The 57,671-nt window shown below is 32.9% G+C and carries 51 protein-coding genes and 1 pseudogene (1 of these 52 running past the window's edge); 10 read left to right on the forward strand and 42 right to left on the reverse strand.

Features of this window, described 5'->3' with window-relative positions:
- Positions 1-373 precede the first annotated feature (373 nt).
- The 3 genes from CDO51_RS03370 to CDO51_RS03380 form a co-directional block, all read right to left on the reverse strand.
- Positions 374-751: an ArsR/SmtB family transcription factor gene (locus tag CDO51_RS03370; RefSeq protein WP_089022891.1), complete on the reverse strand. Its 378-nt coding sequence runs from the start codon at positions 749-751 to the stop codon at positions 374-376.
- 84 nt (positions 752-835) lie between these two features.
- Positions 836-1,309 carry a YaiI/YqxD family protein gene (locus tag CDO51_RS03375; RefSeq protein WP_338044561.1) on the reverse strand — a complete coding sequence of 158 codons (474 nt, stop codon included), beginning with the start codon at positions 1,307-1,309 and terminating at the stop codon, positions 836-838.
- 8 nt (positions 1,310-1,317) lie between these two features.
- The gene (locus CDO51_RS03380; RefSeq protein ID WP_089022893.1) at positions 1,318-1,509 is read right to left on the reverse strand and encodes a YwbE family protein; all 192 of its coding nucleotides are present in this window, start codon (positions 1,507-1,509) and stop codon (positions 1,318-1,320) included.
- A 113-nt stretch (positions 1,510-1,622) separates the two neighbouring features.
- Between CDO51_RS03380 and CDO51_RS03385 the strand changes: the two genes are divergently transcribed.
- Positions 1,623-1,871, forward strand: a complete 249-nt coding sequence (locus CDO51_RS03385) for a GIY-YIG nuclease family protein (RefSeq protein ID WP_089022894.1) — start codon at positions 1,623-1,625, stop codon at positions 1,869-1,871.
- Positions 1,872-1,929: 58 nt separating this feature from the next.
- On the opposite strand, the gene CDO51_RS03390 is transcribed toward CDO51_RS03385, so the two are convergent.
- Entirely contained in the window at positions 1,930-3,171 is a 1,242-nt protein-coding gene (locus CDO51_RS03390; RefSeq protein WP_089022895.1) for a M20 family metallo-hydrolase, read from the reverse strand.
- 484 nt (positions 3,172-3,655) lie between these two features.
- Here CDO51_RS03390 and CDO51_RS03395 point away from each other — a divergent pair, with 484 nt between their 5' ends.
- A complete protein-coding gene (locus CDO51_RS03395) occupies positions 3,656-4,195 on the forward strand; it encodes a DUF8052 family protein (RefSeq protein ID WP_089022896.1) in 540 nt (179 codons plus the stop codon).
- A gap of 3 nt (positions 4,196-4,198) precedes the next feature.
- Positions 4,199-5,800 carry a carbon starvation CstA family protein gene (locus tag CDO51_RS03400; RefSeq protein ID WP_089022897.1) on the forward strand — a complete coding sequence of 534 codons (1,602 nt, stop codon included), beginning with the start codon at positions 4,199-4,201 and terminating at the stop codon, positions 5,798-5,800.
- A gap of 42 nt (positions 5,801-5,842) precedes the next feature.
- Here CDO51_RS03400 and CDO51_RS03405 read toward each other — a convergent pair whose 3' ends face one another.
- Complete coding sequence (locus CDO51_RS03405) at positions 5,843-7,000, reverse strand: pyridoxal-phosphate-dependent aminotransferase family protein (protein WP_089022898.1); 1,158 nt, start codon at positions 6,998-7,000, stop codon at positions 5,843-5,845.
- A 146-nt stretch (positions 7,001-7,146) separates the two neighbouring features.
- On the opposite strand from CDO51_RS03405, the gene CDO51_RS03410 reads away from it, so the two are divergent.
- Complete coding sequence (locus CDO51_RS03410) at positions 7,147-8,337, forward strand: FprA family A-type flavoprotein (protein WP_089022899.1); 1,191 nt, start codon at positions 7,147-7,149, stop codon at positions 8,335-8,337.
- A gap of 18 nt (positions 8,338-8,355) precedes the next feature.
- On the opposite strand, the gene CDO51_RS03415 is transcribed toward CDO51_RS03410, so the two are convergent.
- From CDO51_RS03415 to CDO51_RS03555, 29 genes are all read right to left on the reverse strand, one after another.
- Positions 8,356-9,762, reverse strand: a complete 1,407-nt coding sequence (locus CDO51_RS03415) for a sodium:solute symporter family protein (RefSeq protein ID WP_089022900.1) — start codon at positions 9,760-9,762, stop codon at positions 8,356-8,358.
- Positions 9,763-9,918: 156 nt separating this feature from the next.
- Positions 9,919-10,821: a sulfite exporter TauE/SafE family protein gene (locus CDO51_RS03420; protein ID WP_089022901.1), complete on the reverse strand. Its 903-nt coding sequence runs from the start codon at positions 10,819-10,821 to the stop codon at positions 9,919-9,921.
- Between the two features lie 265 nt (positions 10,822-11,086).
- Entirely contained in the window at positions 11,087-12,091 is a 1,005-nt protein-coding gene (locus tag CDO51_RS03425; protein ID WP_089022902.1) for a proline racemase family protein, read from the reverse strand.
- A gap of 72 nt (positions 12,092-12,163) precedes the next feature.
- The gene (prdB, locus tag CDO51_RS14905; RefSeq protein ID WP_089022903.1) at positions 12,164-12,889 is read right to left on the reverse strand and encodes a D-proline reductase (dithiol) protein PrdB; all 726 of its coding nucleotides are present in this window, start codon (positions 12,887-12,889) and stop codon (positions 12,164-12,166) included.
- Entirely contained in the window at positions 12,886-13,098 is a 213-nt protein-coding gene (locus CDO51_RS03435) for a hypothetical protein (RefSeq protein ID WP_089022904.1), read from the reverse strand. The genes prdB and CDO51_RS03435 overlap by 4 nt, the downstream gene beginning before the upstream one ends.
- 11 nt (positions 13,099-13,109) lie before the next feature.
- Positions 13,110-14,861: a D-proline reductase (dithiol) proprotein PrdA gene (gene prdA / locus CDO51_RS03440; protein ID WP_089022905.1), complete on the reverse strand. Its 1,752-nt coding sequence runs from the start codon at positions 14,859-14,861 to the stop codon at positions 13,110-13,112.
- A 17-nt stretch (positions 14,862-14,878) separates the two neighbouring features.
- Positions 14,879-16,174 carry a proline reductase-associated electron transfer protein PrdC gene (gene prdC, locus CDO51_RS03445; RefSeq protein ID WP_089022906.1) on the reverse strand — a complete coding sequence of 432 codons (1,296 nt, stop codon included), beginning with the start codon at positions 16,172-16,174 and terminating at the stop codon, positions 14,879-14,881.
- Positions 16,175-16,436: 262 nt separating this feature from the next.
- Positions 16,437-18,227 carry a sigma-54-dependent Fis family transcriptional regulator gene (locus CDO51_RS03450; RefSeq protein ID WP_089022907.1) on the reverse strand — a complete coding sequence of 597 codons (1,791 nt, stop codon included), beginning with the start codon at positions 18,225-18,227 and terminating at the stop codon, positions 16,437-16,439.
- A gap of 259 nt (positions 18,228-18,486) precedes the next feature.
- Positions 18,487-19,743 carry an SLC13 family permease gene (locus tag CDO51_RS03455; RefSeq protein ID WP_338044562.1) on the reverse strand — a complete coding sequence of 419 codons (1,257 nt, stop codon included), beginning with the start codon at positions 19,741-19,743 and terminating at the stop codon, positions 18,487-18,489.
- A gap of 123 nt (positions 19,744-19,866) precedes the next feature.
- A complete protein-coding gene (locus CDO51_RS03460; protein WP_089022908.1) occupies positions 19,867-21,054 on the reverse strand; it encodes a M20/M25/M40 family metallo-hydrolase in 1,188 nt (395 codons plus the stop codon).
- 24 nt (positions 21,055-21,078) lie between these two features.
- Positions 21,079-22,470 carry a C4-dicarboxylate transporter DcuC gene (gene dcuC / locus CDO51_RS03465; RefSeq protein WP_089022909.1) on the reverse strand — a complete coding sequence of 464 codons (1,392 nt, stop codon included), beginning with the start codon at positions 22,468-22,470 and terminating at the stop codon, positions 21,079-21,081.
- 182 nt (positions 22,471-22,652) lie between these two features.
- Positions 22,653-23,957 carry an anaerobic C4-dicarboxylate transporter family protein gene (locus CDO51_RS03470; protein WP_089022910.1) on the reverse strand — a complete coding sequence of 435 codons (1,305 nt, stop codon included), beginning with the start codon at positions 23,955-23,957 and terminating at the stop codon, positions 22,653-22,655.
- Between the two features lie 29 nt (positions 23,958-23,986).
- Positions 23,987-24,973: an asparaginase gene (locus CDO51_RS03475; RefSeq protein WP_089022911.1), complete on the reverse strand. Its 987-nt coding sequence runs from the start codon at positions 24,971-24,973 to the stop codon at positions 23,987-23,989.
- A gap of 15 nt (positions 24,974-24,988) precedes the next feature.
- Positions 24,989-26,197: a hypothetical protein gene (locus CDO51_RS03480; protein ID WP_143824672.1), complete on the reverse strand. Its 1,209-nt coding sequence runs from the start codon at positions 26,195-26,197 to the stop codon at positions 24,989-24,991.
- 99 nt (positions 26,198-26,296) lie between these two features.
- Entirely contained in the window at positions 26,297-27,574 is a 1,278-nt protein-coding gene (locus CDO51_RS03485; protein ID WP_089022913.1) for an SLC13 family permease, read from the reverse strand.
- Between the two features lie 22 nt (positions 27,575-27,596).
- Entirely contained in the window at positions 27,597-28,412 is an 816-nt protein-coding gene (locus CDO51_RS03490; protein ID WP_089022914.1) for an FAD/NAD(P)-binding protein, read from the reverse strand.
- Entirely contained in the window at positions 28,402-29,466 is a 1,065-nt protein-coding gene (locus CDO51_RS03495) for a 4Fe-4S dicluster domain-containing protein (protein WP_089022915.1), read from the reverse strand. The genes CDO51_RS03490 and CDO51_RS03495 overlap by 11 nt, the downstream gene beginning before the upstream one ends.
- Entirely contained in the window at positions 29,466-30,461 is a 996-nt protein-coding gene (locus tag CDO51_RS03500) for a 4Fe-4S binding protein (RefSeq protein WP_089022916.1), read from the reverse strand. Before CDO51_RS03500 ends, CDO51_RS03495 begins: the two co-directional genes overlap by 1 nt.
- Positions 30,449-30,883, reverse strand: a complete 435-nt coding sequence (locus CDO51_RS03505) for a hydrogenase iron-sulfur subunit (protein WP_089022917.1) — start codon at positions 30,881-30,883, stop codon at positions 30,449-30,451. Before CDO51_RS03505 ends, CDO51_RS03500 begins: the two co-directional genes overlap by 13 nt.
- Positions 30,880-32,856, reverse strand: a complete 1,977-nt coding sequence (locus CDO51_RS03510) for a CoB--CoM heterodisulfide reductase iron-sulfur subunit A family protein (RefSeq protein ID WP_089022918.1) — start codon at positions 32,854-32,856, stop codon at positions 30,880-30,882. The genes CDO51_RS03505 and CDO51_RS03510 overlap by 4 nt, the downstream gene beginning before the upstream one ends.
- A gap of 28 nt (positions 32,857-32,884) precedes the next feature.
- Positions 32,885-33,274: a 4Fe-4S dicluster domain-containing protein gene (locus CDO51_RS03515; RefSeq protein ID WP_158212294.1), complete on the reverse strand. Its 390-nt coding sequence runs from the start codon at positions 33,272-33,274 to the stop codon at positions 32,885-32,887.
- A 22-nt stretch (positions 33,275-33,296) separates the two neighbouring features.
- On the reverse strand, positions 33,297-34,160 hold the full coding sequence (locus CDO51_RS03520) for a CoB--CoM heterodisulfide reductase iron-sulfur subunit B family protein (RefSeq protein WP_158212295.1): 864 nt from the start codon (positions 34,158-34,160) through the stop codon (positions 33,297-33,299).
- Positions 34,161-34,226: 66 nt separating this feature from the next.
- Complete coding sequence (locus tag CDO51_RS03525) at positions 34,227-35,837, reverse strand: FAD-binding protein (RefSeq protein ID WP_089022921.1); 1,611 nt, start codon at positions 35,835-35,837, stop codon at positions 34,227-34,229.
- A gap of 14 nt (positions 35,838-35,851) precedes the next feature.
- Entirely contained in the window at positions 35,852-36,499 is a 648-nt protein-coding gene (locus CDO51_RS03530) for a 4Fe-4S dicluster domain-containing protein (protein ID WP_089022996.1), read from the reverse strand.
- 124 nt (positions 36,500-36,623) lie between these two features.
- On the reverse strand, positions 36,624-38,069 hold the full coding sequence (locus CDO51_RS03535; protein ID WP_089022922.1) for an aspartate ammonia-lyase: 1,446 nt from the start codon (positions 38,067-38,069) through the stop codon (positions 36,624-36,626).
- A 558-nt stretch (positions 38,070-38,627) separates the two neighbouring features.
- Complete coding sequence (locus tag CDO51_RS03540) at positions 38,628-40,277, reverse strand: InlB B-repeat-containing protein (protein WP_089022923.1); 1,650 nt, start codon at positions 40,275-40,277, stop codon at positions 38,628-38,630.
- 113 nt (positions 40,278-40,390) lie between these two features.
- Entirely contained in the window at positions 40,391-41,308 is a 918-nt protein-coding gene (locus CDO51_RS03545; RefSeq protein WP_089022924.1) for a cation diffusion facilitator family transporter, read from the reverse strand.
- Positions 41,309-41,317: 9 nt separating this feature from the next.
- Positions 41,318-41,893 carry a TetR/AcrR family transcriptional regulator gene (locus tag CDO51_RS03550; RefSeq protein ID WP_089022925.1) on the reverse strand — a complete coding sequence of 192 codons (576 nt, stop codon included), beginning with the start codon at positions 41,891-41,893 and terminating at the stop codon, positions 41,318-41,320.
- A gap of 129 nt (positions 41,894-42,022) precedes the next feature.
- A complete protein-coding gene (locus CDO51_RS03555; protein ID WP_089022926.1) occupies positions 42,023-42,607 on the reverse strand; it encodes a hypothetical protein in 585 nt (194 codons plus the stop codon).
- A gap of 152 nt (positions 42,608-42,759) precedes the next feature.
- Between CDO51_RS03555 and CDO51_RS03560 the strand changes: the two genes are divergently transcribed.
- Positions 42,760-43,884: a YheC/YheD family endospore coat-associated protein gene (locus tag CDO51_RS03560; RefSeq protein ID WP_089022927.1), complete on the forward strand. Its 1,125-nt coding sequence runs from the start codon at positions 42,760-42,762 to the stop codon at positions 43,882-43,884.
- A gap of 28 nt (positions 43,885-43,912) precedes the next feature.
- Here the strand turns inward: CDO51_RS03560 and CDO51_RS03565 are convergent, their stop codons facing one another.
- The 3 genes from CDO51_RS03565 to CDO51_RS03575 form a co-directional block, all read right to left on the reverse strand.
- Positions 43,913-44,539: a dimethylsulfonioproprionate lyase family protein gene (locus CDO51_RS03565; protein ID WP_089022928.1), complete on the reverse strand. Its 627-nt coding sequence runs from the start codon at positions 44,537-44,539 to the stop codon at positions 43,913-43,915.
- Between the two features lie 79 nt (positions 44,540-44,618).
- Positions 44,619-45,803, reverse strand: coding sequence for an MFS transporter (locus CDO51_RS03570; RefSeq protein ID WP_089022929.1), 1,185 nt, complete (start codon positions 45,801-45,803; stop codon positions 44,619-44,621).
- A 129-nt stretch (positions 45,804-45,932) separates the two neighbouring features.
- Positions 45,933-46,685 carry an exodeoxyribonuclease III gene (locus CDO51_RS03575; protein ID WP_089022930.1) on the reverse strand — a complete coding sequence of 251 codons (753 nt, stop codon included), beginning with the start codon at positions 46,683-46,685 and terminating at the stop codon, positions 45,933-45,935.
- A 159-nt stretch (positions 46,686-46,844) separates the two neighbouring features.
- On the opposite strand from CDO51_RS03575, the gene CDO51_RS03580 reads away from it, so the two are divergent.
- On the forward strand, positions 46,845-49,244 hold the full coding sequence (locus CDO51_RS03580) for an ATP-binding protein (RefSeq protein WP_089022931.1): 2,400 nt from the start codon (positions 46,845-46,847) through the stop codon (positions 49,242-49,244).
- Between the two features lie 16 nt (positions 49,245-49,260).
- Here the strand turns inward: CDO51_RS03580 and brnQ are convergent.
- Both brnQ and CDO51_RS03590 read right to left on the reverse strand, forming a co-directional pair.
- Positions 49,261-50,551: pseudogene (gene brnQ / locus CDO51_RS03585) on the reverse strand (branched-chain amino acid transport system II carrier protein).
- A 233-nt stretch (positions 50,552-50,784) separates the two neighbouring features.
- Positions 50,785-51,105 (reverse strand): hypothetical protein, encoded by a 321-nt coding sequence (locus CDO51_RS03590; RefSeq protein WP_205842094.1) that lies wholly within the window; start codon positions 51,103-51,105, stop codon positions 50,785-50,787.
- A 169-nt stretch (positions 51,106-51,274) separates the two neighbouring features.
- On the opposite strand from CDO51_RS03590, the gene CDO51_RS03595 reads away from it, so the two are divergent.
- Both CDO51_RS03595 and trkA read left to right on the forward strand, forming a co-directional pair.
- Positions 51,275-52,432: a cation:proton antiporter gene (locus CDO51_RS03595; RefSeq protein WP_089022932.1), complete on the forward strand. Its 1,158-nt coding sequence runs from the start codon at positions 51,275-51,277 to the stop codon at positions 52,430-52,432.
- Between the two features lie 9 nt (positions 52,433-52,441).
- Entirely contained in the window at positions 52,442-53,785 is a 1,344-nt protein-coding gene (gene trkA, locus CDO51_RS03600; RefSeq protein WP_089022933.1) for a Trk system potassium transporter TrkA, read from the forward strand.
- 28 nt (positions 53,786-53,813) lie between these two features.
- Here trkA and CDO51_RS03605 read toward each other — a convergent pair whose 3' ends face one another.
- Entirely contained in the window at positions 53,814-54,263 is a 450-nt protein-coding gene (locus tag CDO51_RS03605) for a hypothetical protein (RefSeq protein WP_089022934.1), read from the reverse strand.
- A gap of 133 nt (positions 54,264-54,396) precedes the next feature.
- Between CDO51_RS03605 and CDO51_RS03610 the strand changes: the two genes are divergently transcribed.
- Together CDO51_RS03610 and CDO51_RS03615 are read left to right on the forward strand one after the other, a co-directional pair.
- Positions 54,397-55,383 carry an acyl-CoA dehydratase activase-related protein gene (locus CDO51_RS03610; RefSeq protein ID WP_089022935.1) on the forward strand — a complete coding sequence of 329 codons (987 nt, stop codon included), beginning with the start codon at positions 54,397-54,399 and terminating at the stop codon, positions 55,381-55,383.
- Entirely contained in the window at positions 55,355-56,446 is a 1,092-nt protein-coding gene (locus CDO51_RS03615) for a CoA protein activase (protein ID WP_143824673.1), read from the forward strand. The genes CDO51_RS03610 and CDO51_RS03615 overlap by 29 nt, the downstream gene beginning before the upstream one ends.
- Before the next feature lie 27 nt (positions 56,447-56,473).
- On the opposite strand, the gene CDO51_RS03620 is transcribed toward CDO51_RS03615, so the two are convergent.
- Both CDO51_RS03620 and CDO51_RS03625 read right to left on the reverse strand, forming a co-directional pair.
- Complete coding sequence (locus tag CDO51_RS03620; protein ID WP_089022937.1) at positions 56,474-57,220, reverse strand: LysM peptidoglycan-binding domain-containing protein; 747 nt, start codon at positions 57,218-57,220, stop codon at positions 56,474-56,476.
- 237 nt (positions 57,221-57,457) lie between these two features.
- Positions 57,458-57,671: the 3' portion of a sulfite exporter TauE/SafE family protein gene (locus tag CDO51_RS03625; protein WP_089022938.1), read on the reverse strand. 683 nt of this gene lie beyond the right edge of the window; only the last 214 of its 897 coding nucleotides appear in the window; the start codon falls outside the window, past its right edge; its stop codon occupies positions 57,458-57,460.

Raw genomic sequence — 57,671 nt, forward strand, 5'->3', positions numbered from 1 at the left:
AGTCCTTATTAAAAATGCTTTATCTTGCGACTATGGATATCACTAAAAAATGGACTATGAGAACAAAAAATTGGGCTCAGATACTGGGACAACTAAGCATTTATTTCGAAGGACGGATATAAGAAAATTTTTCTCGGGTAGTTGTATACTAGGAGTTCTTTACTCACTAGTTACCATATAACAACAAAAATGATAAATCGAGGGAGATGCTCCCCTTATCTAAGGAAACTCCCTCGATTTCTTCAGCATTTTATCCTGTAATTAAGTTATTCTTATAGGTCATTATCGGAATGTTTACACCAATTACTTGACAGACTCCCTAATCCTTTTCCTTCAGACATTTAACTCCCTCCCTTTTTACTCATTTAGAAAATTAATCTTCAAAACATACCTTTCCATCCTTGAGTTCATCACAGGTATAGCCGTCATCCTTGTACTTAGTTAACCTCCTGTTATCTTCTTGATACTTATCTAGCTTTTTAGTTTCAGTAACTAAAATTTCTTTAATAAACGGATACTCACCTGTAATGTCATCATTTAATTTATAATAAACATATTTAGCTGCCTTATAGTACTCTACCAATCCTACACTGGTAAGCTTATTTAAATGTCTTGATGCATTAGATTGACTAATATCTAATAAGATCTCTAATTCACAAACACATAGAACACCAAATTGTAATAAATTAAGAATTCTCAAGCGTGTTTCATCAGACAATGTTTTAAGTACACGAACTAAATTGGATTCCAATCTATATCACCTCTTTATAATCATATGTTCATATTCATTTATAATCATATGGTAGCTATAGTTTATCTCTTTATCAAGCACTTACTACTTTTCTAATATTTGAGTTAATGTATCCTCTAATAAGTTTTTAAATTTAATATTATCTTCTTTTTTTCTTTTTGGTACTTTAGTAAGTTTACCATCTCTTTTACGTATCTGTTGATTTATGTGTCTATTCATAAGTAAACCATCAATGTTATTATTAGTAAATACCCAACCATTAGGATGAATAGCTTTAGCATATTTTGTTAGAACTAAAGATGCTAATCCATAGTCTTGAGTAATAATCAAATCATTTTTTTGAGTATTATTTAAAATGACAAAATCTACAGCATCTTTCCCTTCATCAACAGTTATCACTCTTACATAATCATTTTTTATGTCATGAGAAAGATTTTTTACTACAACTACTTCAATAGAAAAATTTTCTGCAACTTCAAATATGATATCCTTTACAGGACAGCTATCAGCATCAACTAAAATTTTAATTAGTCTTCCTCCTCTCTTAAAACATAACAGTTCTCAGTCTATAATATTTTTTTAACTCTACCAACTTTACCGGAGGTTAGTTTTACCTTGATACCATGAGGATGACTAGAAGATTTAGTTAAAATAGTATCTACTACTCCTTCTGTTAAATTACCAGTTCGTTGGTCTTGTTTTTGTACTATTTGAACAATAGTACCCGGTTTTAGATCACTTCTCTTTATTTCACTCATTTTTTTTGCTCCTTTCTTATCTAATACCATTATCATAACATTTATTAATGTAATTTACATCTAATATGAACTATTTTACAATAATATTAACTATACTAAAGAGGAGCTTTTACATGTTCTATGTCTATATTTTAGTCTGTTCAGATAAAACTCTATACACAGGTTATACCAATAATTTAGAGAGTAGAATAAAAAAACATAATGAAGGAAAAGCCTCAAAATACACTAGAGCTAGATTACCAGTGAAGTTAGGGTATTATGAAGAATATAATTCTAAATCAGATGCGATGAAACGTGAGAGTTTAATAAAAAAAATGAATCGTAATGAAAAAATAGAATTATGTAATTCATACAAAAGCTAAAAGAGCTGACCCTTTAGGTCAACTCTTTTAACTAAACTCGCCTATAACACCATGTGCTTTAAAGTTTGTTTGCAAGACGAATAGTTGTTTCTAATAATAATTCAGTTCCTTTAGCAATATCTAAAAATTCTGCCCATTCTTCAGGGTTATGACTACCACCATAACTTCTAATAAAAATCATACCCATATCAGTAATTTTAGCAATATAAGCAGCATCATGAGCAGCTGCACTATGCATAATTTTAGTTGACATATTTAGCTCATCCGAAGCATCTTTCATCGTTTCAAATACATGATTACTAGTTGGTACAGGATCATCACAAGCTGTAATTTCATAATCTACTTCAATCTCTCTATTCTTGCAAACCTTTTCAATTAGTTGTTTAATCTGTTCTGTTGCTTTATCTTTCGTATCTTTTTCAATATCTCTAAGATCTATCATTAGTTCAGCTTCACCAGGAACCACATTTACTGCCCCCGGAAGCACTTCTATACTCCCTACAGTACCAACGGTATGTTCACCCGCTTCATTGTAAGCTATATTTTCAATTCCAAGAATTATTTCAGATGCTGCACATAATGCATCTTGTCTTTCTCCCATTGGAGCTGCACCTGAATGGGCAGCTTTTCCTGTTAACTTTACTTTAAAACGAGTAGCAGCAGCTATAGCTGTTATAATTCCTACTGGCTTTTGTGCTTTTATCAAATTATCTGCTTGTTCAATATGAAGTTCTAAATAACAATCTATATCATCAGAAGATTTCTTTGCATTTAAGACTTCTTCTTTTCTAATACCTCTATCTTTAAAAGCTTTTTCTAAAGATACTCCATTTTTATCAACTAATTTACTAAGTTCTTCATATTCTAAAGTACCTGACACTGCTCTACTCCCTACACAACTTTTACCATAGGCAGTAGATTCTTCTATAATAAAGATAGCAACTTCAATAGGTTTTTCTGTTGTTATATTATATTCATTTAACGTACGAACAACTTCTAGTCCTGCAATAACCCCTGCATTACCGTCAAACATCCCACCATTAATAACTGTATCAATGTGTGAACCTATCATTACTGGTGAAGCATTTGAATCAGTTCCTTCTCTTCTACCAAAAATGTTTCCAATACTATCTTGATAAACTTCTAATCCTGCATCTTCAAAGTCTTTTATTAATTGCTTTCGACATTTATCTTCTTCTGGTGTAAATGGTAATCGAGTAGTTCCTGGTTCTTTAATATTAGCATTAAATTGGTTTAATTTTTTTAAATCTCTTTCAATCCGTTCTTTACTAACTCTCATTTAGAGTCCCCCTTTATATTCTATAAAAATAATCAGCCTTAGTATAACTAAGGCTGAAAAACAACTAGTTTTAAATAAGTCGTTTCAAATCTCCTCACAGTTCTAGCTATACCAACAATAGCTAACATTGTATCTATGTATCTCCCACTGAGCCAATGATAAGTCCTATCACCTTACTATATGCAGAACCCATTCCATCAAAGAACGTTTTTATTACTTCTTTAGGGCTTGTCTTACATCTATAAAACAGGAACTAAGTTTAGTTTCTGTTTATATCAAATAGCTAGTATTACAACAGGCCTTTATAACACGGTTTAATAAAAATTCATCACCATTGTTACTGTAGTAACAATGGTGATTTAATTGTATCACTTTATACAATTAAATAGAAGTCGAATATTGTGATTTTTTACGAAATATTGCCAAACATATTATTTTAACTAAAAAATATCATAGTAATAAAGATTAGTTTGGAGTGATTGAGTTGAACAAATTTGAATACTTAGAGGTTTTAAAAAATAGATATTATCATTTTTTTGATTTGTATCATAACTACTATATCAATAACACAAAATTTCAATTACTAGCTTCTTATAATATTAAAGCAGAAAAGTACATGTTTTCTAAAGATGTGAAAATATATACTGTTGAACAAAATGAACATGCTTTAGTTAAATTATTTAATCATTCTATAAACTTAAATCAGGTTAAAGAAGTAATTGAAACTGTTAAAAACTCGATCAACGAGTTAGTAGAACCTCATCCTGATCACATGAAAACAGTTCTTACTTGCGTTATTGTTACTGAACACAGTGCAGACAAAGAAAGCAAAGATTTTATTTCACGTTTTCGCTATCAAAAGCCTTTTTTGTTTTATTTCAAAGGCTGGTGTGAATTAAGAATGGTTTTAATTGATTTAAATAATAAAGAACTAATTTATCATCCGAAGGATAAGGAGGTGGTCAATCTATATAAACTGCCTGAAACAAAGTTTTCACAAAATAAAATCACGAAGGAGGGGTAAAACGTGAGTTTGGGTGTACTTGTGATTGGTATTATCTGTTTTGTTATTGCTTATGCTACCTATGGTGCATGGCTAGCAAAAAAATGGGGAATTGACCCTAGTAGAACAACACCTGCTCATTATTTAAATGATGGCCTTGATTATGTCCCTGCTAAAGCTCCTGTTCTTCTTGGACACCATTTTTCATCAATTGCAGGGGCAGCTCCGATAGTCGGGCCAATAACAGCTAGTATGTGGGGTTGGGCTCCTGTAGCATTGTGGATTATTCTCGGAAGTATTTTTATTGGTGGAGTTCAAGATTTCGGTTCTTTATTTGCTTCTACACGACATGACGCTAGATCTATAGGTTATGTGATCAAGAGTAATATAGGTGAAAGTGGTAAAAAACTTTTTGCTATATTTGCATGGTTAACTTTAATATTAATTGTTGCAGCCTTTGCCAACATAGTTGCAGATACTTTTGTAGCATCTCCAGAGTCAGCAACAGCGTCTGTTTTATTTATATTACTAGCAATAGTATTTGGTTTTTCTGTCAATAAAGGCGGGCTTTCTCTACCAATTGCTTCTGTTATAGGAGTTATTTTACTCTTTATCTGTATCTGGATCGGAACACTATTCCCTCTAGTAATTTCACATTTTACTTGGATGATTATATTACTCATCTACATTTTTGTAGCCTCCATTACTCCTGTATGGATATTACTTCAACCTCGTGATTATCTAAACTCGTTTATGTTATATGTGATGATAATTGGTGCATTCTTAGGCTTAATCTTTTATCGACCTGATTTTGAATTACCTGCCGTCACTACCTTTAATGTTGATGGTGAATTACTATTCCCAATTCTGTTTGTTACAGTTGCATGTGGAGCTATTTCTGGCTTTCACTCCCTTGTAGGTTCAGGTACAACTTCTAAACAGCTTAATAATGAAAAAGATGCAAAATTAGTAGGTTATGGTAGTATGTTACTTGAAGGTGTTCTAGCCTTAATAGCTCTTATAACTGCTGCTTATTTGACATCTGATATGTTAGATGAATTCATGGCTGAAGGGCCGATCTATGTATTTTCACATGGTATAGGAACATTTATTTCACAACTTGGTGTTGATTTTACTATAGCTCAAACCTTCGGGGCGCTTGCAATCTCAGCTTTTGCTTTAACTAGTCTAGATACAGCAACAAGGTTATCAAGGTTTATCTTTCAAGAATATTTCGCAGGGAATACCCCTGTACCAGAGGCAGAGAAATCTAATAATCTTCTCACTAACCGTTATATTGCCACTATTATTAGTGTCATTGTAGCAGGAACTTTAGCATTTTACGGCTGGGAAGCAATCTGGCCAATTTTTGGGTCTGCAAATCAACTTCTAGCTTCACTAGCATTTTTAGCTTTAGCTACTTGGATGGTAAAGTTAGGTAAAAGTAAATCTATGTTTATATATCCTATGATCTTTATGGCTCTTGTAACTCTTACAGCATTGGCATTCATGATATATACTAATTTCCCTCATAATCCATTACTTGTAATCATATCAGTTATTTTATTTACTTTAGCAATAGTTTTATTTAAAAATGCATATCAAATATTAAGAGGTGAAAGTTGATATATTAATAAAAGATGCTGGTTTTAAAACCAGCATCTTTTATTAATTCTTTTCTTTTTTCATAATATTTTCTAGTAGAATGTTTATTCCTTTTCCAAATTCAACAGGGTAATCAAGTCTAAATAATGTTCTTTCTATAGCTGATATTACTGTTACCAATTCATTTGTATCTATATTTCCCATATGTCCAAGTCTAAAGAGTTTTCCTGCATAAGGTCCTAACCCACCTGCTACTACCACTCCTTCTTCTTTTAATACCTTTCTAAATTCACCATCTTCAATACCCTCAGGGTATAGCGGATTAGAAAGTGTAGATGCTCGAACGTTTTCTTCTGCTAAGATCTCAAAGCCTAACCCCTCTAAAGCTTTTTGTACTGCTCTACCTCTAATTTGATGACGCTTAAACCTTTCTAATAACCCTTCATTCTTTATAATCTGAACTGCTTCTTTTAGAGCCCAAATCAAATTGACAGGTGGTGTTCCAAAATATTTATCTGGATTTTTCATTACAGGTAACCATCTATCAAAATCTAAGTAATATTCACAAATGTCTCCAATCTCTTCTCGTCTACTCATAGCTTTTTCACTTACCCAGACCATAGCTAATCCCGGAGGAACTCCGAATGCTTTTTGAGATGCTGTTATTAATACATCAATTCCCATTTCATACATAAACTCAGGTTCACCAGCTGTAGAGCACACTCCATCAACAATAAATAAAGTCTCTGGATGCTTATCCAATACCTCTCCTAATTGATCTAATGATGCCTTTACTCCAGTAGAAGTATCTACATGAGTTACAGCAACAGCTTTATATTTCTTTTTTGCTAGTTTTTCTTTAATTTCCTCTACAGATATTGCCTTTCCCCATTTACTAGAAAGAACATCTACATCAAGCCCTTTTCTTTTACATAAATCAACCATTCTATCTCCGAAAAAACCATGAGATATTACCAATACAGAGTCTGTTTCTTTTAATGTATTAGCTATTGCCATTTCCATTGCTAAAGTACCTGAACCAGAAACCACAAATACTTCACTACTATTCCATAATTTTGTTAAATCAGAAATGACCTCTTTAAAATCTTCAACAAAGTTAGGATCTTTAAAGGCTGCAGTTTCTCTTCCTAGCTGTTTACGTATAGGTTCAGTAACAGGAGTAGGTCCTGGTATCATTACAAGTTCACGGTTTGTATTCAAATTAAACCCTCCCCTCCAAATTAAACAGGTTTTCTAATTTAATTAATATTAAATATATTGATTAAATATTACTAAGTTATCCTTTAACATATATTTAATATGGTTTGATAATAATATTAATGACAATATTACAGGGAGGTATATATATGAGTGATATTAGATTTGTTACTGAAAACATAAAATGGATAGGTACAAACGATCGTACTACTGAACTCTTTGAAGCCCTTTGGCCTCTACCTGATGGAGTATCATACAACTCTTTTTTAATTAATGATGATAAAATAACAATTATTGATACTGTAAAAGATAGTGAGATTTACAATTTCCTTAATAAAATACAATATGTAATTAAAGATAATTCTGTAGATTATTTAATTATTAACCATATGGAACCTGACCATTCTGGAGCCATCAAAGCCTTAATAAAGGAATACCCAGATATAACAATCATTGGTAATGAAAAAACATTGAATTATTTAGAGCAATTCTATGGTATAAAAGAAAATACTAAACAAATTTCTGATGGTGATGAATTGAGTTTAGGAAAACATAAGTTAAGTTTTCACCTTACTCCTATGCTACATTGGCCTGAGACTATGATGACTTTTGAAAAAACAGAAAAGGTCCTATTTTCAGGTGATGCTTTTGGAGGCTTTGGAACTTTAGAAGGTGGGATATTCGATGATGAAGTTAATCTACAATTTTACGAAGAAGAAATTTGCCGTTATTTTACAAATATAGTAGCTAAATACGGGCCTATGGTAGAAAAAGCAATCTCTAAACTAGAAAATTTAGATATTAAAATTATTGCTCCAACTCATGGTCCAGTTTGGCGTAGTAATCCTAAACAAATCATTTCAGACTATTATCGCTGGGGTCGTCAAGAAACTAAAGAGGGAGTAGTTATAGTTTATGGATCTATGTATGGTAATACAGAATCAGTAGTAGATACAATTACGAGAAAGTTAGCTGATAACAAGATCAAAAACATCAAGGTCTATAATATCTCCAAAACTGATGTATCATATATTATTAGTGATATATGGAAGTATAATGGTTTAGTTCTAGGTAGTTGCACTTATAATACTAGATTATTTCCTCCAATGGAATATCTCGTAGCTTTTCTAGAAAATAAAAATATAAAAAATCGTGTTTTAGGTTTATTCGGTTCTTATTCGTGGAGTGGTAAAGCTCTAAAACGACTAAAAGAGTTTCAACAAACGACCAAATTAGAACTTATAGAACCTTCAATAGAGTTTAAATCAGCTCCTACAAAAACTGACCATGAATCATGTAGTACAATGGCAGAAAACTTAGCTAAAAAGGTTTTAAAATAAAAAACTAGACCATATGGTCTAGTTTTTTAAGGTTAAGTCACTTTCATATTTTTTTTGGGTAAACAATGTAACAAATATTAATACTAAAACTGCAGCCGGAACAGATATAATAGCTGAATCAAATGAGGTAATATTGCTAAATTCAACAAAGAGTGTTGATACTACACCAACAATCATTGAAGATATACCTGCTTCTTTTGTTACCTTATTACCCCAAAGATATACTGCTAATATAGCTGGAGTTATCCCTGCAGCATATACAGTATACGCGTACATTTGAGCATCTAAAATAGTTGGGAAGTACTGAACTAATACATATGCTAATACCCCAAGTATCGGTATTATCTTCCTTGTAAACTTCAACTTTTGATCACTAGTTGCTTCAGGTCTAATGTAATTCCCATATAAATCCATGGTGATATTAGTAGCTGCACTTAAAAGATAAGAACTACCAGTTGTGATAATAAATGCCGTAATAGCTGCTAACATTAACCCACCAATAAAGTCAGGTAAAATAGTAGTTGTAGCTATTAGAGATTGACCTGGAACTATATTAGGGAAAATAGCACTTGCACTAAATGCAATTACTGAAATGGCTGGATATACAACTAATAATCCTATTCCCCACCCAATAGTTGCCATCCTAGTTTCTTTACCACCTTTTGAAGAAGCTAGGCGTTGATACATGTTCTGATCACCTAAAAGTAAAAATAATGGTGGTAAAAACAATCCTAAAAATTGTACAAATGATAATTCACCTAAGACAGTTAACCTTGTATCGGGAACTTCTGCTACTATACCTTCCCAACCTCCAGCAAAACTTATCGAAGCCGGAACTCCTACAATTAAACCAATTATAATTATAAAAGCACTCAAGGCATCAGTTGGAGCAACTGACATAAGTCCACCTGTGGTTGCTAAAAAAATCACAAGCACAGTCGCAATAATAGTACCTACTTCAACAGAAAGTCCAGTTGTTGCATTCATTACCATTCCTAGACCTGTTAATTGGTAGGAAACTACACCAACAAAAGCCAAGATTATAATTATACTTGAAATAACTTTGGCTGATTCTCCATATTGAGTTTCTAGAGCTTCAGAAATAGTATATTTCCCCGATTCTCTAATTTTTGGAGCAATTATATAAATAACAACCACACCAACTAAATTAGATAAGCCAAAAATAACAGCAGGCCATAATCCATAAGAATAACCTATTGAAGCACTACCTCCGGTTACAGTTCCACTTCCTACCCATGTTGCTAATAAAGTACCCATCAAAATGACAGAACCAAGTCCTCTACCAGCTAACATAAAGTCTTCACTTGTTTGAATCTTTTTGGAGTAGAATAATCCGATACCGATCATCAAAACAAAATAAATTACAAGATAAATTAAAAGTGATGGATTATGTGTAAACTCCATAGAAAATTATCCCTCCATTTGTCATATTAGATACACTTTACCTTTTTTAACATATAAAAAGTTTTGGGTCAACAGGTTAATATATCCACATTATATAGGGGAATGAGGCAGATAATACCTAAACCTATTAGACCCAAAACTTTATCAACTAGTTAATTAAACGCTTTCAGCTTTTTCGGATGGTGATTCAGTACCTGCCTCTTCTTCAGTATTCTTTAATCCATCTCTTATTAATACTATTGAAGTGTAGGTGATTACTACAAATACTAACCAAGTTAAAGTATGAATTGGTAGTCCTGTTACCCAAAAAGCTGCAATAAATACTGCTGGGATTCCTGCTAAAGTTATGGCTAATGAAGCTCTTAGGTCAAATGCTCTGTTTTTGATAAACTTAACAGAAGCACCTGGCATCAAATATGCACAAGAGCCCATCATAATCGGGAATGCTACAGCAGGGTTCATACCCAGTGCATATACTAACGCCATACAAGGTGCATATAATCCGATTCCAAGAGTCATTAATGCACCAAGGATAAAGTTAATTCCAACAGCAAGCGCTAATTGCCAACCTCTTAAACCAAGAGCTTCTCCACCAACTGGCATTAAATCTACTTGACCTAAAAAAACAAAAACAGCAGTAACTAATAGTGCAAAACCCATACCTAATTGAACTTTTCTCTCTGATAAACCTGAAACTATATCTGCTCCTAGTATCGCACCTAGAAAAGCAGCTGCAAGCATTAAGATAAGAGTTAAAGGATCAACTTCTATTCTGTCAAAGAAAATAAAGAACATAAGGATAACAGTAGTTGTAAAACCAACGTTCAGTGTTCCTGGAATCTTTTTATCTGTTACTAGTTTAGCTCCCTTAAACCAAGCTGTACTTGGAGCAAAACACCCAATTCCTAAAGTATCAAAAAAATTAGTTACAAATCCAACAACACTTAGGTGTCCAAATCTTTCCATACTTGGTTTATCTTCTTTAAAGGCTTTTATCCAATGATACAAAAACCATAATCCCATAATACTTAAAACCCCGAGTACAAACGGCCCTATCATTTTAATCACTCCCTATAAATTAATTGTTTCTTTAACATACTCACACATTCTCAAAATTTCACTACCATCCACCCTAAAGAGCTCGATATGAACAAGTACTTGTTCAATAATCAAATTGTACTTGCATAACTCTTTTATTTTGGATATACTTCATAGTAAGTGCCTTCTCTGCTATTTTAATTAAGGGGCGTCACTAGGAAAGAGACCCCTCATATATTAGCAGGAGGCACTTTTTAACTTTAATTTATTACATGAATGCTCCTTATTAAATTACAAAACCAAAAGCTAGTGGATCTTCATTTTGAATAACAAAGTTTTGAAGGCCAGTAATGAAGGCATTTCCTGTAACTCGTGGAACAACTGCAGAGTACTCTCCTACCTTTACTTCTTCAAGTAGTTCTCCAGTAAAACGTGTTCTAGTAATACTTTCACTAACGAACTCTCTTCCAGTTTCAAGTTCGCCTTTACCATATAATGTCGCCATTTTTGCTGATAACCCAGTACCACAAGGTGAACGGTCTACTTGGCCTTGTCCAAACACCACTACATTTCTTACATCAGCATCACTATCTGGATTACTATCATATATCTCTACTAAGTCAGCAGTATTTATACTAGGTAGTTCAGGGTGAACCATCTCAACTTGTTCATTGACTGCTTCTCTTATTTTTAAACCTGTTTCAAGGATCTTGTTCGAATAATCACTATTTATCTCAAGATTTAATTCATTTTTATCAACTAATGCAAAAAAGCTTCCACCAAAACTAATATCAAGATTGATTTTTCCTACATCCTCTACATCAACAGTAACATTTTCTTTATATAAGAATGAAGGCACATTTTCGATTGTTACTTCACCTATATTACCGTTTTCTACTTTTACTTTAGCATTAATAAGTCCTGCGGGTGATTCTAATACTACTTTAGTATAAGGTTCTTCTACCGGAACCATTCCAGTTTCAACAACTACTTTACAAGCACCAATTGAACCATGACCACACATATTTAAATATCCGCCACCGTCCATAAAAATAATTCCAACATCTGCTTTCTCATCGGTTGGTTCTAGTAATATTGAGCCAAACATATCTCTATGACCTCTAGGTTCATGCATTAATGCAGTTCTAATGTGATCAAGATTATTTTCTAAAAATTGCTTTTTTTCAATCATCGTAGTACCTTTAATTGGTGGTATTCCACCAGTAACTACCCTAGTAGGCTCACCCATGGTATGAGAGTCAACAGCTGTAATCATCTGATCAAATTTCATTTTTATCCCCCTTTTTTATTAGGCACCTTTTGTTAAACAAAAGGTGCCTATGATTAAACTTAATTATCTAGCCTAAACATCCGCTTTATATTCATAAGGGATATTAATAATCTGACCCGGTGTATCTAATTCTTTTAGATACTTAAGTGCATCTTCTAAAATTCCTCTTTGCATTTCTTTATTGTTTGGAGCACCTGCATTAGCTCCCATTGGCACCATTGGAGCTACAGCTCTTGGAGTACCTTGCTGTTTAGCAACTGGTGGTAAAGCTGCTATTAGGACAGTAGGAATTCCTACTTCCTCAATCGCTCTCTGCACAATCACGGCAGAGCGGTGGCAAGTACCTCATCCAGCAGTAAGAATAGCTATATCTGCTCCATCATTTTTAAGAACTTGAGCGATTTCAGGACCAGTTTCTTCTTTAAACTTAGTCTGGTCACCTCCACCACCCATAAATCCTACATGGTGCTTAGAAAGACCGCCAAGAACACCTTCATCAACTAATTCTTGAACTCTTTCTATTGGGAACATACAGTTGATATCTTTATTTACATCTGCCTGGTCATATCCTCCGTGAGTTACCATTAATTCCTCTGGTTTACTTTCTGATTTAACTTTTCTAAAAGTTGAATCTCCGGCTAAATTAAACTTTTCTTGTGTTTTTTCATGTACCCCTGCTGCAGTAACTAATGCAACTTTAGCTTCACTTAAATCTTTATTTAAGTCACTCCATATTGGAGATGGCATCATAGGTACATAAACTTCTGATTTAAGTCCTTTATAGGTGGATAACTTCATGATGTTTTCGTACCTCCTTTAACAATAATAGGTGATAATTTAAGCTCCACACAGTCTCCTTCTTTTACATTACTCTGGCTTACTATAAGCCTAATAGGAACTGAAATTCTTCCCATTCTTCCATCAAGTTCTAATTCGCACATGCCAGAGTTTACTTTAGTAATGGTACCTTTGAAAGTGTAGAGACCAAAATCTTCTAAATTGGTCATTTTATCACATCCTACTTATCAACTATTTCTTGGTTTTTGTCCCCTACTTCTTGAGTCCATTGTTTTTCTGGCTTTTCAACCTTTTCTCCACTAATCTTATTTTTTAGCATAGCAATAGCTCTTCTAGCATCTTCTTTCGCTACACAGTTATCTTGTAAAATCTCTGTTTCAACACCATCTTCTGATTTATTTAAATCTACCATTGCATCCATATATTTATTTCCTACAATAAGAGCACCTTGCTGAGCTGCAAACGTCATACCAACAACTGGTGTTTCTGTCTTACCAACTTGCTCTATATGACTAGCGAAATCAATGTGGTTATTACCAAATCCTTCAGTAATAACAATAGCGCCATCTAGATCAAGAGATTCAGCTAGTCTTCCTAACCTTTTAGAAACATAGAACTTCTGATCATTTTCTTGGGGAGAACCAACAAAGCAAACTCCACACAGATCTAATTCAGAGTCATTAGCTAACATATCAACAAGTGGATCGTTAAAATAGTGTAGTGTTGTTTCTTTTGAAGCTGGTCCAATACAGGTCATGGCTCTAACTGCTCCATCTCTTACTTCATTTGGTGTGATAAGAGTTGGGATATTACCAAGGTCTACATTATTTACACCACCGATAATTCCACCTGGCTCTTTTGGAAGCAATAGGTTATCGTGCATTGCACCCTGACCCATGATCTCTTTTACTAATAAAACCTTTGGACGAGCATCTCTTCTAATATCATGGTAAACAGTTTCAGTGTCTGCTTCAGATTCTTCTAAGTTTTTAAGTTCTTCTCTAATTCCTTGAATAATTACATCACAAGCTTCATGTGCTGCAAAAGGTCCTGGTCTTTCCATTGAACTACCATCTTTGATAGTTACGTTTACTTTAATTACATAGTCACCTTTATTTGGAGCACCAGCTCTATCAAAGTTTACATTTTCTCCAAATATACCTTCTGAGCTTCCAAATTCACCAATTTGACTACCACTTTCTTCAGTACCAGTTAGAATAACAGAAACTCCGTCTAATGTATAAGTTACTCCTTCACCTAAGTCACCTTGTTTTTTAGTAGCGATAGGTAATACATCCATGATAGTATTAATTTCAACATCATATTTGTCAGGCTCAATAATATCTAAGTCTACATCAACAACTAAATCATTTTTATCGATTGCTTTTTCTTTTAATCCTTTTTCAATTGAAAGCTTGCCATTTTCGATCTTTGTTTCTTCATCTAAGTTAACTTCATCAATATTAAATCGCTTTAGAGCTAGTTCTCTTTTAATTTCATCTTGAGGTTCTTCTTTAGCTAAACTTTTTTCTTCTTTTGGTACTTCTTGAACTTCTGCTTGTTGTACATTTGAAGATACATTACCACCTAACGGAATCTGTAAATCAATACCTTTACCCTCATCGATTTTGATTCTTAAAACTCCATCATTTGTAACCTGTGGTTGTTCTACTTTAGCTCCTTCAGATTGTGCTGGTTTTTCTTCAACACCTTTATCAGACACATCCACATCTACCGTATCAGGTGTAAGTGGAGTTAGTGCATCTGCTGAAGCTGTCATTTCATTACCTAAAACATCTCCAATTGTTAAAACATTACCACTTAAGTCTAATAGTCCTGAATCTTCTAGATCTCCGAAAATATTCGGATCTTCTAAGTGTTCTGGTGCAAGTACTGTTCCTTTTTCTGTTTTACAACAGACTACTGCAGGTTCATCTCTCAATTCTTCACAAAGTTCTTTAGAAATTGCCATTTTAAACCCCCCATTTCTTAGTTATCTAAAAATCTCACAAGATTATCTCCCATTGTTCTATTTACATGATCTGTTGAGTGAAACACTCCTAACTTAAGTTTTGGTGCCACACCCATTACAGTATTAGAACAATCAGAGCAAGTACCAACTATCACTGCTTGTGCTTTATTCTTTTTTAAGTTCAATATTTTTTCAGCCTGTCCAGGGCAATTACCTGGATCAGTGCATTTCAACTGACCATTTTTCATTTCAACAGCCTGTTTGCACTTTTCAATTCCTACTACTTCCGCACCCATTTCCTCAGCAATTTGTCTAAGTCTATCTTCTTGAGCTCCACATCCACATTCTAGTAAACCAATCTTCATATTTTCTCTATTAGGAAGTGGTAAAGTAGCAAAAATTCCACCTGTGGCTTTATTTATTGGCGTTTTTAAATCAACTTGATTTCCTGTAAATGGCCCTCCCATTATAATTTCACCTATTTGATATGGTAGGCCGCCATTATCTTCAACTAGATCTTTTACTTTAGTACCAATTGGTACATCTAATAGAACTTTCTGTGTACGTTCTTCGCCTATTCTTCCAACCAAAGTAAGATCCTTTGAGATCACAGGTGTTTTATCAATTACTGCTCTTTTGACATTTAAAAGAGTCTCTATGTTTAATACTACACTGTTTGCCTCAAGAGGTAACTGGTCAGGCTCTAACAGTTCTCCTAATACTTCTCTTATTATTGCTCTTTCTTCTCCCATTGGATAGATGTCTTTAACAGTTTTTATTTCTATAGTAGGTTCATCTGAAACTTTTTCATTTAGTAGGGTAATTATCTCTTGTTCTTTTTCTTTTACAACAATGTAAGCTTTTTTTGCATTTGTTATAGAAATAGTTGTTTTGAGTCCTGAAATTATATCTTCTGGGTTCTTCTTCATTCTTTCCTTGTTATGAAGTAAATATGGCTCACATTCAACCCCATTTGCTAGAACAATTCCTTTCCCTTCTAAATCTACATCTAATTTTTTGTATGTCGGAAAGCCAGCACCTCCGGCACCAACTACCCCTGCTGATTTAATTAGAGAAAGCTCATCTTGATCATCAAGCTTCAATACATTGGACTTCTCATCTTCTGGTTCTATTACCACAACATCTTTTGTTATATCATTAACTTTTCCATTTATAGGTGAGTGGTAGATTGACCCAATAGCATCCCCTTCTGTTTTTCCAATCACTTGGCCTTTTATGACTTTTTGGCCAACTTCAACTACTGCTTGTGCAGGTTTTCCTATATGATCTGTTAGTGCAATCTTTAACACCATTTTCACCCCCTTGTGAATTAAAATAATTTATTTTTAATTTCACCTATATAACATTGCAATTTTCGTGCCAAAAGCAAAAAGATCCCATGATAACGGGATCTTTTTAAATATTATGTAATAATATGTTTGTTTAAGCTGTTATCTGTCTATTTGATTAGACAGAAGTCGAAATGTGAAAGTGAGTACATGACCTGCTAACACCTTTAATAGGACTTTCACTCTATAGTGTCTAATATACTAATCACGTCTAGTGCATTAGACACTATAGATCTTGTAAATGTAATCCTAATTGTTTTATCTTATAGTATAAAGTACTTCTTGGAATACCTAGTATTTCAGCAGCCTCAGTTCTACTTTTAGTAGCTTTAAGTGTTTTTTTAATTGTAGCTCTTTCAGTTTCTTCAATTGCTTTTGAAAGTGATTTTAAATCATCACTTTCGCTTTGTTGTGGTGTATAGCTATTTTTTTCTTTCACAAATTGTGGTAGATCTTCGAATTCTATTGCATCATCATTATTAAGTACAATAATGCGTTCAATAGCATTTCTTAGTTCTCTCACATTCCCTGGCCAAGAATAATTTACCAAGGATTCTAAAGCTTGAGGTTCTACTTTATCTACTTTCTTTCCATGCAGCTTTGAAAATTCTTTAGCAAATGTTTTTACAAGGGCAGGAATGTCTTCTTTTCTTTTCCTCAAAGGTGGAATTTCAATATTCACTACATTTATTCTATAATAAAGGTCTTTTCTAAACCTACCTTCCTTAACCATGTTTTCTAAGTTATTATTAGTTGCAGCTATAAGCCTAACATCTAGCTTTTTAGGTGAGGTTCCACCTATTCTATATACTTTCATTTCTTCAATGCTTTTAAGTAGTTTAACCTGTAAATCTAAACTTAAACTATCAATTTCATCTAAAAACAATGTACCACTTTCAGCAAGTTCAAACTTTCCCGGTTTACCGCCTTTTTTACTTCCCGTGAAGCTTCCTTCTTCATATCCAAATAATTCGCTTTCTAATAAATTTTCAGGGATAGCTCCACAGTTTACAGCTATAAAAGGATTATTTTGGCGATCACTTTCATTATGAATTGCCTCAGCAAATAAACCTTTTCCTACTCCTGTTTCTCCTGTAAGTAAAACTGTAACTTTTTCATTGGCTACCTTTGACGCCATTTTTAAAGCCATAGAATACGCTTTATTATTCGTGGGGATTCCTGAAAATGAAGTTTCTTTCGAACTATCTTTTACAACATTTTCTAAATCTTGAAGTTTCTTTTTCGTCTCTTTAAGTTCGCTTTGAAGTTTTTCAACTTCAGTTATATCTCTATCTGTTGATATAGCGCCTATAACTTCTCCGTCAATAATAATAGGAATAGCTGATAAGTTTACTATTTTACCTTCTCTAGGTTCATGCTTTTTGTTTCTTAAAGGTTGTTCTGTTCTTAATGCTTCTAAAAGTAGTGCGTTTGGAAACTTGTCACTTATTTTCTTCTCTAAAATATCTTGTGCTTTTACTCCATAAAGTTTTTCAGCATTCTCATTCCAGTATCTAACTACTTCATTTTTATCTATTATACACACACCTTCATGGATCGCGTCAAATACTATCTCTGTAGACTTCACCAAATCTTCTAGATCACTATAATAACTATTCAAAAGATTTTTTGTTGTTAATACACCTAGAATTTCTTTATTATAAACAACTGGTAGTCTCCCAATATCTTTCATAATCATCAAATCTCTTGCATTTCTTACATCTTCTTTTGGATCAATTGTCCATAATGTAGTCCTCATAACTTTTTCAAGAGGGGTGTCTAACTCTTCTTTTTCAAGATGTTTTGAAAAATCATTTATAGTTAAAATACCTTGAAGATTATTATTATGATCAACACAAAGTACTTCATCATTCTCTCTAAATTCTAAAATCAAACGAAGAGCATCAAACATAGAATTATTTTTATTAATAATAATTGGTTGTTCATTCATAATCGATTCAACTGGTACATACTGCTGTTTACCAGGAAAAACAAAATAACCATCTAACTGTTTCAAGGTATATCCCCCAATTCATCACATCAATAATTTTGAATAATTCAAAACATGACTAACACATAATAACAGTTTATGCTATTATGAAAAGCTTTGCAAGTTATCGTATAAAAGAATGAAAGTACACTTATGCTGGGGTAGATAAATAATAAGACGGTTTCACCCAATTTTCGTCAACGTATACACATTCATTATATCATTGTCGGTTTATACAGACAATTCAGGTATTTTTTATAAAAATAGGTAGACCCACAGGATCTACTCAATTAAAAGGGAAAAAAATTGGAATAATGATCATAGAAACAATAAATGTGATTAGTTGAAGTGGCCAACCAGCCTTAAAGTAATCTTTGAAGCTATAACCTGCTGGTCCAAGAACAATAGTATTAGGGGGAGTTGCTATTGGTGTAATAAAGCAACATGACGAAGCAATTGCAATTGCCATTAAAAATGGATAGGGACTCACATGTATTGATTCAGCTATAGTAATTCCAATTGGAGCAAATACTGCTGCAGTAGCTGTATTAGACATAAAATTAGTTAATAAAGCAGTGGTTACAAACAACACAGCTAAAACTATAAGTGGTGAAACTGAAACATTTGCTATCATATTAGCTATCAAAAGAGCTGCTCCTGTATCTTCAATCGCTTGACTCATAGACAACATCCCCGCAAATAGAAATACTGTCGTCCAACTGATACTGTTAAAGGCTTCATCAATAGTTAAACAACCAGTTACAATTGTTAACATAGCACCTAGCATAGCAGCAACTTGTAAATCTATAATTCCAGTCGCCATAGAGATAACTACAAATAAAAATATTAATAGACCAACCCACATTTTATCTGATCTTAATTGTTCTGACGAGTGATTATTACTAAATCCATGACTTCCTTCAGGTACGCCATCAGGTAGTAATTTATAACCTATTAGCACCATATATAAAATCCCTATGATAAAAAGAAAAATACCTACCCTACCAAATTCAAAAAAACCAAATTCACTGTACTTAGTTGATTCATTCAAAACACTATTGATGATCCCATTAGGAGGTGTTCCTATTACAGTTAATGTCCCACCTAAACTAGAAGCAAATGCCATAGGCATTAACATTGTTTTCGGACTTCTATCAGAACTTAAACAAACTGCTACAACAACTGGTACAAAAACCGCAGTGGCACCCGTATTACTTAAGAGTGCTGACATCAAACCAAGTACAAGCATCACCAATATCATAAGTCCAAATTTACTATTCCCTGCTACTTTTACTGTCATGTCTCCTATTTGAGAAGCAAACCCTGTTTTAAACATTGCACTACTAATAATAAACATACCCATGAATATAACTACCCATCTATCACCAAAGTAAGAAAAAGCTTCACTTGGTTCTAAAATACCAGTTAAACTCAAAGCTATAGGAACTAGCATAGCTGTCACAGGCAAAGGAAAAATTTCTGTAAAAAATAAAAAAATAGCTACTAGTAAGATAACTAATGCAATAATTGCTTGAATTGTTATCTCCCCCCCCTAATCAAAGTAAACCAGCCTTAGAAGACCAACTAAGGCTGGCTACATAATATTTAATTCGACGACACTAAAGGTGTTTCCTGCTTTTTAGCTATATTTCGAGGGTCACTCGCATTATTCAGCAATTTTTGCAAGCGAAAGTAATAGTAGGTACAGTTTTTGGACTCCTAGATAAGCATCTTTGGGACCAAACCATTCTTCTTTAGAATGTACATTTCCACCTTTTCCGCCACCTGACAACGCAATCGCTGGTATTTTTTTACTAATAGGGATGTTTGCATCACTACTACCTGCCCCTTTTAATTTGGGTTCAATTCCTAATGCTTTGTTTACTTCAATAGCTGTAGTTACTATCTCATCATCACTATCCTGCATACCCGCAGGGCGATCACCTACTTTGTTACAATTGACTTCTAATTCATTACTATTGAAACGTTGTTTTTCTTCTTTTACAGCTTCTTTTATATAATCCATAACCTGTTTTTCAAGCTCTGCTAACTTGTTTGCATCATTAGATCTCATATCAATTAACATTTTTGCCTGTGATGCAATTGTATTTACTGTAGTACCTCCCTCTACAACACCTACATTAAACGTTGTTTTTGGTTCATCTGGTACCTCTATATCTGAAATTTTCGAAATGGCTCTTCCTAATGCATGGATAGCACTTGGCTTACCAAAAGTATTAAAACTATGACCACCTTCTCCTTTAAATTCAACCTCATACCTTTTACTACCGGTAGCACCATAAATTATACCACCAACACCCATCGCAGTTCCATCAATTGCAATACCGTAATCAATATCTTTAATATTATTAAAAAGAGCTTTCGCACCCTGCAAATCTCCTAGTCCTTCTTCACAGACATTTGCTGTAAAAATAATGTCTCCCTTTAATTTTATTCCAGATTCTTTAATAGCTCTGATCACAGATAATTGGGCTGCTAAACTTCTTGAGTTATCTGAAAGTCCAGGCGCATAGAGGATATTATCCTTTTCTTTTACTTTAAGATCAGTATCTTCTGGGAAAACAGTATCTATATGAGCCATTGTAATAGTTTTTGGACTACCTTCTGTTCCTTTAATGACTCCAATTACATTACCTATCTTATCTATCTTAACTTCATCCATACCTAACTCTAAGAATAGTTCATAATAAAATTGAGATCTCTTTTCTTCATTAAAAGTTGGAGCAGGCACTTCACAAATTTCTATTTGTTGTTGTAGGGTATTTTCCTCATCATGTTTAATAAATTCTAACCCTTTTTGAACACGTTTGTTTTCGAGTAGCTCTCTTATCATTTCACTTCACCCTATTCTTTAATATTATAAAACTATCAAATTAACTATGACAGTTGTTACCACACCTAAAATACACGGTATTGATGTCCTTTTTACTACTTGAATTGGGCTTAATCCCGCAATACCAGAACAGCCAATAATAACCCCTGAAATTGGCGAAGCAGCTCTCATCATTCCTGATGCAAATTGCATCGGAAGAATTAATGCTACTGTAGCTATACCTAACCCGTCAGCAATAGCTGGGGATAAGTCTGCAAATGCAAAAAATGGTGCATTCCCTGAGCCAGTTAATAATGCAGCGGCACCAATAATTGCTGTCATAACTAACATCATAACAACGAAGCCAGCTCCTAAGCTTTCAGCTCCTTCAATAAGGGTATCAATAAAGCCAACTGTCATAAGACCATGAGCAAACGTCTCAGCAGCTATGATTAATGTTACAACCTTTGCAAATGAATTACCCATTCCATCCATAAACACCTTTAAACTGTCAGCAACATTCATAGCTCCTTTACCTCTGATTAACTGACAAACCATCGCAACAAAACAACCTATTACCATAGCTGTAAATACATCCATTCGGACTTCGTCAATTATAAATTCACTAAATATTAGAAGTAGTGCAAGAGGAATTAGTGGAAGCATCGCATACCAAGCTGGTGCTCTTTCCTCTTCTCCTTCTTTAGCTGCAGCTTGTTCTTTAACATTATCAGGATCAATATTCATTGATTTTGATACGCCCTCTTTTTTATCAAAATAATTTTGTACTATCACATGTGCTATTGCAACAACTATAATAACAGGAATACCTACCCATAACTGATGCTGTACAAAGTAGGCTGCAACTGACATTTCAGTTGTTTCAGCAGCTAAGACAGTATTACCCGATGCAGGGCCTAAATCTAATATAGCAGTTGTACCAATAACTGCAGTCGCAGCTGGTGCACTAACACCTAATTTTAATAATACTGGGAACATAATAGCCATCAATAAAACACCTAAACCAGAAGCACTAGGTATGAATATGTTTAAAGTTTGTCCAATAATATAAGATAAACCTAAAACAATATATGGATTATTGATAAGTCCTAACGGCTTTGCTCCAATTTCAGCAAGACTTCTTGCTGCACCAATATGTTCCATATACTTAGCAAAACCTGCAACTGCCATAATCAATAATCCGAGTCCACCACCACGATTACTAGCAGTTGCATTAATGAACTCAAAGATATCAAAAAGAATAAAACCAGTACTATCATCGGGTAAAACTGACGTAGGGTCAACAATAGCAGTAATGATCATGAATCCAATACCCGCTGCAAAAAGTACAGCTTGTGGTAAATATCCTTTTAAAATACCGCGAGCAACAAGTGTAATTACGACAAGTCCTAATAAAATACTAAAAATACCTTCCATTGATAAAACCTCCTAATTATAATTTGCTTATAGTACTATAGGTGAATATTTAGTAAGGTGGTTAAAACACCTTCACATTTGTTAATTACTTCACACCCCCCTTAAAAAAATATATAATTTCCATCTATAATCAGGGGAAGACATCATGACTTCCCCTATTTAACTTTTCATTAACCTAATGATTAAAATAGTATCCCTGAAATTATAAATCCTAATACTACAGAACCAACTATTGTTAATAACCCTGGTAACATAAAGCTATGGTTAAAAACAAATTTACCTATCTTTGTTGTACCTGTTCTATCAAAACCAATTGCAGCAATAATTGGACCATAGTTAGGTAAGAAGAAGTATCCGTTTACAGCTGGGAACATTGCAATTAAAAAGATTGGGCTAATACCTAATGAAAGTCCTAACGGCATTAAGGCTCCGACAGTTGCAGCCTGACTATTTAAGAAAATTGACATCAAGAATAGTGCAAAAGCAAAAACCCAAGGAGCAGTTGTTGCCATTCCCTCAACCGCTGGCTCAATTTGATCCATATTCGCCTGGAAAAATGTATCTCCTAACCAAGCTATACCAAAAATAGCTACTACAGCTACAAAGCCAGCTCTAAATACACTACCAGAAGCGATTTTATCAATATCAGCTTTACAAACTAGAATATTTAGTGCGGCTACAGTTAACATGATTATTTGAATGGTATCAGGCATAGACATTGGATCTTCGCCACCAAAACTAGGCCTTAAATCTTCAAACGTTCCTAAAAATACCACAGCTACTGCTGCTAGTAAGAAAAATATAACAGATAGCTTGGCTTTTCCGTTTATTTCAGTACTTTCCCCACTTGAACTAATCGGCTCAATACCCTTTTGTAATCTTCTTAGATATTCAGGGTCATTTTCTAGTTCAGGACCCTTTTTACGTATCATAAAAGCTGTAAACATGATTGCTAAAAATGTTGCTGGAATCGTAATACCTAAAATATGCGGTAATGTGATCCCATGTGGTGATAGTAGTCCTAGCATAGCTACAGTCGCTGCTGATATAGGACTTGCAACAATTGCTTGTTGTGAAGCAATTACTGCAATAGACATTGGTCTTTCAGGACGTACTTTTTGTTCATGTGCAACTTCTGAAATTACAGGTAATAAAGAGTAAGCAACATGACCTGTTCCAGCGAAAAAAGTAAATATATACGTTATAGCTGGAGCCATAAATGTGATTAAATCAGGCTTTTTGCGTAAACCTTTTTCTGCTAATTTTACTAAATAATCCATTCCACCTGCTGCCTGTAAGGTTGCAGCAGCTGTAACAACTGCAACAATCATTAACATTACGTTTATAGGGGGAGAAGTTGGTTCTAAACCAAATCCAAAGGTTAGAATAGCAAGACCTACACCACCCATTGCACCTAAACCAATTCCTCCTATTCGAGCACCAATTATAATTGCTATTAAGACTATAGCAAATTCGATAAATAACATGATTTTTACACACCCCTTTGTGTAAGATTTTAGCTTAAGTTAAAATAGCTTTTTATATCGTTAATATCTTGGGTCTTTCCTAAAACCATCATTAGCTTAATTCTTGCTTTTTGTCCACTCAGTTCATGAGATAAAATAACGCCTAACTCTTGTAAATGCTTTCCTCCACCTCTATAACTATATTCTGGTCCTACATCACCTCCTATAGTCCTTGTAGTTAATACAACAGGGATATTTTTAGAAATAGCTAGTTCTATTTTCTCTACTAATGCAGGTGGTACGTTTCCTTTTCCTAACCCTTCTATAATAATCCCTTTTGTATTTTCATCCTTAATAACACTATCCAGTAGTTTTCCTTGATCACCAGCATACGTTCTGATAATTTCCACATCTTCAACTAATCTTTCAGACCTTATACTTTTCTTAGAAGTTGGAATCCTTTTAAAAATCACTTGATCATTACTAATCCTACCAAGAGGACCCCAAAATGGTGATAGGAAAGTATTAACACTAGATGTATGGGTCTTAGTAACTTCATTTGCAGAATGAATTTCTTCATTCATGACAACCATTACACCTTTTTCTTTTGACATATCTGAAGCAGCAACCCTTACACTATCTAATAAGTTTTTAGGTCCATCTGGGCTAACCTCACTGTTATTTCTCATTGCTCCGGTAACTACTACCGGTTTTTTTGTATCTAGCTTACAATTTAATAAATAAGCAGTCTCTTCCATGGTATCCGTGCCATGTGTGACTACAACACCTGAAATATCATCACGATCAAGTACTTCTTGTAAAGAAACTGCTAAATCAAACATTGTTTTAGGATCCATATGCGGACTTGGTATATTCGAAAATTCGATGGTTTCTAGGTTGCATATTTGTTCTAACTCCGGTATAGCTTCACAAAGTTCTGAACCAGTAACCGCCGGAACAGCTCCTTTAGTTTCAGGGTCATACTTCATGGCTATTGTTCCTCCAGTAAAAATAACTGCTACTTTTCTTTGAGTCATATAAAATTCTCCTTTCTATATGTTAATTGTTTTCACATATTCATCTAATAAAGTCTTACTTTGATTGTTAAATAAATGATCAGTTGCCTTATCTAAATTTTTTGATAACTCATTAATTGATTTAACAGCTATCTTTTCAAATAGCTTTAGATCAGTATCAGTGATAACAGGCATAATATTTTCTTTAAAGTAATTCTCAGTAACCACTAAGTTATAAACAGCACTAGTTGCGGGTAAAAGTCCCACTCCACCTAGAATACTATGCAGTCTATCAGACATAAAAGTGATTCCACCAGCATCTTCACTTACAAGTTTTGCAATTTCAGAAAGTGTTAAAACCTTTTCATGGGAATATTCATTTTCTTTTAATTGTTGTGCTGATGAAATCAGTTTATCTGCAAAAGCGTTTTTATTTTCAGTCAACTTCCCGGGTGTTCTTTTCATAGTACTATTATCATGGATAATTGATATTCCTTGGCTTTTCGCAGCTGTTTTTATAGCTTCCGCCACTACAGGATTATCATCAATATCATCTGCTCTAACTGTAAATGTGGAATTATCTAATTTTTTCGACATAGAAGGGTTGTAAACTTTACCTTCTATTACAATACTAGGGATCTTATCTAAATCTAATTTTTTCATAAGCTTACCTTTATTACCTATAGGTGAATTCCCTTCTAAATCTTCATTTGGTCCTAATCCACCTTTAGTTGCATTAACAGTCGCTAAAGCAGAAACTGCTATATTATCAATATCTAGTACTGTTCCTATAATAATACCCTCATTACCTACTACATTCTCATTACAGATATAAAATTGACTCGGGAATTGTTTCACAAAACTATTTAATGCAGCTTTACATATGGCTGATTGTAACGACACAGGAGTTTCTAGAACCCCTTGTCCATATAACCGTCCAAATGCTTCAACAACTAATGTTTGAGTTCTTATGGCTTGTTTTCCTTCTAAAGACTTAATTATTTTAGCTTCTTGAGGTGTTACCCCTCTACGAGGATACGAAACCCCTATACCACCAGATTCAGTAATAACCTTTATTGAGCCGTGTAACCCTGTAGTTACCTCAATTTTTTTAATTGAGAGAGAAACTTGAGTAGCCTTTTGAAATAAAGATAATAATACTGCGAGTCCACCTGAATCATCTTGAATTAAACCCATATGACTATGACAATGACCTACACCAGCATGGCCACACAAACCTATCATACCATCTTTTTCATTACTCAGTTCAACTTTTATGAGTTCTCCCTCCTACTGTTATCTTATTAGCTAGCTTCCTCATATGAGGAAGCTAGCTTTATTAATTTACATAATAAAGTCCATAAATGTTACGATGATAAATAATACAGCTAGACCGCCTAAAATTGATGGTCTTTGGAATTTATTTGCAGTTTTTAGTTCAGATCCAGGCACAACTGGTATTGTTGTAGCAAGAGCTGCAACTGGTCCACCTGTTAGATAGTACTGCATAAGTGCTGCTGGTCCTGCTGCAGCTGCTGCCGCTACTAACGGATCTACACCAGTTTCTAATACAACACCCAAGAATGGTACAACAATAGCTGCAGACGCTCCTTTAGACTGAGTTACAAGTCCAGTTAAAGCAGCTACTAATGCCATCGTTTGAATTGGTGCAACTTCTAAAGCTGGACCAAACCAATCTGATAATAATTCAGGAATTCCAATTTCATTAATTACAGATGACATATAAAGAAATCCGATTGTTGCAATTAAAGGTGTAGCAACTCTTTTTGCACTATCAAGCATAGCTGCTTCACCTTCAAAAAGCTTCATCTTACTAAGTGCTGCAACTAAAAGAGAACAGAAAATACCTACAATAAATACAGGATAACCTGCAGCAAAAGCTGCTACTAACACAATGAAAGGTAAAATTGCTTTACCAAAAGATTGATTTGTTTCAGATTCTTCTAAACTAGCTGCAATCTCATTAATTTTTTCTTCTGAAAGTTCTAATCCTTTATGAATCTCTTCTTTTTTCAACCTATAAAAACTTATAGCAAAAACTGAAAGCGCTGTGATTGTACCTATTAAGTTAATTAAACCAAAAGATATTCCAGCAGTTGCAATAACAGCAACCTGAGTTGGGTGTGTAAATCCACCAAAGTTACCAAGGTGTCCTGCATGCGCCTGTACACCAGCAGTTTTATGAGGATCTACACCTAATTTAGTTGCTGCTGGACCAGTAACCGCTGCAGTGATAGCTGGTTGTGTAAAACCTGTTAATGCCCCGATAATTCCTGCTGCAACACCACCAGCTGTACAAATACCTGGTCCTCCACCAGCTTTTCGCCCAACGAAGATAATTTTCTTAATAATAGCGTCAAGAAACCCTGCTTTTTCCATTATACCTATGAATAATAGGACACCCGCCATATCAGCAATAACCGGATTCAATCCACTTTCTACCATGCTAGTAATTGTTACTTCAGCATCTCCCGTAAGGGGGAACCCTGCTGCCAAAGCAGCAACAGAGGCTCCTACAATAGCTGTTAAATAAAGTGGGGTTTTACCAGTTATCATTAATACTAGCGTTAATGCCATGACTAACTGAGCTAATATTTCCATTGAAAACCCTCCCTTTTGTTAGTTAGAATTCACCTTTTAATTGGTTAAGCTCTGATAAATAAAATACTGGACCGTCTTTACAAACATATTGATCATCAATATTGCAACGTCCACATTTACCAACTCCACATTTCATTTTATACTCTAATGTGGTAACAACTTGATCTTCACTAAAACCTAATCTTTCAAGAGTTTGTAACACAAACTTAATCATTATTGGTGGTCCACAGGTAATTGCTACTGTGTTTTCTGGGGTTGGTTGCAACTCTTCTAGATACTGAGGAACAAAACCAACAAAGCCATCCCAACCTGGACTTTCAACGTCTACTGATAAATTTACTTTGAAATCGTCCTCATTTGGCCAGTAATCAAAAATATCTCTTTCAAAAATTAAGTCTTGTGGCGTTCTAGCACCATAGATTAATTGCATGTCTCCATAGTCTTCTTTGTTATCTAGTGCATATTTAACAAGTGATCTAAGAGGAGCTAGTCCTATACCACCTCCTATAAATAATAAGTTTTTACCCTTAAGATTTTCAATAGGAAAATGATTACCATAAGGACCTCTTATTCCTAACTGTTGCCCTTCTTCTATATCATGAAGGGCTTCAGTAACCTTACCAACTCTTTTAATACTAAACTCTAAATAGTCTCTTTTTGGTGGTGAAGTAATAGAAAAGATAGCTTCTCCAACACCAAAAAGGGAGAGCATAGCACATTGTCCTGGGAGATGATTTAAGTCTTGTTCTGGTTTAACTCGAAATGTTTTAACATCTTCACTTTCTTTAATTATTTCTGTTACCTCTGCATTTATCGGTACTAATGGATTATTTTTCAAACTTCTCCCCTCCAATCTTCTTAAGCACAGTATTTATTGAGATCCCAGCTGGACAGTTCTTAGCACATCTACCACATCCTACACAAGCCAGTGGCCCTTGTTGTTTTACAAAATAGTTAAGTTTGTGGAAAAATCTATTTCTTATTCGATCTGGTTTATTAGATCTTGGGTTATGACCTCCAGCCATATTAGTGAAGTTTTTGTACATACAAGAGTCCCAAGAACGATACCTGACCCCTTGATCTTTACGGTAAAAGTCACTGATATCATAACAATGACAGGTAGGACAATAATAAGTGCATATACCACAGCTTAAACATCGCATGGCAAGCTCTTCCCAAATTGATGATTCATATAGTTCTTCTATTTTATCCTTAATTGTTTCTGCTGAAAGTTCTTCTTCACTACTTTCAACTTTATTAATTTCAACCTCGCCAGTCTCTTCTACACTGTCAAATTCAGTTAGTTTTTCAATTAATTTCTCGCCTTTTTCACTAGTTGACTTTAAATAAATTTCATCAGTATTAGCTGTAGTTTTTTCACCAGTAATTAATAAGATATCTGCCATCTCTGGTGCAGTTCGGTTGATGCCAAAATCATCACATAAACAGTTAGGTCCTTTCTCATTACATACAGAAGAAATCAGTATTGTTTTATCCCTATTATCCTGATAAAAAGTATCTACTGGTTCATCTAAAAATACCATATCAATCATTTTAAAGCTTTCAACATCACAAGGTTTTCCACCTAAAATTACTCTAGATAGTTCTTTACCTTTTGTCACTGAAAACTCTACTTTGTCCTTTTCCCTTTGAAACTCAAGAAAAGTCTCAGAATCAGGAAACAAAAAAGATTTTAAAGGAAAAGAAGTCGGTTCATTTTTCGATAATATCTCTTTTAAATCCTGACTATCATTTACATTAGTTTGGTTTACAGGTACAAATGTTTCAGTGTCATCTTGTTTAACTGGACAATAAACTTCATATTCACTTTCTAAATTTTTGAAAACCTCCAAAAGGTTGGAAACGGAATTAAGTTTAACTACTTTGGCCATTATTTTTCCTCCTTTTCGAAGGGATCCGGATCGTCTGCTTTAGCATAAGAGAGTGGTGCTGGTGTATCATCTACACCTGGTGCATAGGTTCCATAAAACCTTTCTAACTCTCTTACTAATTTTTGATTTAACAGGTGAAGTGGAATGTTTTCAGGGCATACTCTAGAACATTCACCACAGCCTATACAACGATCTGAAACATGAAATGCTCGAATGACATGATAAAACTGATGTTGTGCTAATTGATTTGTTGCTCCATCTAAATATTCAGGGTTTTCACGATCAAAAAGACATACCCTACAACTACAAGCTGGACAAGCATTTCTACAACTATAACATCTCTTACATCTATTTAGATGTTGTTTCCAAAATTCAAAGCGTTCTTCTTCACTCATTTTTTCAATATCATTTATTTCCGTAAATGCTTCATCGTGATTAAATGTTTTACTAATTAATCTTGTGCCTTCTTCTGTTAGTTTCGTGTCTACATTTTCAGAATCTGGACTGTTAAGTTCGCAAGTTAGACAAAATGGAGATACTACATTTTCATAAGATACTTTTTGAGAGTCTTCATTACTTGTTAACACAAGTTGATCTTCTTCAAATTCTAAATCGATATTGCTTAAATCTTCGGTAGTATATTTTTCAAGCTTATCTCTACGGATGACCCCTGGGCAGTCAACACCTATCACGTAAATATCATCTCTATTTACACGGCTTTCATCTAACATGATCTTAAGTCCCCGATAATCACAACCCTTTAGTACAATAGCTACTTTCTTGCCTTGGTACATATCGTCAAGCAAATACTTTGATAAAGAATTATAGCTGAATGTGTCAAAGATTAAATTATTTGCATCTTCTTCAGTCTTAGCTATATAAGGTATCGATTGGTATGGCAATTCTCCTTTTGTATATCCTAGCACTAAGTCTACTTTACCAGATTTTAGTAATTCACTCGCAGTTTTTCTAAGCTCTTCGGTTATTTTTCGCATCTTAGATCCCTCACTTTATCAGCAGGTCCTAGCTTTTTTAAAGTCTCATTAAAGTTATCAACTGTGTCTTTAAACTTAGCTGCTTCATTTCCTGATATCCACTTTACAAGTAATCTTTCGGAAGATAGTCCTAAAAAGTCAACAAGGTTTTGTAGTAAAATCATACGTCTTCTAGTATGATAGTTTCCTGTATTGTAATGACAATCTCCGGGATGGCAGCCAGCAACCATCACACCGTCCGCGCCATTTTGAAACGCGCGCATGATTAACGGCACCTCTACACGACTAGAACATGGCACACGAATTATGCGGATATTATCAGAATATTTTAATCGACCAGTTCCAGCTAAATCAGCACCTGCATAACTACACCAGTTACAACAAAAAGCTACAATTTTTGGTTCGAAATTTTGCTGTGTCACAGAATATCCACCTCCGCCATAAGTTGTCTACTAGTAAATCCGCCTAAGTCCATTGCTCCACTTCTACATAATCCAGCACAAGCTCCACACCCTTGGCACAATGCCCTATTGATGGATGCTACCGGTCTTTTTACTTGCTTGCCAGCTACTTTTTCTACCACATATTCCTGGCTAATAGCTTCATACGGACAAACAGGCTTACATTGCATACAACCACTACAAATATCTTTATTAACCACAGCAGTAGTCGGAACACTCTCAACCTGACCTTTATTAAATAAGGTAATAGCCTTTGCAGAAGCTCCACTAGCTTGAGACACTGTTTCAGGAATATCTTTTGGACCCTGACATACACCGGCTAAATAGATCCCTTGTGACTGAGTTTCCACTGGTTTTAACTTTGGATGTGCTTCAGAGAAAAATCCATCTTCATTTGATGAAATTCCTAATAGTTTTGCCATATCTCCTGAATCTGCCTTTGGTTCAATACTTGTTGCAAGAACTACAAGATCAGCTTCTATTTCAACTTGCTCTCCGAGAGAACTGTCATATCCACGGACTAACAGTCTATTATCTTCATCTTCTAGTGGTTCGACTTTTGATACTTGTCCACGTAAATAGTTAGCACCTTTTTGTCTTGCACGCTCATAAAATTCTTCATAGCCTTTTCCTGCTGTTCTAACATCTATATTGAACACGTAGCTCTCTGTTCCAGGGAATTTCTCATTAAGCAATAAAGTGTGCTTTGCTGTATACAGACAACAAACTTTAGAACAATAAGGGTTACCTTTATTTCTATCACGAGACCCTACACATTGTATAAAAACAATTTTTTTAGGTGTATTCCCAGTTGAAGGTCTAACTACTTTACCTTCTGTAGGTCCAGATGCATTTAACATACGTTCTAGATCTAAGCTAGTTATTACATCAGGATGATTACCGTAATGGTATTCAGCTAAATCGTTAGGTTTTTTAACATCAAAACCAGTAGCAGCAATTATTGCACCATATTCACTCTCAATGATTTCATCTTGTTCTTCGTAATCTATTGCTCCTGTAGGACAAATCTTTTGACAAACACCACATTTACCTTTTTCAAAGTAAATACAATTGTCTCTATCAATTACTGGCTTATTTGGAACAGCTTGTGGAAATAGTGTATATATCGCTTTACGTTTACTACTTCCTTCATCAAATTCATTTGCAACTTTTTTAGGACACTTTTCTATACAGTCCCCACAACCATTACATTTATCTGCCTTAACACTTTTAGCTTTCTGCTTGATTTTAACCTTAAAGTTACCAACATACCCTGATACATCTTCTATCTCAGAGTAGGTATAAAGATTGATATTTTCATGAGTTGCTGCTTCTACCATTTTAGGTGTCAAAATACAAGCAGAACAGTCTAGTGTTGGGAAAGTTTTATCAAATTGAGCCATTCTACCACCAATAGAAGGTTCTCTCTCTACTAAATCCACCGGATACCCTGCATCAGCAATATCAAGTGCAGCTTGTATACCAGCTATACCTCCACCTACTACTAAAGCCTTCTTATTTACTTCTAATAAATCAGATGACAATGGTATAGAATAATATGATTTAGCAACTGCTTTTTTAACTAGTTCTAGTGCTTTCTCTGTTGCCTTTTCTTTATCTGAATGCACCCATGAACATTGTTCTCTAATGTTTGCTATCTCAACATAGTAAGGATTTAATCCTTTTCCTTCTAGAAGTTTTTGAAAGGTAGTTTCGTGCATTCGAGGTGAACATGCCCCTATAACAACTCTATCTAGGTTATGCTCATCAATAGCCTTACTAATATCTGCTTGGCCTACTTCAGAACATAAATATTGAACATCCTGGGAATAAACAACCCGAGGCATACTCTTCACTTCTTCTGCTACCTTCTCTACATCTACCATGTTCTTAATATTACTTCCACACCAACATATGAATACTCCTATTCTCATTGTTTCCCTCCTCTACTAACAGGTTGTTTTATCGCCGAAATTTCCTCATAGAAGCTATTAAAGCTTGTCTAGGAACTTTTCTTGTATCTAAGATCTCAACATTTCCTTGATCTCTATCTCTTAAAATCATAGTTCTAAATCCTTCCATGATCTTTGCTGGTTCTAAATCTCTAGGACATCGACTAGAACAAGCTAAACAAGAAGCGCAAACCCAAAGTGTTTTACTTTCAAATATCTGATCAAACAACCCCATTTTGGCAAGTAACATAACCTGATGGGGATAGTAATCCATATGCGCAGTTAAGGGACATCCTGAACTGCACTTAAGACATTGGTAACAATCTTTAACATTTTTCTGTACAATATCATTAAATTCTTCGCGTTCATTATTACTTGCAGTTTTTGTAGGAAAACGCACTATTAAAAGCCTCCCTTCGCCTCTAATTTGCCAAGTTTGTTAAGTCTTTAAGCTGTTCATTTCCACCTAAAGCTCGGATTATCGGATTAGTAATATAATTAATTGTAATTTTTTCATCCTCTTGTAAATCCTTTTGGCAGTATTCAAGATTATGCTTACATAACGGACAAGCAGTTACTAATTCTGTCGCTCCAGCTTTTTTGGCAGCCAAAATAATTTTCTGGCTTGCGTTATTACTTACATCTTCTTGTTGTGACACATGGTAAGCACCACAACAATCAGTTCTGTACGGGTAATTAACAGTTTCAGCACCTAGTGATTCAAGAATTTCATCCATCAAAGTTGGGTTTTCTGCATCTAAAAGCCCTAGCTCACTTTCTGGGCGCAGAAATAAACAACCATAGTAACTCGCAATCTTTTCACCTTCTAAAGGTTTAATCACTTGTTCTTTTAGTTGATCATAGCCAACGTGATCTCTTAAAACTTCAATCAGGTGATATACCTTAGTTGTACCTTCATACTCCTCTTCTAGATAGTTCTCGACTCTTTTTTTTGCTTCTTCATCTTGGTTCATTCTATTATTTACACGCTTTAAAACATGATAACAAGCACTACAAAGAGTCAGTAGACCGTCTTTGTTCTCTTCTTCAGTCTTTTTTAGTGCTCTTACTGAAGAAAGAAGAGGCATATATTCGTCACTAGTTAAAGGATAGATTGCACCGCAACATTCCCATTCTGATAACTCTTCTACAGATACTCCTAAAAGTTCTAAGATTTTTAATGACTCTTGTTCAAATTTATCATTTTGATGGGCTCTTACTGTACACCCCGGATAATAACCTAACATAATACCAACTCCTGTTATTAGAATTTTAAAAACATCCACTTCGATAAATGAGATTTAGACTAACCCCAACTAGTGAAAGAATAAGCTTTCACTAGTTGGATATAATTAGTTTTCTTCCCTTTTTGTGTAATCCGGGATTAATATAGGCGAAGTTTTTGTTTTCTCAATCCCTTGCTCCTCAAGTTCATTAACAAAGTTTTTAACATGTTCTAATGTTAATTCTGACTTTTCATTATCTATTTCTTTTGCTTTTTCAGCCGCATTTTTTCCTGCTCTCTTGCCAAGCACTAATATATCTAGTAATGAGTTACCCATTAATCTGTTACGTCCGTGAACTCCTCCAGAAGCTTCACCCGCTACATACAGGTTGTCCACTGAACTTTCACATCTATCATTAATTAAGATTCCACCATTTTGGTAGTGAAGAGTTGGATAAACCAAAATAGGATCTTTAGTAATATCTACACCAAAACGTGCAAACTGTCTGACCATAGCAGGAAGCTCTTTTTCAATTGTTCCTTCTCCATGGATCTTTTCTATCATTGGAGAGTCTAACCAAACCCCTTGCATACCTGAAGGTGTTTTGATCCCTTTGCCTTTAGCACACTCTCTTATGATAGCTGAAGCTTCCACATCTCGAGTTTCTAAATGATAAACAAATTGTTCCCCATCAATATTTAGTGGAGTAGCTCCTAAACCTCTTACTTTTTCTGTAATTAAAAATCCTTCAATCTGTTCTGGATAGGATGCACCAGTCGGGTGATACTGTACTGTATTCATAAAAGCAAGATCTGCACCAGCTCTATATGCTAAAACTAATCCATCTGCTGTAGCACCATAGTGGTTAGATGTTGGGAAGTTTTGGGTGTGTAAACGTCCTAAACCTCCAGTCGTAATAATTACAGTTTTTGCTTTTACAACTTGATATTCTTGTGTTTCAAAGTTGTATAATACAGCACCAGCCGCTTTACCTTCTTTATCTAGCAATAGTTCGACTACTGGGCTAAATTCTATAACATTTATATCTCTACATAATACTTCATCTCTTAAAGTTCTCATAATTTCTGCACCAGTATAGTCTCTAGCAGAATGCATTCTTTTTCTAGAAGTACCTCCACCATGGCGAGTTTGCATGGTTCCATCTTCTTCTTTATCAAACATTACACCAAGATCTTCAAGCCAATCAATTACATAAGGTCCATCAGATACTAGAGCTCGAACTAGTTCTGGAACATTTGAATAGTGTCCTCCACCAATTACATCTAAATAATGTGTAGCTGGAGAATCATTTGACTTATCAGCAGCTTGTATACCACCTTGTGCCATAACTGTATTAGCATCTCCAAAACGTAATTTAGTTGTAAGAAGAACATCTGCACCAGCTTCATGTGCTAATAAAGATGCAGAAGCTCCAGCACCTCCACCTCCAACAACTAACACATCAACATCGTAATCGATCTTACTAGTATCAAATTGTTCCCAATCAATGGAAGGGTGAGCCTCTATAACATCACATAATTCATGTGGGAATTTATCCCCTTTATTTGGTCCAATTTTAGCGTCTCTAAATTGTTCCTCTATATGATCAGGATGGTAGTTACTTAAAACGTCTTCTTTTTCTTCTGGAGTCATTCTAGGAAATTCATTGCCTAATCGCTTTTCTCTTGTTTGTTCAACCTTTTTAATTAGCTCTCTCAGTTGAGAAGTATAACTCATTATAGCTGCCCTCCTTATTTTTCAATCTCTCTATTGTTATATCTATCAGCAAGTTCTTCTTTACTAGCATTCATTAACTCATCTAATTCTTTTTCGAACTCACCATTACCAATTTCATTAATTCTTTCTTCTACATGTTTAGCTTTAGGAGCTATATATTTTCCATGTAACCTTCTACACAATAATCCAACTTTATAATGAACAATATTCGCTGGACATTTAGAAGTACATAGTCCACACATTAAACAATCAAATGATTCATCTGCTGCCTTAGAAATCTCACCTCTAATAGCATGTGAAATATACTTCATAACCTTTAAATCTTGAGGACAAACATTAGAGCAAGAATTACACCCTAAACATTTGGTTATCTCCGGAAAGATTTCGACTACTTGATCTCCGTCAGATTGTAATTTTTCAATATCATATTGCACCTTATGATAAGGGTAAAACGGAATCTGAGTCAGATACATATCATCTTCAACTTTAGTTTGACAAGCTAGTCCCACTTTTAATTCATGGTTTCCACCCAATCTGTATACAGTTGAACATGCACCACAAAATCCAGCTCTACATCCACATCCTCGTAGTAAAGTATAGCCTGCATACTCAAATGCTTTCATAATAGTAAGGGAGCTAGGGACACTATATTTTTTACCCATAATATAAATGTCCACAAATTCTTGTTCAGTGGTAACTTCTTGTACGTTGTTATCGTTTTTTAGATTTGACACCTGACTTTACCTCCTTTGTGTAATATCTCATATATAATTATTAATTAATTCACTAAATTGATTGTTTGCGTACAGCTTCTTCCTTTTCACCAGCGATTCCAGGTTCAGTCATCTCTTTAGGTTGTAAAATTCTATCAACTTCTTCTTCATCTAGAATATCTCTTTCTCTCACAACTTCACGAACACTGCGGCCAGTATCTAATACCTCTTTTGCAATATCTGAAGATGTTTCATAGCCTAAGTGAGGATTTAAAGCTGTGATAATTCCAATACTATTTTCAACTTGTTTTTGACTATACTCAACATTAGCCTCAATTTCAGCTATACATTTATTTGCTAAAATATCTACACCATTAGTTAAAATTTCGATTGATTCAAATAAGTTTCTAAATAGTACAGGTCCCATCACGTTTAATTCTAACTGACCAGCCTCTGAAGCCATAGAGATTGTATGGTCATTACCAGCTACCTGAAAGCAAATTTGATTAATAACTTCTGGTATCACTGGATTTACTTTACCAGGCATAATTGACGATCCTGGCTGAACAGAAGGAAGATTGATCTCGTTCAATCCACATCTAGGTCCTGATGCCATCATCCTCAAGTCATTTGCCATTTTTGAAAGGTTAATTGCAGTTACTTTTAGAGCTCCAGAAACATTTACATAGCTATCTGTGTTTTGAGTTGCATCAACTAAATGCTCACCACACTCCAAGTCAAATCCTGTAATATTTCTAAGCTCTTCAATAGCACTTTCAATGTATTTAGGATCAGCGTTTAAGCCTGTACCAACAGCTGTAGCACCTAAATTTACCGTTTTTAAGCTTTCTATAGCGTTTGAAATTCTTTTAATATCTCGTTCCACAAATCTAGCATACGCTCCAAATTCTTGACCTAATCTTATTGGTACTGCATCTTGGAGATGAGTTCTTCCAGGTTTCACTACATTATCAAATTCTTGTTCTTTTTCTTTTAATGTTTTTTGTAATTCTTCTAGCTTTTCAATTAACTTTTGTCTCATTGAAAGAACAGCTACTTTAAATGAAGTAGGCACTACATCATTAGTAGATTGTGCCATGTTAACATGTGTGTTCGGAGAAACCACACTGTAATCTCCTTTTTCTTCACCTAAAAGTTCAATTGCTCTGTTTGCTATTATCTCATTAACATTCATATTGATAGAAGTTCCTGCTCCACCTTGAATAGCTTCTACAATCACATCATCATTAAATTTACCATCGATCAATTCTTGACAAGCCTGTTTTATGGTATTACCTAATTTTTCAGTCATTTTACCTGTCTTAACATTAGCTTCTGCTGAAGCATATTTTACTTTTCCCATTGCTTTAATGAGTTCTAAATGTACTGGATACCCAGATAAAGGAAAGTTTTCTTTCCCACGCTTTGACTGAATACCATAATAGGCATCATTGGGTATTTCTTTTGATCCTAAAGAATCTACTTCAATCCTTGTAGATTTATTCATACTTTCACACATTCAAACCCCTCCTATTTATAAAATGATTTTTGTTGCCGATGCTCATTTATGTGATCCAAAATTATTTAGTGTTACGATATTATTGTTACTTAATTCACATCTCCTATAAATTATAACATTTCCCCTTATTTAATCAACCGTCTAAGGTAAGATTTTTAGATTTTTTGTCGAATTTCAAGTTTTAGATACTAAATATTATATTATAATTCTCTATATTAGTTAGCTCTTTAGCTGCCTTACGAACTTTTTCGACAAATTTTTTATAAATCCTCCTAAATTATTCTGAAAAATATTTACTATCAGATAAATTCTTACGTAGTTCTTTTTAATTTTGTAAAAATATTAGTATAAATTCATAAAGTAAGGCCACCTTTGATAGTTACCTTAGTTAAGTAATAAGCTAAGCTATTATATGTTAGCTTAGCTTATTTCAGTTTGATCTAGCTTTTTATACTTATATATACATGAATCTATAATATAATTTAAAATACCAAGTAATAAAAAAGAGTCTGAACATCTCCTTAGAGATTTTCAGACTCTTTTATTAATGATATAACGCTAATCAATGTTTAATGGGTTTAACTGTTTATCTTCGATATCTAATTCCCATAAGAAGCTTTCGTTGTTATTATCTATTACTTTAAATTCTAATTTGTCACCCTCTTTTGACCATTCAAAGTCTTTAAATTCACCAAATAGCTCTTCTGGGTGAGTGATTTCTATATTGGAATAATCGTTTAAATCTGTTACTTTAAGTTTACTATCACCTTTTCCGGGACAATTAACTATATAGATATGGTAATTACCACAAGGTGACCAATTACTTATTCTATTCTCTTTCGTTCCTAAAAAACCATTAAAATAATTACTTATATTAATTTCATTAGTTTCTAAATCGATATAACCCAGAGCTCCACTTTTATTTACACAACCACCCCAAAGAAGATCAAATGCTAATATATTATCTTGAATCGCTAATTTACTTAATTCACCATCTTTCTTAATACTATCTTGATAATAGTTTAGTAATCCCTCTCTTCTTTCTTTTTCGATATCGTTATGAAAATAGTTATTCCACGCATCCATTATTTGTTTTATTGTTGTAATTATTTCTCCATTTACCGATACCTTTATATCATTCTTTGTCTTATTAAAAAGTGGACTTTTTTCATCTATACGTATAGCATTTTCTAATTCTATTAATTGTCCATCTAATTTAATAATGTTAATTTCATTAATACTAGGTGAACGCACACTTTCTTTTTTTACAAAATCCAGATCTCTTATCAACATATTTTGCTTTTGTTTAAATAGTTTTAGATTATCTGATAAAGGAAGAAACTTATCTAAGTTTGCTTCTTTTAAAGAATCTTCTATTAACTTAATCTGTTTATCTAAGTACTCTTTTTGATTAATAAAATCGCTAGTCAATGATATTGTTTTCTCTAAATTTTTAGGATATATCTTTTCAGGTAAAGGATTTTTAGTTATTTTCCATAGATCATCTTCAAAAACCATTTCGACTTCCGTAACATAAGACTTTCTAGAAGTCTTTTTAAGTGTTTCAGTAATTTTTTCTTTCCATTTAGAACAGTTATCCTCAACTATCTTCTTTGGTTTTAAGTTATCCTTATATTTTTGTTCTAGTTCATCTATAGTTGGATATTTGATATCTAGTTCTAATTTTGCTTTCTGGTCTTCTAATGTAATTATTTCTATATTATAATCAATGTTTTCAATGTATAAATTAATAATTTCAGACTTTATATCATCTGACGCTATTATTTTATTTGGATTTATTTTATCTAATAAATCATCCCTACTTGAGACGAAGTCAACTTCACTTGTTACATATTTTCTAGCTTTTTGAAAATATCCCGTTAGATATGCTTCACTAAATATTTCAAAGGAACCTTTAATCACCTGTGAATTATCTTCAAATTTAGCAGTTAAGTTTACATCTTCTTTAACTTTAAATTCATAGTCTTTTTCTTCACTTATTTTGGTATCGTCTTTCTTCCAATATTTAAATTCATATCCATCATAAGGTTTAGCTGTAACTGTTACTTTTTCACCCTCTTGAAATCTTCCCTCACCTTTGATTTCTCCAGCATCAACATCACTTTTTTCTATATTAACTTCATTGTCTAATCCACAACCAACAAAGAATATTAAGAAAATACAAGATAAATATAATAATTTCGCCATAAGTATCACACCCTACTATAAATATTTCACAGTTAATATAAAAAATCCTTTTTAGCTAATAGGTATACAAAATATAGCGATGAGACTAAATTAATCTCATCGCAAATTATGATTTAACCAGCCCATTTACTATTACTTGTAAACATTACTGTTAAACATAACCTATAATCAATTTGACCTAATTTATTTGATAATTCTTCACGTATTTTATCTTGGTCAGATATAGTTTTTACTTCTGAATCTTCAGTTACCACAAAGTTTATTTCTATTCTTAATGTTCTACCAATCTTAGATAATCTTAAATAAGATTCATTTATTTGATAATCAGTTTCAATTGACCGAATAACAGATTTGATATTATCTTGCAGCTCATTTTCTGGCGGCATAGCAAGTACCTCTCTAATAGCATTCTTAATTTTTTGTAGCGGCACCTTTAAAAAATAGATAGAAACTAAAATAACCATTATTGGATCTACATAGGGAACAAAGGAATACAACAATGGTATTTGTTGAAATAAAGCTGCTATTAAAAATCCAATTAAAACACCAGTACTAACTAAAGTATCCATATACCATTGATTTGCTTCAACAGTTATAAAACCTGAATTTAACTTATAACCTTTGATAGACATATAACGATACATAAAATAACAACCTAAAGTTCCTATAAAAGTATAGACAAGACCAGCTCCTACAACCATGTCTCTTCCACCTTGAAATAAAGCAAGTATAGCTGTAACCAACGATCCAATAACTAAAAGAATGATAACTGAATACTCTATTATTACTACAAGAGGTTCTACTATAAATTTGCCAAAGGGAAATCTATTAATATCACTTTCACTCATAAACTTAGAAGTTATAATCGATAATGATGAAAGTCCTATACATATTAAAGAATATAAACCATCAAAAAGTATTACTTGAGACCGAAGCATAATACCTAATAAAAAAGACAATATTGCAAAGGCAATTGTGACATAAATTGAAACCTTAATAAATCTTCGTTCTAATTTAATATCGTAACCCATTTTTTCACCTCAACTAGTTGATATTGCATTTTTTAAAAAATATTTTAATTCAGATTTAATACAAACTTCACCATTATCAACACCAGATAAATAAAAAGATTCAGCACCGTGTTCTATTAGGTTAATTGTAAAGTTTGCTAGATATTTCAAAGAATTGTTAAATTTCACATTAGAACCTTTATGAAGTTCTTGTAGCCTATTTTCTAGCCATAGGTAATATGGTCTATAAATTTCTTCCCATCTTTCAAAGGAATAATAATAAGCTAATCCAGAATAACAAAACATTATAAGTTCTTTGTATTCTGCTGTTATTTCATATGTTACATCAATTAAAACATCTAATAATTCATCAAGAGATCTAGTATTACCATAACGATTTTGTATTCTATCTAGTTGGTCACTTAAAATCATCTGAGCAATAGCTGGTACCAATTCTTTTTTTGATTGAAAATATAGATAAAAAGTACCCTGTGCTACACCAGCTCTACGAACAATTTGTGACACTGATGTATCTTCAAAACCTTGTTCAGTAATAACTTGTATAGCTGCATTAATAATTTTATTATACTTATTTTGTTGATTCATTTATTACCCTCCATACAATGACTGACTGTCAGTCATTGTATCACAGATGAATAATCCCGACAATCAAGGTTATTATTTATCATTAAATTGCTTCCCTCTTGTCTTGAGGGAAGCAATTTAATAAAGGTGCTATTCTTGTTCTGGATACGGTGGCCAATCAGGAGCAAACTCAGGACATTCTCCGGCTACACGACACTCTTCTGGTTCTGGACAAAATCCGTAAACCGGTACAAGTAACTGTACATGAGCAATTAACTTGAATAGTATTAGTTTACCGATACAGAGAACGATTTTGTCATTTAACACAAAAGCATCTAAGCATTCTAAAAAGACTTCACATTGAGGTTTTAGACCTTCTTCGCCTGCTCTTTGTAGAAAAACTATTGTTTCAAAAGTTTCTATTTCAGTAAAAGTTTCATCTTCGATTGTGTAAGTTATTTCATACTTTATCCAAACTCTAACTTTATTATCAGCAACTATCTTACATTCTTTTTCAAGAACTTCTACATTTAAACATTTAACATCGTTTACATCTTCAGTGATTATTTCATCTTCAATATCAATTGGGATATCTACCTTAATTTCATTAACATCAGTAAACTTACACTCCTCATAGACCTTATCTACCTTAATACAATCAATAAATTTTGGTGGCGGTAATTTGTGCCCGTCGGTTACTGGACCAGGATAAATCTGATTATATTTATCATCCATATATTTTCCCCCTTTCATTTTCCTAATTCAGTTTATGTAAAGGACATAGGTGGATGTGACAAAACATATGTTAGTTATTATATTTATTTAATCAACACATAAAGCTGGTGTGAGTCATACTATATATAATAATCTAGGGGGTGAATAATAAGTTGAGTATTTTAGATAGTTTTCTCAAATTCGCCAATACAAGTGTCTCACCACAAATTGGTGTTCTTATTACTAGAATGGACTCTAATCATTTAAATAAATTTTATAATGAAAAAATATTTTTTTTATTAAAAGCCAATCAAAAATCAAAAGTAGACATTTTTTTCTTTATGTTACTTGATATAGACTTTGAAAATCATCAGGTTAAAGGATATTATCTAGATGAACAAAGTAATCAATTCAAAACAAATATATTTGCTTTTCCTGATGTAATTTACAAACTAGGGGGAGTTTTACGAAAAGAAAAAACATGGTTTGAAAAGCTCACACAATATATAGAAAAAAATAACATAAAAACAATTAATTCTTATTCAAATTTTGATAAATGGGAAGTACATGAAGTTTTAAAAGAATATAATAACCTTTCTTCTTATCTTATCACTACTTTACTATATAACTCACAAGATGATTTAAGATATATGGTTAATAGACACAATTCAATTTATATTAAACCTACGGGGGGAAGACTTGGAAAAAAAATAATGCGAATAGATAAAGTAGACGCTTGTTATAGATGTATTACTATGCGTGATGAAAAACCTAAGTCCCTTTTTTTTAATAATTTCGATGAATTAGAACTATATATAAGAAATTACTTTAGAAACTTCACCTCTATCATACAAGAAGCTATTGATCTATTATCTATAAATGAACAATTAGTTGATATGAGAGTGGAAGTTCAAAGAAATGGAAATAACCAAATAGAAATTTTAGCTATTCCCGTTCGTTTAGGCCAAGATAAAGCTCCGGTTACTCAACATGCCACAAGTTATAAGTTTAGAGATTTTTTTAGTTCTTTCTTAAACCTTTCTAATAATGAGATAGATCAACTATATAAATCAATTGAAAAACTAACAACTATTGTTTATAAAACTATCGAATCTTATTATGGACAGTGCGGGGAGATGGGTATCGATATTGGTATAGATAACGAATTCAATTTAAAACTTATAGAATGTAATTCTCAACCTACTAAGGTTTCTCTTATTAATGCCTATGAACGAGAAGTAGTTGAAAGATCGTTTGAAAACATATTAAACTATGGTAAATATTTAAGTAAGATCTAAAAAAGCAGGGTATCACCCTGCTTTTCATTTAATATGATTCTAGTTTCATTTGATTAGTTTTTAAGGTTTTTGCATCAGAAGTCCATGCATATGCTAATAGACAAGGGTTATCTTTATCTGAAAAAATAGCATGTAAATTACCTTTGGGAACAAATAAATAATCATTTTTTTGTAAAACATTCCGTTGGTTTTGTAAATCAATTGAACAACTACCATATAGACAAATGTATGTTTCTGTAATATTGGGGTGTCTATGTCTCGGATAATAAGTATTAGGAGCCAAAAGTACAAGTCCTAATATTAGCTCATCCGAAATAACCATTCCCCTTGGTCCCAACAATTCTGCAAATGCATACCTTTCCTTAAGATTATCTGGTAACTCGTCATATCCAAATTCCCAGGTAAGTAAATGACTCAAATCTTTTAAATAGTCTAATAAAGGTTCATCATCTTGATAATTATTAAAAATATTTTCGAGATAATTACATACAGGTTTAGTTTGTTTTGAACGTAACAATAAACTAAACGTAGTTAAGGCTTCTTCAGTTTTATGTAACGTTTTCCATATATGGTGATGCATTTTTTCTTCTGAAGTAGGCACATGACTAAACAAAACCCAGTATCTATTTATAATTTTAGTTAACTTATCTTCCATACAAATCCCTCTTATTGAATAGTTTATGCTCAATTATAACAGACACCATCTCTTATATATGTCGATATTAGTCTAAAATCTAATTATCTCTAGCTACAAAAACAAATACACCCCAAAGGATAGCAATTAATGCTACTAGTGAAAACACAATTTGTACATCAGTAAAATTAAGTACTATTCCAAGTATAAAAGGAGATAATGTCATACCTATAAATTTCATTGTATTAAATATCGCAATTACTGACCCTGAAAGTTCTTTAGGCGGGAGAGTTGTTGCTCTATTATAAATAGTAGGTGACACGATACCATACCCTATACCATAAAAAATTAAACTTATACTTATTAAAAAACTTCCAGTTGGCCAAAAGGGTAGTAATATGAAAGCTAATCCTTTGAAAATAAAACCAATAGCAGTTCTATAACGCCATTTTATTAAACTAGATAGGATATTGGCCTTTGAAGCTACTAGTGCTGATGATGCTCCTTGTAAAGATAATGCTAAACCACTAAAAATTTCAGTGAAACCATGTACAGTAACAATATATATAGGTAAAAAGGTTACCAATGAATATAAAAAAAAGTAAGTTGTTAGAGAATGAAACATTACATTTCGAATACCACGATTTTTTAGTACTGTAAATAATGAAATTACGTATTGTAATGGTGATATTTTTTTAGCTTTTTCAATTGAACCTGGAGGTGCTGTTTCAGGTAAACCAAAGTAGAAGAATATAGCTAAAATTAGTGGAAGACTATATACTAAAAACACCAACCTCCAATCTATAGTAGCTAGACTACCACCTAAGGTTGGTATTACAGCAGCTCCTAAAGAGATTATTCCTGTTAAGTAGCCCATTAATTGTAACCTTCTATCACCAGTAAACAAATCTCCTATTATTGTCATTGCTATCGGGATTAAACCAGCAATTCCTATCCCTTGTATAAAGCGAAGAATTAAGACTGCACTAAAAGAAGGCGCAAAAATTATACTTATCCCTGCCACTCCATCTATTATAAGAGAGGCTAGTCCAATTTTTCTACGCCCTATAATATCAATCAAGTAACCTAAAAAAGGTAAGCTAATAGCTGCAGATAAGGTATAGACACTTAAAATAAAACCTTGTTGAGATTCAGGTATGTCAAAAGCTCTGCCGATAGACGGTAATGCCGGAGCTACTAATCCACCTCCCATAACACCGAAAGCTCCCATGATAAGAATTAATGAAATCAGATATGTAGGTACTTTTTCTTTTGTTGTTTGCATTATAAGCACCTCCTTATGGTGTATTGTATTGATAAATGTAACAAAATGTCTTTCTATAACATAACACCTTCTATTGTAAGCTAACCAAAATTAGCGTTAGTGTTACTTTTAAATACACAGAAAATATGTTTAAAGAAGAGTTAGTCCTACAGGACAATGGTCACTACCCAAAATATTTGAATAGATTTCCCCATTTTTTAACCAACTATTAGTTCCTTTAGAAGTTATAAAATAATCTATTCTCCACCCTGCATTCCTTTCTCTAGCTTTTCGCATATAAGACCACCAGGTATAAGCTTCTGTTTTATCAGGGTAGAAATATCTAAATGTATCAATAAAACCGCAATGTAATAACTCTGTAAGTTTGGCCCTTTCTTCATCAGAAAACCCAGCATTTCTTTTATTATTTTTAGGGTTTTTTAAGTCAATTTCATTATGAGCTACATTTAGATCACCACATAAAATAACAGGTTTATTAGCCTTTAGTTCATTTAAATATTTTCTAAAGCAATCTTCCCAGTCTAACCTATATTCAAGTCTAGCTAACTTTCTTTGGGAATTAGGTGTATATACATTTATTAAGAAAAAATCTTCAAATTCTAATGTTATCAGTCGACCTTCTTGGTCATGTCTTTCAATTCCTAAACCATATTTAACATCTAATGGCTTTTTCTTTGTAAAAATAGCTGTTCCTGAATAACCTTTTTTAACTGCATAGTTCCAATACTGATAATGGTTTTCTAAATTTAGTTCGATCTGTCCTTCTTGAAGTTTTGTTTCTTGAACACAAAAGATATCAGCATCAATGTCATTAAAAAATTCTAAAAAACCTTTCTTTAAACAAGCTCTTAGTCCATTTACATTCCATGAGATAAGTTTCATCCTACTCCACTTCCCCTCTCCGATTAATAATAGTTATAAAGAGACAATTAGATATTTTAATTATAACATTTTTTTCTTTTATAATTCACATTTATAGATTCATTTAAATATTAATAATCAACGAAAATTATCAAATATATAGTAGGAAGGAAGGTTTATATGAAAAAGTATCAAGTGCCCGAAAAAAAACTTAGGGCTACTTGTACAAAAAATGTTATTGAACAACTTTATGTTGATAATAACAAACAAGGTAAAATAGTAGGTCAAGATAGAGCACTTAAAGCACTTGAATTTGGCTTAGGTATTACAAGTAATGGGTTTAATATTTATGTAGCTGGTGTTTCAGGTACAGGTAAAGAAACTGCTGTTAAAGAGTATGTTGAAGAAGTTGCTAAAAAGCTTCCCCCAGCAAATGATCTCTTATATGTAAATAATTTCAAAAATCCTAATACACCTAAAACTCTAATGGTTTCACCTGGTAAAGGTATTAAGTTCGCAACTGATGTCAAAAACCTAATCGATACGATAAGAGAAGAAATTCCAAAAGCTTTTGAAAGTGATAACTATATAACTCAAAAAGAAAATATCACACAAAAAAATAAAGATAAAAAACAAGAACTGTTTGAACAATTTAATGAAGAAGCTCAAAAACAAGGGTTTGTTGTGGAACAATCACCTTCTGGGTATGTGTTAGTTCCTACACATGAAGATGGTTCACCTATGAAGGAAAAAGAATTTTTAAACCTCTCTAAAGAGGATAAGAAAGTTATTCAAAAAAATCAACAATTGCTTGATAGAGAATTAAAAAACTTAAGAAAAAAACTAAGAAATTTAGAAAAAGAAGCTATAGATAAAATAACTCAGTTAGAAGAACAAATAATCCTATTTGCGGTAGATTACTTGTTTCAAGATTTAATTAAAGAGTATAAAGACCATGAAAATGTTATAGCCTATTTAGAACAGATGAAAAAAGATATAATTAAAAATTTTGAAAATTTCAGAAGTGATGAAGAGAATAGCAAAAAACAATTTCAAACTAACCTCTACCCTTGGTCCCAAGACCCTAATTTTAAAAAATATGAGGTTAATGTAATTGTAGATAACTCAAAACTAGAAGGTGCCCCTGTAGTGATTGAAATGAACCCTTCATACCAAAAAATTTTTGGTAGAATAGAAAAAGAAAATCAATATGGTACATTATATACAGATTTCACTATGATTAAAGGTGGTTCATTACACCAAGCAAATGGTGGTTATTTTGTCGTATCTATAGAGGACCTTCTTAAAGATCCACTGACTTGGGATAGTTTAAAACGAGTAATTAAAAACCAAGAGTTAGAAATTGAAGAAGCTGCTGAACGTTTTAATTTAATTTCTACAAAAACCCTTAGACCAGAAGCAGTCCCTATAAATATAAAAATAATTTTGATAGGACCACCACATTTATATTATCTTCTCTATCAAATAGATAGTGATTTTCACGAGTTATTTAAAGTAAAAGCAGAATTTGCTTCAACAATGAAAAGAAACTCTCAAAATATCAGAAAATATATTACTTTTGCAAGTAACTTTTGCTCTAAAGAAAAACTCCTACCTCTTACTTTTAGTGCCTTAAGTAAAGTGATTGAATATGGTTCAAGACTTGCTGAAGATCAAACCAAATTATCTACACGGTTTTCAGAGATAGCCGATATTATCAGGGAAGCATGTTATTATGGTTATCAGGATAATACTAGCCAAATATTAGATAAACACATCAACCAGGCCATACAAGCAAAAGTATATCGTTCAAACATGATCCAAGAACAGATCCAAGAATTAATAGAACGTGACATTTTATTTATCAATACGAAAGGGCGTAAGATAGGTCAGATAAATGCTCTATCTGTATCAAAGATTGGAGGCTTTTCATTTGGTAGACCTACTCGTATCACATGTAGTGTTGGTTTAGGGCATAAGGGTATTATAGATATTGAAAGAGAATCAAAACTTGGTGGACGTATTCATAGTAAAGGTGTAATGATTTTATCAGGATACTTAACTTCTCATTATGCAAATAAAACACCTATCTCACTTTCTGCTAGACTAGTATTTGAACAAAGTTATCAAGAAATAGAGGGTGATAGTGCTTCAGGAGCAGAATTATGTGCATTATTATCAGCTATATCTAATTCCCCTATCAGACAAGATATAGCTATTACTGGTGCTATTGACCAAAATGGAACAATTCAAGCTGTAGGAGGTATTAACGAAAAGATTGAAAGTTTTTATGAAGTATGCAAAATGAAAGGACTATCAAATAATCAAGGTGTAATTATTCCAAAAAGGAATATACCAAACTTAATGTTAAATGAAGAGGTTGTAGAGGCCATTAAATATGGAAAGTTTAATATATACGCGATTGACGATATCAACGAGGCAATGGAAATTTTAACTGGAGTTTATTCAGGTACAAAAAAAGAAGATGGTAGTTTTGAAAAAGGAAGTATAAATGAAAAGGTATATAATTCACTTATATCTTTTGCCAAAAAGAGTGGAGTGTTTAAAGATGGGCTTTAAACAGCCCATCTATTCATTAAGCTACCTCTGATTTCTTTAATATAGAAGCTAATATAGCACAAATTATAGCTGGTGCGATCCAAGGCATTCCATATTCAGATAATGGTAAATATGATAATAACATCTCTATTGTTTCTGGGTTAATATCTAATGTTCTAAGACCATCTAATAAACCAATCAAGAAAGTAGCTAATACTGCGCCTTTATAAGCGGTTTTATTCTTAATATATTTATCAAATAAGGACATAATAACTAAAACTATAGCTGTCGGGTAAATAGTTATTAAAATTGGTGCAGCGATATTTACAATAGATTCAACTCCTACGTTTGCAAAAAATAAACTGAACAATACTGTAGCAATTGCTATATGCTGATATTTCAACTTATCTTTTGAAAGATCATTAAAATACTTACCAACAGTAGTTGTAAGACCTATGGAAGTTGTAAGACAAGCTAAAAATACACTCATACCTAGTGCAGCAGTACCTATGTTACCTAACAGTCCATCACTTATTCCAATTAACAATTCTGTTCTATGAAGTCCAGGTTCAAAAACTGCACTAGCAGTTCCACCTAAATAGACAAGTCCCCCATAAATAAGACCAAGTCCACCAGCTGCTATTGCTCCAGCTTTAATAGTTAAAGATATTTGATCTGATACTGTTTCATAACCCCTTGCAACTAAGCTAGAAATTACTATACTTGCAAAAATTATAGACGCAAGAGCATCCATAGTCTGATACCCTTCAGTAAATCCAATTGTAAAAGTATTTTCAGCTCCTACTTCTTGTGGGGTTCCTAATGGCATAAAGATTCCAACAAGTATTATGACACCTAAAATAGTTACAAGTACTGGTGTTAAGTATTTACCAATCCGATCGATCACAGTAGACGGATTCAATGAAAAATATAATGTGATTCCAAAAAATACAACTGTTGTTATAATAGAGGTTGTGATAGTTTCTCCAAAAAAATGGAGCAACACCTAATTCATAAGCAGTAGCACCAGTTCTTGGGATAGCAAGCATAGGACCAATTGTAAGAACAATTATTGTCCCAAAAATCTTCCCAAAATTATTACTAACATTTTTAGCTAAATGGTCAACCGTCCCACCAGCTTTCGCTACAGCTATAATCCCTAGTAATGGTAGTCCAACTCCAGTTAATAAGAAACCGATCATAGCTGGTAACCATTCAGAACCAGAAGCATGTCCTAAGTAAGGTGGGAAAATCACATTACCTGCACCTAAAAACATAGCAAACAGAGCAAAACCAACAACAATTACATCAGTTACTTTTTTATTCATCTTTACCCTCCTAAATTATTTTTTATTCCAAAAAGTGAAAAATATCACTTTTTTCAGAAAATTCCCAAATGTTTTTGCAGAAAGGTATTTAATCTATATATCTAGTCTTGCACAAAGGATTTTTATTTCATCTTTATTTTATAAAAAAATCACTAAAAAATCAATTAGTAATTTTGTAGTTTTAACACTTAAGTAAAAAATCGCAATATATAAATAATTGCGATTTTTTATCACTATTGGTTATTTTGTGGGTTTTCTACCTTTATATTTCCTCCCGCTTGTTGAATTTGTTCCATAACCTCTCCTACATCTAATCCAGTTAGCTTTCCTAAGAATGGGATACTAACAATTAAACATATTCCATCTGGAGAACTAATTCTAAGTGGTCCTAGATCAATCACCGCACCTGCTGGTATATAAATTCTAATTAAAGTACCAGGCTCTTTAGGGCATTTTTCTTCAGGTGGTTTCGGTCTCGGCGGTCTATAGTGAGGGTTTTCTTGATTAGTACTTTCTTCTTCTCTTTCAGGGTTTCTATAACGATATCTAGTCACAAACATACCTTCTAATTATTGTTTTCTCCATACTATGTACTTTAGTTATGTCAGTGACCGCGACTTTACTTTTCAAGGTGATTACAAACAATTTAAAGTATCATTTAGTACAAATACGTTCAAAATAAAAAATGGGAACTAATATATCCTAAAAGTTAGGAGAGGTTTTATGGACTTAATTTTAATAGGTGGTGGGACCCTATTATTTTTGCTCTTTATAATAAGTCATTTTTTTAGTAGGTTACATTTACCAACTTTATTATCCTATATTTTATTAGGACTTATTTTAAGTAGGTTTATAGGTGAAAGTGAAACAGATGTTATTCATGATATAGCTCAAATAGGTATAGTTCTTTTATTTTTTCTATTAGGACTTAAGTTTTCATTAAATCATTTAATGAATATATCGAGAAGAATCTGGAAAGTTGGAATTTTAGACATTATCTTTAACTTTGGTATAAGTTTTGGGATTGCGTATTTTATGGGATTTGGACTAATTGAAGCGCTAATTATCGGTGGGGTTTGTTATGCTACAAGTTCCTCTATTACAATTAAAGCTTTAGAAGAAACTGATAGAGAACATACTCCGGAAGCAGAATTCAAACTAGCATTATTGATTTTTGAAGATATTGCTGCACCTGTAATGGTTTCAGTTTTAACAGCTTTAACTGTTCAAGGTCAGGTGCAATTAGATTCAATATTAATTATTTTAATAAAAGCAATTTTAATGACAGTAGTTTCTATTTTAGTTGCCCGCTACTTCTTCAGTAGACTTGAGGTTTTTATTAAACGGTATTTAGAAACTGATTACATGCCGCTATTAATAATGTCTATTGTCTTTTTAGTTTCAGGAATTGCAGTCGTGTTAGACCTTTCTAAATTACTTGGGGCTTTTTTAGCAGGAGTCATGTTATCAGAAACTTTAACTGGAAAGGAATTAGAAGAAAAGATCTCGCCACTAAAGAATATACTTTTACCTTTTTTCTTCTTTTGGTTTGGTACTTCAATATCTTTTGAAGCAGGCTTAATTCTTCCATTTACATTATTTGTGCTAGTTTTATGGAGTATTGTAAGTAAGTTCTTTATTGGTCTAGCTGGAGGTAGAATGTATGGATTATCGAGAAAAGGATCTTTAAGAGCTGGTCTTTCATTAACACAAAGAGGTGAATTTAGTGTAATTATAGCTAGTTTAGCAGAGCCAGCTGTTTTAACTTTTTCTGGTGTTTACATAATCATAACTGCCTTGATAGGATTATTATTTATGTTTAGGGCTCCGGGATTGTCTGAGAAGATACATAAATTTGTTAATAACAGAAAACTTATATGAGGTGATTACATGTATGTTGTAATTATAGGTGGAAGCGAAGTTGGTCGAGTTTTTGCTGAGAGATTGATTAAGAAAAAACAAAAAGTTGTTATAATTGAAAAAGATAAAGAAAAAGCACAAAAACTAAAAGAAAAATTAGATATTTTAGTAATAGAAGGTAATGGTACAAATTTAGAAGACTTAAAAAAAGCTAAAATAAAGGAAGCTGAGATGATTATTTCTGTTACAGGTGATGATGCAGTTAATTTACTATCTTGTATGATTGCTAAAAATCTTGGTGTTTATGTAACGGTAGCTAGACTATTTAACCCTGAAAGTGTAGGAACAAGCGATACAAGGGGACTTTCAAAAAAAGATGTAGGTATTGATTATATAATAAATCCACAAAAAGCCATGGCACAAGAAATTGTGGAGCTTATACATTTCCCTCATGCAACTGATATTGAATTCTTTGCTGATGGGAAAGTTGCCATGTTAGGTTTATTCGCATCACAAGAAGGTGAACTAGTAAATAAAAAGTTAGAAGAGTGCTCTTTACCAGAAGGATGTAACCTTATCGGTATAAAAAAGCAAGGCGATCATTTTAAAATACCTAGTGATAATAATCAAATTTCTTCTGATAACATAGTTTATTTAGTTGGGGACATAGAAGCTATAAAAGATGCAAACTGGCAAATTTCTCATAAAGAGCTTAATAATAAACGAATTTTAATTCTTGGAGGTAAAATTACCGGCTATAATTTAGCAAAAAATTTGGAATCAAGGAAAGATCATAATTTTATGATTAAGATCATTGAAAAAGACTCTAATCGCAGTGAGTTTTTAAAAAGAAATTTAAAAAGTAGTATTGTATTAGAAGGTGAGTATTTTAATGAGGAAGAAATAGCTGAGGCTGATGTTGTTGTTACTGTGACAGGTGATGATAAAACAAATATAATCGCTTCAATTATGGCTAAAAGTAACGGGGTAGATACAATTTCAGAGATAGTTGATGTAAACTATGAATCAATTTTTGATTCTGTTGGAATTGAAAGTACAGTTAACCCTCATCTAACAACGGCTTCTCAGATCATGCGTTTTACAAGAGAACAAGATATTGTTTCTTTAACGATATTACGTCATGGTGAAGGAATAGCTACAGAATTATTACTACCCGAAAGTGCTCCTGTTGTAGGTAAAAAAATCTCTGAAATCAACTTACCCAAAGATATTCAAATTGGTGTTATTGTTAGAGATGGAGAAATCTTTATCCCAGAAGATAAATCAACTTTAAAGACAAACGATAAATTAGTAATTTTCACTCCACCTAATAAAACTAAACTATTTAATAAATATTTTCATAATAACGCATAAAAAGTTCCTTTTGTTAGGAACTTTTTTATTAACGACTATTCCTTTTAAACTTAACTATCAGCCATGTTGTTAATACCCCAAAGATAATATGTAAAATTAAATGAAATATATATTCCACACCGGTTACGGGGATAATATTAAATAACCCACTGTGTAATAATATTCCAAATAAAACAACGTAAAATACTAAACCTATAATAAGCCCTTTAAAAAGATAATACTCACGTCCTGTAAAATAAATTACATACTCAATTCCAGCTCCTAGTACAGCAACTGCAGTTAAATGTGATACCAATCCAATTATGAAACCATACATATTAAAAACATTATTTTGAGAAAAATAAATTGAAGCTGCTATATCCCATATCGGATAATTATTTACTCCAACGATAGTACCAAGATACTCAACTATATTTAATGGGACACTTACAATCAAAGCTACTAAAGGGCCTTTTACAAAAAAGTTGTTTTCTTTCATTATAGCTCACCCAACCTTTTTTAAGTATTTTTATTTTTTGTTTTAAAAACTAAAATATACTTTTTTAGCACGTATAAAGCTTAGTGTAGTTTGTTAAAAATATTACACTAGATATCAGAAAGGAGATTTGCTTATGAAAATTGGAATCCCTAAAGGTCTTTGGTATTATGAGTATTTTCCATTTTGGAAAGCATTTTTTCAAAATTTAGGCCATAAAGTCGTGGTCTCGAAATCAACTGATCCTTTAATTTTAGAAAAAGGTATTAACTTTTCTATAGGTGATGTTTGTCTACCTGTAAAGGTTTATTTAGGACATGTAATAAGTTTAGTAAATAAAGAAAATATAGATGCAATTTTCTCACCAAGATATGTAAGCACCGAAAAGAAAAAATACACTTGCCCTAAATTATTAGGGATTTCAGATATTATAAGTACTGGAATAAAAACACAAAAACAAATATTAACTTGTAATGTTGATACGAGTAAAAATAACTTTACCTATTTTAAAGAGCTTATTAAGTTAGGACAACAAATTGGAAATAATCCTATCTCAACAATAAACTCTTATCGTGAAGCACTTTCAATGCAACATGAATATGAAACTCAGTTACTTGAGGGGTATACACCTGCACAAATTTTAAAAGAAACTAATACTTCTTTTAACGATTACGAACTTACTATAAGTGTTTTAGGTCACCCCTATAACGTTAATGATGAATATATAAATTTTAAAATCCAACATCTCCTTCAAAAAAACAATGTTAAAATATTAACTTCAGAAATGGTTTCAAAAGCTACAAAACAGCAATACCTTAATAAGATTACTGAAAAAAATCCTTTTTGGTGTTCAGGAGAAAAACTATTGGGTACAGCAATTAAACATAGTTATAAAAAAGATGTAGATGGAGTAATAATGCTCACATCATTTGGGTGTGGCCCTGATTCTTTAATATTTGAGCTAACTGAACGTGTGTTACGAAATAAAAAAGTACCAGTGTTAACATTAACTATTGATGAACATCAGGGTAAAGCTGGTTTTATCACAAGAATAGAAGCTTTTATTGATATGTTGAAAAGGAGGAAGAAATCAGTTGAAAATTACGTTTCCACACATGGGTAACTTATCTTTAGCCTTAAATTCATTATTTAAATCATTAGGATTACAAACAATCTCTCCTCCTCCTATTACTAAAAAAACAATGGATATAGGAACAAAGTATTCACCTGAATTTGCTTGTCTACCTTTAAAGATTAATATGGGAAACTATATAGAAGCATTAGAATTAGGAGCAGATACTATTATTATGCTTGGGGGACAAGGACCTTGTAGGTTTGGATATTATGCTCAAATTCAAAGAAGAATATTAACAGAGTTAGGATATAATTTTGAAATGATAATAATAGAGTCTCCTGAAGATAATGCTCGGGAGTTAGCTTCACAATTAAAAAAAGTAGGTAATTATAATTCTTGGAAGCATGTTTTAACTGCTTTGTATCTAACTTTTAATAAATTAAAAGTTATAGATGAATTAGATAAAAAAATGAATGAAGTTAGACCTACAACAGATAAGAAAGATCAACTTAATAAGATATATAAAGACATTCAAAATGAAATTTTCCTAACTACTAGTAATAAAGAATTAAATGATATTTACAAAGAAATGAATTTTGAATTAAATAAACTTAAAAATAAGGAGATCGACCCAATAAAAATTGCCATTATAGGTGATATTTACATCATGACTGAACATCAAGTGAATATGAATATTGAGAAAAAATTAGGAGAACTAGGCGCTTATGTAGAAAGAACTATTTTTTTAAGTGATTGGATCTTAAATAAGGTTTTTCTCGAAAAATTTGGTGTAAATAGAAACAAACCTATATATAAAGAATCACAGCCGTTCCTAAATAATTTTGTAGGAGGGCATGGTAGAGAATCAGTTGGGCAGGCTGTTCTAAAGGCAAAACATGGATTTGATGGTTTAGTCCATATGATGCCATTTACATGTACACCAGAAATAGTAGCTCAAAATATTTTACCTCATGTTAGTAACACTTATGATATATCACTTTTAACTATCATTATTGATGAAAATACTGGTGAAGCTGGACTTGTAACTAGACTAGAAGCTTTTTACGATTTATTAGAAAGAAAACGAGAAAGTTCAAAAATCATCTCATGATAAAAGAGCTCCAAAAAAGGAGCTCTTTTATTTTCGTGGTAGTTTAATTGATTTTGATATAAAAGACACAGGCACTATAATTTTAACATTTTTTCCTAAAGTGAATGGTTTGGTCACTATATCAAAAATTGGATATATATTATTATCTAACGTCCTTATACGAACATAAGTTTCATCTTCTACTCCAAAAGGTGCTTCAAAATTTTCTCTAACTTCTTCTGGTAGTTCAAAAGTAACTACATTATCAACTGCTTGTTTCCATTCGGTAAATCTAGCAGCAGTTTCTTCACCTGGTACTGCCCCTTCATACAATGAAGCCTCCCACTGATCGGTAAATCCAAACTCGTTTTTACCTATCTTCAGTGATATAATAACTTTTGTAGCTACTTCTGGCGGTTCTTTTGGAACACACAGAACGTCTCCTGGGAAAATAACATTTGGATCTTCAATATGAAGGTTAGCATCTATTAAATCATTTAAATCCACTCTAAACATTTTCGCTATATTAAACATCGTATCTCCTGGTTGGACTGTGTATCTGCCCTCAAATCCTTCTGGACATTGTTCTGGTACTCTTCCTTCTACCTTATCATCTGGCACACATAAAACATCTCCTGGTCTTAAATTATCAAAATCTGGTATATGATGATTAACATCTATTAAGGATTGAACCTTTACACCATATTCTCTCGCAATTGAAAAAAATAGTGTCATTTTCTTGAACAGTATATCTACCTTTATAGTCTTTTGGACAGCGATATGGCTTTCTTCCACGCATGTTATTCCTCCTTCAGTCTAACTTTAATAAATCTTATGTTATTAATTCAAAAAATGACAATGACTACTCTATAAAAGTGGATAAGAAATGATTAAAGGAAATTTATTTCCGGGGAAATGAATTTCCTTTACAAAAGTATTAAACTTTTCAAAACTAAAAAATAAACGGTGCAAACCTTTAAAGGTTCACACCGTTTATTTCAATCAATGAGACTAGATTTCTAATATATAAATTTACCATGTATCATCAGTAGGTGGTATATCCGGCTTATATTCTTCTTGTTCATTTCTAATACCATCACGTAACAGAATTATACCTGCATATGTTACTATGACAAATACCAACCATGTCAGAATATAAATTGGCATCTCTGTTACCCAAAAAGCTGCTATGAATACTGCTGGAATTCCTGCTAATGTAAGTCCTACAGATGCTCTTAAATCTACT

Source organism: Natranaerobius trueperi (assembly GCF_002216005.1).
Taxonomy (GTDB): Bacteria; Bacillota; Natranaerobiia; order Natranaerobiales; family Natranaerobiaceae; genus Natranaerobius_A; species Natranaerobius_A trueperi.

Excerpts from the sequence above, each read along its gene's own strand:
- CDO51_RS03380 (WP_089022893.1), bottom strand. The coding sequence starts at position 1,509 with ATGAGTGAAATAAAGAGAAGTGATCTAAAACCGGGTACTATTGTTCAA.
- CDO51_RS03385 (WP_089022894.1), top strand. The coding sequence starts at position 1,623 with ATGTTCTATGTCTATATTTTAGTCTGTTCAGATAAAACTCTATACACA.
- CDO51_RS03390 (WP_089022895.1), bottom strand. The coding sequence starts at position 3,171 with ATGAGAGTTAGTAAAGAACGGATTGAAAGAGATTTAAAAAAATTAAAC.
- CDO51_RS03410 (WP_089022899.1), top strand. The coding sequence starts at position 7,147 with ATGAGTGATATTAGATTTGTTACTGAAAACATAAAATGGATAGGTACA.
- CDO51_RS03415 (WP_089022900.1), bottom strand. The coding sequence starts at position 9,762 with ATGGAGTTTACACATAATCCATCACTTTTAATTTATCTTGTAATTTAT.
- CDO51_RS03420 (WP_089022901.1), bottom strand. The coding sequence starts at position 10,821 with ATGATAGGGCCGTTTGTACTCGGGGTTTTAAGTATTATGGGATTATGG.
- CDO51_RS03425 (WP_089022902.1), bottom strand. The coding sequence starts at position 12,091 with ATGAAATTTGATCAGATGATTACAGCTGTTGACTCTCATACCATGGGT.
- CDO51_RS03435 (WP_089022904.1), bottom strand. The coding sequence starts at position 13,098 with ATGACCAATTTAGAAGATTTTGGTCTCTACACTTTCAAAGGTACCATT.
- prdA (WP_089022905.1), bottom strand. The coding sequence starts at position 14,861 with ATGGCAATTTCTAAAGAACTTTGTGAAGAATTGAGAGATGAACCTGCA.
- prdC (WP_089022906.1), bottom strand. The coding sequence starts at position 16,174 with ATGGTGTTAAAGATTGCACTAACAGATCATATAGGAAAACCTGCACAA.
- CDO51_RS03460 (WP_089022908.1), bottom strand. The coding sequence starts at position 21,054 with ATGATAAGAGAGCTACTCGAAAACAAACGTGTTCAAAAAGGGTTAGAA.
- dcuC (WP_089022909.1), bottom strand. The coding sequence starts at position 22,470 with ATGGAAGGTATTTTTAGTATTTTATTAGGACTTGTCGTAATTACACTT.
- CDO51_RS03470 (WP_089022910.1), bottom strand. The coding sequence starts at position 23,957 with ATGTTATTTATCGAATTTGCTATAGTCTTAATAGCAATTATAATTGGT.
- CDO51_RS03475 (WP_089022911.1), bottom strand. The coding sequence starts at position 24,973 with ATGACTCAAAGAAAAGTAGCAGTTATTTTTACTGGAGGAACAATAGCC.
- CDO51_RS03480 (WP_143824672.1), bottom strand. The coding sequence starts at position 26,197 with ATGATAGGTTTGTGTGGCCATGCTGGTGTAGGTCATTGTCATAGTCAT.
- CDO51_RS03485 (WP_089022913.1), bottom strand. The coding sequence starts at position 27,574 with ATGGAAATATTAGCTCAGTTAGTCATGGCATTAACGCTAGTATTAATG.
- CDO51_RS03495 (WP_089022915.1), bottom strand. The coding sequence starts at position 29,466 with ATGGCCAAAGTAGTTAAACTTAATTCCGTTTCCAACCTTTTGGAGGTT.
- CDO51_RS03500 (WP_089022916.1), bottom strand. The coding sequence starts at position 30,461 with ATGCGAAAAATAACCGAAGAGCTTAGAAAAACTGCGAGTGAATTACTA.
- CDO51_RS03510 (WP_089022918.1), bottom strand. The coding sequence starts at position 32,856 with ATGAGAATAGGAGTATTCATATGTTGGTGTGGAAGTAATATTAAGAAC.
- CDO51_RS03525 (WP_089022921.1), bottom strand. The coding sequence starts at position 35,837 with ATGAGTTATACTTCTCAACTGAGAGAGCTAATTAAAAAGGTTGAACAA.
- CDO51_RS03530 (WP_089022996.1), bottom strand. The coding sequence starts at position 36,499 with ATGGGTAAAAAATATAGTGTCCCTAGCTCCCTTACTATTATGAAAGCA.
- CDO51_RS03535 (WP_089022922.1), bottom strand. The coding sequence starts at position 38,069 with ATGTGTGAAAGTATGAATAAATCTACAAGGATTGAAGTAGATTCTTTA.
- CDO51_RS03540 (WP_089022923.1), bottom strand. The coding sequence starts at position 40,277 with ATGGCGAAATTATTATATTTATCTTGTATTTTCTTAATATTCTTTGTT.
- CDO51_RS03545 (WP_089022924.1), bottom strand. The coding sequence starts at position 41,308 with ATGGGTTACGATATTAAATTAGAACGAAGATTTATTAAGGTTTCAATT.
- CDO51_RS03550 (WP_089022925.1), bottom strand. The coding sequence starts at position 41,893 with ATGAATCAACAAAATAAGTATAATAAAATTATTAATGCAGCTATACAA.
- CDO51_RS03555 (WP_089022926.1), bottom strand. The coding sequence starts at position 42,607 with ATGGATGATAAATATAATCAGATTTATCCTGGTCCAGTAACCGACGGG.
- CDO51_RS03565 (WP_089022928.1), bottom strand. The coding sequence starts at position 44,539 with ATGGAAGATAAGTTAACTAAAATTATAAATAGATACTGGGTTTTGTTT.
- CDO51_RS03570 (WP_089022929.1), bottom strand. The coding sequence starts at position 45,803 with ATGCAAACAACAAAAGAAAAAGTACCTACATATCTGATTTCATTAATT.
- CDO51_RS03575 (WP_089022930.1), bottom strand. The coding sequence starts at position 46,685 with ATGAAACTTATCTCATGGAATGTAAATGGACTAAGAGCTTGTTTAAAG.
- CDO51_RS03580 (WP_089022931.1), top strand. The coding sequence starts at position 46,845 with ATGAAAAAGTATCAAGTGCCCGAAAAAAAACTTAGGGCTACTTGTACA.
- CDO51_RS03595 (WP_089022932.1), top strand. The coding sequence starts at position 51,275 with ATGGACTTAATTTTAATAGGTGGTGGGACCCTATTATTTTTGCTCTTT.
- trkA (WP_089022933.1), top strand. The coding sequence starts at position 52,442 with ATGTATGTTGTAATTATAGGTGGAAGCGAAGTTGGTCGAGTTTTTGCT.
- CDO51_RS03605 (WP_089022934.1), bottom strand. The coding sequence starts at position 54,263 with ATGAAAGAAAACAACTTTTTTGTAAAAGGCCCTTTAGTAGCTTTGATT.
- CDO51_RS03610 (WP_089022935.1), top strand. The coding sequence starts at position 54,397 with ATGAAAATTGGAATCCCTAAAGGTCTTTGGTATTATGAGTATTTTCCA.